This is a genomic window from Gluconobacter morbifer G707 (assembly GCF_000234355.1).
GTDB lineage: Bacteria > Pseudomonadota > Alphaproteobacteria > Acetobacterales > Acetobacteraceae > Gluconobacter > Gluconobacter morbifer.
The window spans coordinates 1-55016 of the sequence record NZ_AGQV01000013.1; the positions used below are offsets into that span (position 1 = coordinate 1).

Sequence of the window (55016 nt, forward strand, 5' to 3'; positions counted from 1 at the left end):
CCTTTCTTAAAAAACCCCGCCATCTCATTGAGAAGGCGGGGTTTTTTGTTGTTGAAGACTTTATGCATTTGTCTGGAATCTTGTTCGGTGTGAAGAACAGATAACCCTGCAATGTTTGTTTATGACGGCGATTTCAGTGTAAGCAGGATCGTGTCAGAGATCTTCATGCTTTCTAAGCAGATCTTGGAGTTCGCCAGCTCATCCATCTTTTTGCGGTAAGTGGTGTCCGTAATCTGCTTGTACAGTTCTGACTTCACGGCTTCCGATTGGATGTAGGTGACGTAGATATTGTGCTTTGGTCCGACTTTTGTCCTGAGTCCATCGGAGCAAGCTGCGATTATAGCCTTTGGCGCAATAAATGACGATTAGCGGGGAATGGTTGGCGTTGCATTAAGGGCAGGGTTGTTGACATGCGGCGTCCACTTACCATCGGATATTTTGAGTAGGGTTGATGTTCTTCCGATATGACTGTCGCCAGATTTTTCAGGCGATGTGGATGCTGCAAGGCTCATTGAAAATCCGCCGTGTTTTTAGCGACGATATCTTATCACATTGCTGCCGTGTCGAGCGTCATTATGGCTTGTGCTGTTTGTATGGTCGGTGGTTCTTGTTGTGATGCTGGTGTACCTGCAGCCTTGCTTTTCTGACGGGCAGGCGATCTTGCCGATAATTGGGAGCATTGCTGTCTGACGTGTCAGAAGAATAGGTCTTCGTCGGCCTTGTGCCGTTCATACTTCCTTTATTTGTCTCTACTCAAAAGGGGGGTATATTGGTTCGCTTAATCTCGTGAGTGCAGGAGTATAATAATGGCCATCAGAGATCCGAAGGTTATCGAACACCTGAATACGCAGCTTACGAATGAGCTGACGGCTATCAACCAGTATTTCCTGCATGCCCGTACGTTACGTCACTGGGGTGTGACGCTGCTGGGAAAGAAAGAGTATGACGAATCCATTGAAGAGATGCGTCATGCGGACTGGCTGATCGAACGTATTCTTTTTCTGGATGGTCTGCCTAATGTGCAGCGTCTCAATCAGATTCTGATTGGGCAGAGTGTTGAAGAAATTCTCGAATGTGATCTCAAGCTGGAAAAGAAGGCGATTGACGATCTTCGGGAAGGTATTGCCTATTGCGAAAGTGTCCGGGACTATGTTTCCCGTGATCTTCTTCTGAAAATTCTTGTCAACGAAGAAGAGCACGAAGACTTTCTGGATCGTCAGTTCGATCTTATTCGACAGGTTGGAATTGAGCGGTATATCCAGAAAAATTCCGCGCCTGCGCCCGACCAGGACTGAAGATTGCAAATGCCCGGCTTGTCCGGGCATTTTTTTGTCTGGTTCGTTAGTGGACTTCGAGACTTTTCGAAGGGCAGGCCGCCTTTTCCTGCAAGGCTTTTCGCAGAAGGCATACGAGGCCTGAAACGCAGTTGCCGCACTGGGCGCGGCATTGACGGGCGGTGTAGATTTCGGCGGGACGAGAGGCGCCGTTCTGAATTGCTGCTTCTACATCAAGGTGAGAAAGTGCGTTACACGAACAGACGATCATGAGGTGTGTCCAGCTTTCACTCTGAAGGACGATGAAGTCTGGAAATCTTATTAAGATGCATTCTCAATTGCTGCAAGTTTTTTCTTTGCCTGTTTCCTATTCAGGGGGCTGTGACGGCAGAGGAGAGCTCCAGCGCTGGACAACCGGACGAATGGCAAAATTGCTCTGAATGCGGGCGACGCCGGGAAGTCGTGAGAGTTCTTCTTTAAGAATACGTTCGTAATCGGCCAGATCTCGTGCGGCGACATGAAGAAGGTAATCGGCTTCTCCCGTCATAAGGTAGCATTCCTGGATATCCACGCATTCCCGGATACGGGACTCGAACCGTCGGAGAGCGTCATCCGTCAGTTTTTCAAGCGTGATCTGGACAATGACGGTTGTCAGGTTGTGGGCTGAGCGCTCATCGATGATGGCGCGATAGCCCCGGATAATTCCTTTTTCTTCAAGGGTTCTGACTCTGCGCAGGCAGGCGGACGGAGAGAGGCCGACGCGTGCGGCCAGCTCATTGTTGCTCATGCGTCCGTCATGCTGAAGGAAACGCAGGATCGATTCTGTGGTCCGATCGAAGATCATGGTGCAATTTTCTGTTTTATATCGAATAATTTTGCATATCTCTGGTGATTTAAGTCAGAAAATTCCATTCTTTGGCAAGAAATTTCTTCGGCATGAGGTGTAGGATTCTCTCATGTTGATCTCTTCTGCTTCCCGCCTCTGGCCTTCCTATCGTGCAGGTGCGTGCCTGACAGTCGATCTGTCAGCGATTGTGGCCAATTACCGGACTTTGAAAGAGAGGGTTGCGGACAGCATCTGCAGTGCGGTGGTCAAGGCGGACGCTTACGGTCTGGGTGCGGCCTATGTTGCGCCTGAGCTGGAAAAGGCGGGAGCAAAAGAGTTTTTCGTGGCGCATGTGGATGAGGGCATCATTCTTCGGGAGCATGTTTCTCCTGATGCGCGCATCACGGTGTTGCATGGACCGCGTCCCCAGGCTGCGGCGGATTTCGTGCGGTATGATCTGCGGCCAGTCCTGAACAGTCTCGAGCAGATTGAGACATGGCGAAACGAGGCTAGGAAAATGGATCGGTCTCTGGAAGCTGCCTTACAGGTGGATAGTGGGATGTCCCGTTTTGGTTTGTCGGACAGGGATGTTGAACGGCTTTCCGAAGAAGCGGCCCTTCTTGATGGCATTCATTCCACGCTCATCATGAGTCATCTGGCCTGTGCAGATGAACCTGAAAATCGGGCGAATTCGGAACAGCGGCAGAACATGCTTCGTCTGGCGTCCCGTTTACCGGCAGCGCCTTTGAGCCTGTCTGCGTCATCCGGGATTTTTCTGGGACCTGACTATCATCTGGATCTGGTTCGTCCGGGTGCCGCACTTTATGGGCTGAGACCCTGTGCAACACAGCCAAACCCGTTGCAGTCGGTTGTCCGGTTGCAGGCGCATGTTCTTCAGATCCGCGATCTCGCGCCGGGTGAAGGGGTGGGTTACGGGCTGACTTATCGTCCTTTGGAACCACGGCGGATTGCGACGGTGGGTGCGGGATATGCGGATGGTTTTTCCCGCCATGGAGCGAAAGACGGGTGCGTCTGGTTCGGGGATTATCGTCTGCCGGTTATTGGTCGGATCTCCATGGATTCCATGTCGGTGGATATGACGGATGTACCGGAAGGACTGCTTTCCCAGGACATGACGGTGGATCTGATCGGACCGCGGCGCAGCGTGGATGATGTGGCGCAGGCGGCCGGGACGATTGGCTATGAAGTACTGACGTCTCTCGGGCATCGGTATCATCGGACTTATGTGAAGCGGTGAAAGATATGGCTCGGCTATCTGGATACTGTTTTCTGCGATGCGTTCATTGTCTGTTGGTTGACAGGCAGTCGGGGAAAACACAGATGTACGAAGTTATATCGGAATATGGCTTCTGCCTTTCCTCAAAATGATAATGAAACGGATTGCCACCATGTATCTCCGCCATGATCGTGCATTGACCGCAGTTTCCATCATGCTGGATGTCGCTTTTCATGCAGGCAGATCCGGGGTGGTCAGCGGGGCTGATATTGCCAAGCGTGGGAACATGTTGCGCCGGGGCATTGAACCGGTGCTTCAGGCTCTGTCACGGGCCGCTCTTCTAGACAGCGTGCGTGGTCCCAAAGGGGGCTACAGGCTGGGCCGTCCGCCGCGGACGATCACACTGCACGATATCGTTCGGACGGTGACGGAAAAGCGGGATGCGGATGAGGAAAGCCCTAACGAACTGAGCGGAAAGGTGCTGGACCCTTTCTGGCAGACAATCGACGATGAAGTCGCAGCGAAAATGACACAGGTGACGCTGGAAAACCTGCTGCGGCTGGCGGAGGATGCCGGCATGACGCGGCCTAACCGGGCGCCTATTTCATTCTCTATATAACTTTCATGGAAAGTTATTAATTTAATTAACGAAATTTCTCCAAGGCATCTTGGATGATTCATCATAATGGACCAATATTGGTGCCATTATGAAAATCTTTTCCCTTCTGATTTCTGTTCCGGGCGGACAGTGTCTCAAGCTTTCATCCAGAGGTGAGGCGGGAGACAGGCATCTTTCCATGCTGGTGGCCGTTCTGCAGACTGGCAGCCTTCAGGGAGGAAAAGCATGAAGCGTCCGGTGCGTCTTTCTTCCGGGGAAAAGCTGGTTCTGACCGCGAACCGCCTTCTGGATGGCCGGATCGTATGGTGGGGAACGGGCGGATCCTGGGAGCCACGACTTGCCAAAGCGTTGCTGCTGGATCCCGATGGCGCCGAGCAGGTTCTTGAAGAGGCGCAGAAAACGTCCCAGCGGGATGGGGTGGTTGGGATCTATGAAGTGGCCGTGCGTGACACGACGCCTGCTGAGCCCGTGACAGTGCGGGAGAAAATCCGCGCGCACGGACCAACCGTTCATCCCCAGTTTGCAGTGGAGACCGAACAGTGACGACGCCTGTCGGCCATTATCAGTACGATCAGATTGATCGGGATTTCCTTCAGGCGCGGATCAGCGAGTTTGAAGGGCAGGTCCAGCGCCGTCTGGATGGGACGCTCAGCGAGGATGAGTTCAAACCCCTGCGGCTGATGAACGGACTTTATCTTCAGCTTCACGCTTACATGCTGCGTATTGCCATTCCGTATGGGATTCTGGACAGCCGCCAGTTGCGGAAGCTTGGGGAAATCGGGCGGACGTATGACCGTGACTATGGTCATTTCACGACGCGCCAGAACATCCAGTTCAACTGGGTGCGGCTGGAAGACACGCCGGATATCCTGCGTGCTCTTGCGGATGTGGACATGCATGCCATCCAGACGAGCGGGAACTGTATCCGGAACGTGACGGCGGACGAGTTTGCCGGTGCGGCGGCGGATGAGCTGGTGGATCCGCGGATTCATGCGGAAATCCTGCGACAGTGGTCCACGCTGCACCCGGAGTTCACGTTCCTTCCGCGCAAATTCAAGATCGCGATTTCCGGGAGCCCGAATGACCGGGTGGCGGCGCGTTTTCATGACATCGGTATTCTGGCGCGGCTGGACGCTGAAGGGCGGACGGTGTTCCGGATCTTCGTCGGAGGTGGTCTGGGGCGGACGCCGGTTGTCGGGAAAGAAATTTTTGATTCGGTGCCCGAAGATCATCTGCTGGCGACGCTGGAGGCCATTCTGCGCGTGTATAATGCGCATGGCCGACGGGACAATATCTACAAGGCCCGCATCAAGATCCTGGTCGAGGCGATAGGCATCGAGGCGTATCGGGAGGCTGTGGAAAAAGAGCTTTCGCAGATGGACATGGTGCGGTACCGGCTGACGCCGGAGGCTGTCGCGGCCATCCGGAGCCGTTTTGCTTCGCCTGAACTGGTGGCGCCTGTCGATGCGGAAGACATTCTGGCGCAGCAGCGGGCGGAAGATCCACGGTTTGACCAATGGGTGCGCAGCAACACGCATCCGCATCGTGCACCGGGGCATATCATTGCCGTTGTGTCGCTCAAGCCGACCGGGGGCATTCCGGGAGATGTCACGTCGGCGCAGATGGGGCGTCTGGCGGATCTGGCGGATGCACATTCCTTCGGAGAGATCCGTATCACGCATCTTCAGAATCTTGTGCTGGGGCATGTGAGGCAGGATCAGCTTTATGATCTGTGGTGCAGCCTGCGGGAGATCGGGCTGGGGGATGCGAATAACGGGCTGGTTGGAGACATCGTGGCGTGCCCGGGGCTGGACTATTGCGCGCTCGCGAATGCGCGGTCCATTCCGATTGCGCAGAAACTGAGCGCGCGTTTTGGCGATGCGACGTTGCAGGCGGAAATCGGGGCTCTGCGGATCAACATTTCCGGGTGCATCAATGCGTGTGGCCATCACCATGCGGGGCATATCGGCCTGCTGGGCGTGGACAAGCGCGGCGAGGAGTTTTTCCAGATCACGCTCGGGGGGCGCGCCGGGAACGAGGCTGCGATCGGGTCCATTCTCGGAGCGGCTCTGCCCGAAGATGACACGGTTGATGCTATTGCGCGGATCGTGGAGCGGTATCTCGGAATCCGGCAGCCGGGCGAGACTTTCCTTCAGACGCTGGACCGGCTGGGGGATGTACCCTTCAGGGAGGCGGCTTATGAAACTGTTTGAACTCGGGGCGCGGACGGCGCGGGTGCATGAGGCCCTGGTGTCACTGGCGGAGCTTGCGGAGCATGGCGAGGCCAGAGCCGTTCTGCTGGACAATGCGGATGAGGTTGAGGAGCTGAAGCCCTATCTGAACCGGCTGGAGCTTGTGGTGGTGCAGTTTCCGATTTTCCGGGACGGGCGCGCTTTCACGCAGGCGCGGGAACTGCGGGAATATCTGCGGTATGGTGGAGAAATCCGGGCGGAAGGGCATATTCTTCCGGATCAGGCCAATTTCCTGAAGCGCTGCGGGGTGGATAGCGTCGTATTGCCCAAGGACGGGAATGGAAATCCCGTGCTTTGGGAAAAGCAGTTGCGGCAGTTTCCTGTCGCCTATCAGCGTTCCGTTCTGCCGGAGGTGCCTGTGGGAGAAGGGCTGCGGGTTCGGGAAGACGTCTAGCGGGCGCCGAACCAGCCTCTGCGCCAGAACCAGAACAGGGGCAGGATGACGGACAGGGCCATGAGACACAGGCCGTAGGGATAGCCGTATTTCCATCCCAGTTCCGGCATGAACTTGAAGTTCATGCCGTAGATGCCGGCGATGAGGGTCGGGGTAATGCCAATGGAACTGACGACGGTGAGGACTTTCATTCCGTCGTTCTGTTCGATGCTGATGAAGCCAAGTGTGGCATCCAGCAGGAACTGGACCTTGTTGACGGTCTGGGCCACGAAGTCGTTCAGGGATGAGATGTCGCGTGAGGCGACCTTGACGCGATTGCTCAGGTCGGCGCTCGTCTTGTCCGCGCGGTCCCCGACATAGATCAGCATGCGATCCAGCCCCAGGAGGCTGTCCCGGATCATGGAGGCGAGGTCTCCCGCGTGGCCGAGGCGACGCAGGGTGATGCGGAGCATTTCACCGGTCTGGGCGGGATTTCGCGGCTGATCGGCATTGAAGACGCGGCGGGAGACGGTGTCCAGCGCGCGAGCCAGCCCTTCGAGAACATCGGCCAGCCGGTTGATGATGTCTTCAATGACTTCGACAAGAAGTTCGATGGCTGTGGGTTCGGGCGTGCCGGGAGGGCGCTCTGCCTGACGGCGGCCAAGTGTATCGAAGGCGAAGTAGTCTGCGTAACGGACCGTGATCAGATGACCGTTCCCGGTCAGGACAAGACCGATGGGCAGGGAGAAGGCGCTGTCATCCGTGCGTTTTACAAGTGGCGTGGAGAGGTAGAGGTTGCCGTCCTGTTCGCGGTGGCGGGAGGAGCTTTCGATTTCTTCCAGTTCGGAGCGGCGGGGTATGTGGACCTGAAGGTCTTTTTCCGCATCCGCGATCTCCACGGGGGTGGGATTGATCAGGTCGATCCATATGGTTTTTCTGATGTCAGTGTCCGGGCCGGCTTCACGGGCCGGAGTGCCGGCGGGGCGGACCAGAAACATCGGGAAGACATCCTCTGCGAAAAAACCGAGGGCTTTTCATGTCGTGACTGGAGCATGACCGCAAGATGCCGCTCTGATTCTGGACCGCTAAATCTCAATAATCCCTGAAAAGAAGTGCATGGATGGACGTTGGGGGCTGCCCTTGGTATCGCTGGAAAGCCTTCAAGCGGAACAGAGTGCGGTATGACGACCACATCATCTTCTTTGCCCAATTCCCTGCGCTCCGGTCCGGACGACCGGGGGCGGTTTGGTATTTTTGGCGGTCGCTTCGTGGCGGAGACGCTGATGCCGCTGGTGCTGGATCTGGAGAAAGCCTATCGCGCGGCGCAGGCTGATCCGGCGTTCCGCGAAGAGCTGGATTATTATTACCGGGATTATGTGGGGCGTCCGAGCCCGCTGTGGTTTGCCCGGCGTATGACGGAGGAGCTTGGGGGAGCCAAAATCTACCTTAAGCGTGAAGAACTGAATCATACGGGGTCCCACAAGCTCAACAATGTCATGGGCCAGATCCTGGTTGCGCGCCGGATGGGCAAGACGCGGATCGTGGCGGAGACGGGTGCCGGGCAGCATGGCGTGGCGACGGCGACGGTCTGTGCGCTGTTCGGCATGAAATGCGTCATCTACATGGGGGCGACGGATGTCGAGCGTCAGAAGCCCAATGTGTTCCGGATGCATCTGCTTGGGGCGGAGGTGAAGCCGGTGACGGCTGGGGCCGGGACGCTCAAGGACGCCATGAACGAGGCCATGCGGGACTGGGTGGCCAATGTGGCGGACACCTATTTCCTTGTGGGGACGGTTGCCGGGCCGCATCCGTATCCGGAGATGGTCCGGGATTTCCAGTCGGTGATCGGTAATGAGGTCAAGGAGCAGATGGCCCGGGCCGAGGGGCGTCTGCCGGATGTGATCGTGGCGGCCATCGGTGGCGGCTCGAATGCGATGGGGATTTTCCATCCGTTCCTTGATGATGAGTCTGTCAGGCTGATTGGCGTTGAAGCTGCAGGACATGGGCTGGACACCGGCAAGACGGCTGCATCCATTTCACGGGGGCGGCCGGGTGTGCTGCATGGCAACCGGACTTATCTGCTTCAGGACAAACACGGGCAGATTGATGAAGCCCATTCCATCAGCGCGGGACTGGATTATCCGGGGATCGGGCCCGAGCATTCCTGGCTGAGTGATATCGGGCGGGCGGAATATGTCGGCGTGACGGATGACGAGGCGCTGGAGGCGTTCCAGTTCTGCACGCGGACGGAAGGCATTATTCCGGCGCTCGAATGTGCGCATGGGCTGGCGCATGTCATGAAGATCGCGCCGACGATGGCGAAGGATCAGATTATCGTCCTCAATGTTTCGGGACGGGGAGACAAGGATATCTTCACCGTCGCCCATCATCTGGGAGTACAGCTGTGAGCCGCATCCAGGCCCGTTTTGCGGCCCTCAAGGAACAGGGACGTGGCGCCCTGATTCCTTATCTCGAGGCCTATGATCCGGATTATGAGACGTCCCTGTCCCTATTGCAGGCCATGCCGGCGGCGGGAGCGGACCTGATCGAGATCGGCGTGCCGTTTTCCGATCCGTCTGCGGATGGACCGACGATCCAGGCTGCGGCGCGTCGTGGGCTGAAAGCCGGGGCGACGCTGGGCGGGGCACTTGAGATGGTGCGGGCGTTCCGGGAGACGGACAATGAGACGCCGGTCATCCTGATGGGATATCTGAACCCGATTGACAGCTATGGACCGGCGGAATTCTGCTTCGATGCGGTCCAGGCCGGAGTGGATGGCATTATCGTCGTGGACGTGCCGTGCGAAGAGGCGGATCTGCTGGATGCCCATGCAAGGGAAGCGGGGCTGGACATCATCAGTCTCGTGGCGCCGACGACGTCGGACACGCGGCTTTTCCATGTGCTGCGGAATGCGTCAGGATTTGTCTATTATGTGAGTATTACGGGGATCACAGGGACGAACAGTGCGAGCGCGACGGAGCTGGAGAAGGCCCTGCCGCGTATCCGGGCGGCGACCGAACTGCCGGTGGCGATCGGGTTCGGGATTTCCACGCCGGAGCAGGCGCGGACGGCGTCCCGTATCGGGGATGCGGCGGTTGTGGCGTCTGCGCTGATCAAGACGATGGCGGGGACGCTGAAGGACGGACAGGCCGTGCCGGAGACGGTGCCTGCGGTGTTGAAGCAGCTGGAAGGGCTTGCGGCGGCTGTGCGGGCCTGATCTGTCGTTGTTGATGTGGCGGGATGCAAAAAGCGCCCCGGACCGGTGTGGTCCGGGGCGCTTTTCGTTCCGGCGGTTTTCTGGTGGTGCGGGTCAGGCTGTGCCGTCGCGCAGGGAAATGCCGAAGAGCAGGGTGGCGACGCCGACCATCAGCAGTTCGAAGGCGATCAGCATGCCGATCAGCCAGAGGGCGGACCAGGGGAGCGTCATGTAGAGGCCGATGCCGACGATCAGGGTAAAGATGCCGCTGATGGTCAGGAGGCCCCAGCCGCTGACGGTGCGGTGATCGGCGGCCCAGAAGGTGCGGGCGAGGCCGGCGAAGATCAGGCAGCCGGCGAGGATGGCTGTCACGAAAACGGAGCCGGTGGCGGGTTCTTCGATCATCAGCAGGCCGCCGACGATGTAGAGGGCGCCGATCAGGGCGGAGAGCCACTGGTTGCGCACCGGGACCAGGCCGTTATGGGCGAAGCTCTGGATGACCTGCGCGATGCCGCCGATGATCATGAGGGTTCCGAGGATCACCATGCTGGCGAGAGTCGTGCTGACGGTGTCGAGGGCGGCAAGGATGCCCAGGACGATGAAGAAGGCGCCGATTCCGATAAACCATCCGGGCTTGAGATTCGGAGCGCGCTGGAACGAGAGTTCTGTAAAGCTGTCTGACATGTGTTCCTCCATGCAGGGCGACCGTTTCGGGGTCGCTGGTGCCGATCGTGTTCGGATCAGGTATCCATAACAGCGCCGGAGTTGCGGATCGGCCGCGCAGGGGACCGGCATGGCTGCTGGGAGAAGCATGGCACATTTTTGTCGAATTGTGGGGGAGCGTTTTGGACAAGGCTGGCGCAAATGCTTCGCGGGGGTTAAAACGCCGCAGAGAACGCGGGCCTGAGAAGAGAGGTCCTGACCTGTAATTCTGGCCTTCGTCCTGAAGGCGGGCAGAGAGTAACGAGACGACATGAGCTGGCTGACCGACTACGTCCGACCCAAGCTGCGTGGCCTGCTTCAGCGGGACGTGCCTGACAATCTCTGGACGAACTGCGAATCCTGCGGGCAGATGATGCTCGTCAAGGAACTGGAGAAATCCGAGAAGGTCTGTCCGCATTGTGGTCATCACATGCGGGCATCCGCGCGTGAGCGGCTGGAATGGACGTTCGATGACGGGGAATACACCACCATCGAGCTTCCGAAGATGCCGGTCGATCCGCTCGGGTTCAAGGATTCCAAGCGCTATACGGACCGTCTGAAGGATGCGCGCGCCAAGTCCCATCTTGAGGAAGCGCTGGTGGTGGCGCATGGGCGGATCAAGGGTCAGAAGGCTGTCGTGGTCGTGATGGCGCCCGAGTTCCTGCTTGGCACCATGGGGGCGGCTCTGGGCGAGGCTTTCGTGGCGGCGTGCCGTCTGGCGGTGCTGCAGAAGGCTCCGCTGGTGATCTATACCGCGTCGGGTGGCGCGCGGATGCAGGAAGGCATGGTCAGCCTGATGCAGATGCCGCGGACGACGATCGGTGTGCAGCTGCTGCACGAGGCGGGACTGCCTTACATCGTGGTCTTTACCAATCCGACGACGGGAGGAGTCTCGGCCTCCTTCGCGATGCTGGGGGATGTGCATGTGGCCGAGCCGAATGCACTGATTGCGTTCGCCGGGCCGCGTGTCATCCAGGATACCGTGCGTGAGAAGCTGCCGGAAGGGTTCCAGCGTTCCGAGTATCTGAAGGAACACGGGATGGTGGACATTGTGGCCAAGCGTTCCGAACTGCCGGAATTGCTGGGACGGCTGCTCGGGCTGCTGACGCGGCAGAAAAAATCGGAATCAGGCGAAGCGGCTGCCTGAATGAGCAGGGAGATGGGTGCGCCGGTGAAGCTGTCGAGTGAGTACCGGGGGCGTCCGGGGGCTGTGCTGGCCCGGTTGCAGGATCTTTATCCGAAGCTGATCGATCTTTCGCTGGGGCGGCTTGAAACATTGCTGGCCCGGCTCGGCCATCCGGAGCGGCATCTGCCGCCGGTGGTTCATGTGGCGGGGACGAATGGCAAGGGCAGTACCTGTGCGAATCTGAGGGCCATCGGGGAAGCCGCAGGATGGCGCGTCCATGTCATGACCAGTCCGCATCTGGTGGATGTGACGGAGCGGTTCCGGGTTGCGGGAAAGCTGGTGGACGAAGACACGCTGGTTAGGGTGTTGGAGGAGATCGAGCGCGTCAATGACGGGGCGCCGATCACGGTTTTCGAAGTTCTGACGGCGGCGGGGTTCCTGCTGTTCTCGCGTGTGCCGGCGGATCTGGTGATTCTGGAAGTCGGACTGGGAGGGCGGCTGGATGCGACGAATGTCGTGCCGAAGCCTGCCGTCTGTGTGATTACGCCGGTCAGCATTGATCATCAGGCGTTTCTCGGGGAGACGCTGGATGTGATTGCGGGTGAGAAGGCCGGGATCATCAAGCCGGGCGTGCCTGTGGTTTCCGCTGTTCAGGATGATGTGGCGCTGGAGGTCATCCAGGCGCGCGCGGCGGAGAAGGATGCGCCGCTCCGGGTGCTGGGGCGGGATGTGACCTTTGCGGAGACAGCGCATGGTCTTTCCTACCGGGATGCGGCGGGAGACCTGTCTCTACCGGCTCCGGGGCTGAAGGGGCCGCATCAGGCGGGGAATGCGGCTCTGGCTGTGGCGGCGCTGCGCATGTCCGGCCTGCCGGTTCCGGAAGAGGCTTATGCAGGGATCGCAGCAACGCGCTGGCCAGCGCGGTTGCAGCGGCTTGAAGGACATCTGGCGCAGCTTCTGCCGGAGGGGTGGGAGCTTTATCTGGATGGTGGTCATAATCCCGGGGCGGGGGAAATCATCGGGGCGGTCATGGATGGCTGGTCCGACCGGCCGGTGCATGTGATTGCAGGCGTAAAGCAGAGCAAGGATGCCAGTGGCTTCCTGAGTCCCATCGTGCGGCGCGCGGCGAGTGTGCAGGCTGTGTCTGAAGAGGGACAGCACATGGCCATGACGGTGGACGAGATCGTGGCTGCCTCCGGGGGCGTGGCGCTGGCGGGGCCGACCATTCGGGAGGCGCTGGCGCGTCTGGCGCGGGAAGGGGGCGATCCGGCCCGGGTCCTGATCTGTGGGAGCCTGTATCTGGCAGGTGTTGCGCTGGCTCAGGATGGGTGGGTTGCGGAGTAATCCCCGGTAAAGAGGGTCAGCCGATCATATCCTGCACGAGGACCTGCCATTCTTCCTGAAGGGTGAGGTCGGGCATGGATGTGTGGGCGCGGCGATACCAGTAACGGGCGTTTGCAAGGTCACCTTCCTGACGGTGCAGGAAAGCGTGGATCCGGTCACATTCCGGGTTGCCTTCGGCCTCCTGGACCAAGTCATGGGCTTTCTGCCAGTTCTGTTTTCCGGCCCACCAGAGCGCTTTCTGGGGGCGTGTCAGAGTCTCCGGGGGACTGGGGCGGGAGAGATCTGCGCGGAAGGCGGAGGGAACTGTCATGAGGACTGTCCTTCTCTGGAGACTGGCGGAAAACTGGGGTTTCGCGGGATGAAACGCTTTTCCTGCCAGGCGGATGCATATTCTGTCGCTGATTTGGCAGGCGTGCGATGGTAGAAGGGCGCCGTGAATACGATCGAATCCTACCCCACCTCCACTGTCTCTGACGCCCCCTCTGACGATGGGGGGCTGAGCGCATTGCTGCGTCGGTCTCCGCCGTCCAATATTCCGGCGGAGCAGGCTCTGCTCGGGGCCATCCTGACGAACAACAAGGCTTATGAGCGTGTCTCCGATTTTCTGGAGCCGGCTCATTTTGCCGATCCGGTCAATGGACGCATTTATGAGGCTGTTGCCCGGCGGATCGAGCGGGGGCAGCTGGCTGATCCGGTGACGATGCGGGCCGAGTTCGAGCATACGGGTATTCTGGATGCTGCGGGTGGCCCGTCCTATCTGGCCAGGCTGCTGACGGCGATGGTGGGGATTGTGAATGCGGGCGATTACGGCCGGGCCATTCATGACTGCTGGGTCCGGCGGCAACTGATCGATATTGGCGAGACGGTCGTCAACAATGCGTTTGGGGGACGGCCTGACCTCGATGGTACGGACCAGATCGCGGCGTCCGAAGAGGCGTTGTTCAAGCTGGCGACCGAGCGTGGTCAGGAAGGCGGGTTCATGTCTTTCGGCAAGGCGCTGACGGGGGCCATTGATGTTGCTGAAAAGGCATTTCTGCGGACGGGAGATGTTGTCGGGCTGACCTCCGGGCTTCGGGACTTCGACAAGCGGACGGGTGGGCTTCATCCTTCGGATCTGCTGATTCTCGCCGGGCGTCCTGCGATGGGCAAGACGGCGCTGGCGACCAAGATTGCGTTCTCGGCGGCGAAGGCCATCATGCGCGAGGCTGAGGATAGCGGGGAAAAGCCGAAAGGGTCCGTGGCGATCTTCTCGCTGGAAATGTCTTCCGAGCAGCTGGCGACCCGTATCCTTTCGGGTGAGGCGGAGGTGTCGGGTGAGAAGATCCGGCGTGGCGATATCGGGCAGAAGGAATTCGACCGGTTTGTCCGTGTGTCACGCGAGTTGCAGAGGCTGCCGCTGTATATTGATGATACGCCGGCCATTTCGCTTTCCGCTATGCGGACCCGGTGCCGGCGCCTCGCCCGGACGCAGGGACTGAGTCTGGTTGTGGTGGATTATCTTCAGCTGATGCGGCCGGCGATCGGGACGAAGCCGGATAGCCGTGTTCTGGAAATCTCGATGATTACGCAGGGGCTGAAGGCGATTGCAAAGGAGCTTTCCGTACCGGTGATTGCGCTGTCGCAGCTGTCGCGACAGGTGGAATCGCGGGAGGACAAGCGGCCGATGCTGTCGGATCTGCGCGAATCCGGTTCGATCGAGCAGGATGCGGATGCGGTCATGTTTGTGTATCGCGATGAATACTATCTTCAGCAGCGCCAGCCCAAGGACAGTGCTTATGACAGCAATGAGAAGTTCCAGGTGGCGACGGAAGAATGGCAGCGCAAGATGGCGCTTGTGCACAACAAGGCAGAACTGATTCTTGAAAAGCAGCGTCATGGTCCGACGGGGACCATTCAGCTGTACTTCGAGGGTGAATATACTCGCTTCGGGGATCTGGATACGATTCACGAGTGAGGACGCGACTTGCGAGTGCGGAAGAGGTCTGTCTCTTCTGCGTCCCAGGGCGATGGCTGTCTGGTTGGTGACGGCTTTTTTCACGAAAACTGAATGGGTTGGAGGAGTAGGACTTCTCCGCGATGAACGACTTGAGCGGGTTGGGCTCTGTCGGGAGAAGTGCGCCCTGTTTGGGGAACGTGATTCGGTTTTGTGGCTGACAGGAAATTTTTGACGAAAAAGCAGAATTTTCGAAAAAGAGCGGCCTGTTCTGTTTGTATAATTTGATCAGTCACTGTGAATGACTGCGCGTTCTTCTTTCGGATATTTCTGAAAATCGCCGTAAAGTTCAGGTCTTTTTGAAAAGCGGCCTGTTTATGGGGGCTGCTCGGAATTGGTTTATGGCAGGAATGAGGAAAATTGTGGCAGCACATTAATGGCTCAGCGCCACATTTGTTCCTTGACCCCTTGGCATATTGCCATTAATTTATCGTTAATCGGTGGCTGCCATGGGGGGAGCCGGGAGGAAAGGGAAGGTTTCCGGGCGATGCAGGATGCTTCGTACAGAACTGGAAATGTTCCTGATTTGTTCATTCCATCAGCAAAGTGGTCATGTTGCTTTTGGCTGACTGGGGGAGCGCACGAATGCGTATGGAATCCAGCGGAACCACATCTAGTGGATCTCCTCGTCTGGTCTCTTGGGCGGAGCAGGTGTGTCAGAAGACGTGTTTTTGTCCGTGTGCTGAGCCATGTCTTGCCGCTGGAGCACCAGTTCTGGGTGCAGGGCAGCCAGCCGCAGGGCCAGTTCTTCGTCGGTACGACCGTTCAGGACGCCTTTCAGAAGAAAGTCTGTCGAGACGCGGAGCCGGTTCGAGAGGGCGGCGATGAGGAAGACGCTGGGTGCGCGATCGCCACGCTCGATCTTGTTGAGGGTGGAGGCATCGACCCCCAGAAGCCGGGCACATTCGCTCTGGTTGGGAATGACGAGTTCCCGGGCCCAGGAGATGCGTGTGCCGATGGCTTGCTGGAGAGTGGTGAGGGTGTCCGAGCGCTTGTGTTTGGCCATGTGTCCTTTCTAGCAATGGCTTTATGCCAAATCCAGAAGAAGTTTTTTTTGCCACCATTTGTGGCATTTTGCCATTAATTGTAATAAACTACTGAAAATCAGAAGGATATTGAAAATGAGTCAGATGAAATCGGGTCCTGTGCTGCGGCGGGTTTCGGCGAGTGCTGTGGCGGCCATGCTGGCTTCTGATGGCTGGAGGCCGAAGCAGGGCGGGCGACGCCGTGGACGTAAGCCGGGGCGGAAGAAGGCTGTTACGTCCGTTGCGGGGCGGCCGGGGCTGGAGCGCGATACTGTGGAGGCGTTGCCGGCGGGCCATCCCGTTACATGGAAGGCGCTTTGGGGAACGGATCTTGCGCCTGCGTTTCCGGGGCTGCGTCCGATGGGAAGCCATGAGACGATCCAGGAGATTCACTGATGCAGGGTGTGGTGAGGGAAGATCTTTCCGGAAAGGCGGGAATGATGAGGAAAGGGATTGGACCGACGCCGGAACGGATGCGTCATTCCGATATGGTTTCTGTGGGGCAGGCGGTCCGTGTCGTGAATGCCGTGCAGGCCATGTATGACGCTGGTGACATCGGGGATGACGAAGTGGCGGCTGCGGACCGGTGGTACCGGGAATATGTTTTTGCGGCGATCGGGGTGGTGGAAGAGGGGCCGTCCGATGGGCGGGTTCGTGAACGGGGGGATGTTCACACCTGGATGCTGGGGCGGGGGAAATGCTCTGCGCGGATCACGGCGATTCGTGAACGGCTTGGGTTATGCGCGCATATCCGGCTGGAGATGATGCTGGCGCGTGAGATGTCTTTTTCCAACATGGCGCGCCATCTGTATCCGGCTCTTTCGGAAGGACGTGCGCGCATGAAGGTCTCGGCGCAGTGTGCGTTGATTCTGGAACAGTTGGTGCATTGTTATGTGGTGATGTCAAAGAAATAATAAATATAAATAGGTATGTTAAAATTTTTTGTTGCATTATGAACGCGGTTTTTGTATAAGAAATATACATTGATAAACTTTATATTTTATTCATAAGGTCGCCTTACGAAATGTGAGGCGGCCTTTATTTTTGGAAGTTTGGTCAATGCTTCGGAAAAATGAAATTTCACCCGGGGATATTGTCCGTGTGGGGGCTCAGGTAATGGTTGTTCTTCAGATTGAAGACGCCCTGACGGCCTGTCCGCTGGTATCAGTCAGCGAGCCGCATCACCGGGCGGATGTGGAGCTGGAATGGCACGAACTGGCTGAAGCCGGGCTGGCGCGGCTGGATGTGCGGTGTCGGGCCATTCCCTGTGAGCGTCGGGGGCACGGGCTGGAACGGCTCGGACGGATGTGCGGTGTGGCGTTCCGGCGCATTGAAGGAAAGGCCCTGCGCGAGGCGCGGCAGCGGCGCCTGGAGACGGATGCGAGAAGGTCGGGAAAGAGAGTGCGGCAGTCTTCTGCACCTGTCCGGGCGGTGTGGATGGAGGGGCAGGCCCTGATGAGTCGACGGGAAAGCAGACTGGCCGGCGGTTGAAGCCCGGGGCAGAGGGAAGAGGTTTGGGACAGATGGGTGATGAGAAGCCTGAAAAGATCAGCGCGTCGGAGCTTGCCCGGTGCCGGCAGGAGAAGTTTCTTCAGCATCTGGCGATAAGCGGAAATGTTTCGGAATCAGCACGTGTTGCGGAGGTTCAGCGCAGTACGCTTTATCACTGGAAGGAGACGGATTCCGAATTTGAGGCGCTGTGGGACGATGCGCTGGAAGAGGCGGTCGATGCCATGGAGGCGGAAGCCCGCCGTCGCGCTGTTGATGGGTACGATGAGCCTCTGACCTATGCGGGGAAGGTGGTCTGTGATCCTGAGACCGGTAATCCCCTTGTGCGCAAGCGTTACAGCGACGGATTGATGGCGTTTCTGCTGCGGGCGCATCGCCCTTCCCGTTTCAGGATGTTGAAACAGGAGGAACCTGGAGGGCCGATTTCCATCAATATTACCAGTGATGACAGCGCCCTTTAGACTGAATGACGGGCAGTGTGAGGCGGTCAGGCTGCTGGGTGGCCCGGCACGACATATCCTGTTGCGGGGTGGATCACGGTCTGGGAAAACGTTTGTTCTGATCCGCGCCATTGTCATCCGTACGCTGAAGGAACCGGGAAGCCGGCATGGAATATTCCGGCATCGCCTGACGGCGCTGAAGGCTTCCGTGTTGCGGGATACGTTTCCGAAGGTCATGCGGCTCTGTTTTCCGGACGTTGGCTGGAAACTGGAGCGTCAGGATTGTGTCGTGACGTTTTCAAATGGCTCCACGATCCTGTTTGGGGGGCTGGATGACGAGCAGCGGACGGAGAAGATACTCGGTCTGGAATTTGCGACGGTTTATCTGAACGAAGCGAGCCAGATCAGTTGCGGGGCGCGCAACATGCTTCTGATGCGGCTGGCGCAGAAATGCGGGCTGGTGGCGCGGGAGTATATTGATGCCAATCCGCCTTCGATGGGGCATTGGCTGTATGCGCTTTTTGAAGCCGGGATCGAGCCGAAATCCGGAGAACCTGTTCCGGACCGTTCTCTTTACACGACGATGGTCCTGAATCCTGCGGTCAACAGGCAGAATCTGAGCCCGGAATATCTGGCGGGGCTTGAGGCGCTGCCAGAGCGGGAAAGGCGGCGGTTTCTGCATGGCGAGTATCAGGCTGCTGTTGAGGGTGCGCTGTGGCGGATCGAGACGTTCCGTCGGGAGGCGGCCGTAACGGCGGTCAGTCGGGCGGAAGTGGCGGCGCGGATGCGGCGGATCATCGTGTCGGTTGATCCGTCTGGTGCGGCGGGGCCTGAGGATTTCCGGTCTGACGAAATTGGCATTGTCGTGTGTGGTGTCGATGCTGACGGGATCGGGCATGTGCTTAAGGATCTGTCTGCGCGGGACAGTCCTGCGGGCTGGGCCGGACGGGCCTTGCGGGCCTTCGATGACTGGAGGGCCGAGCGGATCGTGGCGGAGCGCAATTTCGGTGGGGCGCTGGTGGAAGGCACGATCCGCAGTGTGCGGGCGCATGCGCCTGTGCGGCTTGTAACGGCGGCGCGGGGCAAGGCAGCCCGGGCGGAGCCTGTCGCGGCACTCTATGAGGTTGGCCGGGTGATTCATCATGGCCGTTTTGCGGTTCTGGAGGATCAGCTCTGTCATTTTTCGGTCAGCGGGTATCGCGGGCCACGGTCTCCGGACCGGGCGGGTGCGTCGGCGCGGACGGCGCGTCTGCTGGCGCTGAAACGTGTGCTGGATGGTACGCAGTATGATGTGCTGCCGCACCCGTTCTCGATGGAGCGGTCTGGCGGGGGGAATATATTCCCTTGTCCAGCAGGCGTCCGGCGGCGCGGACCAATCTGTGCCGGACGGTGGTCGATGAGTCGGTTTCCCTGCTGTTCGGAGACATGCACTGGCCGCATCTGGTGGCGGATGACCCGAGGGTCGGGGACGCCATGGGGGTTTTTACGTCCCAGACCCGGCTGGCTTCCCTGATGATGGAGGCGGCGCGGCTGGGCTCCGTGGGGTCCGTGGCGATCCTGTTCGAGGTTTCGGGTGGTGTGCCGCGGCTGTCGCTTCTGGAGACGGCCTATCTGACGCCGTTCTGGGATGAGGCAAGCGGGGAACTGCTGCGGGTTGAGGAGCGCTTTCTTGTCCGAGGGCGGGAACTGGCGGCGCAGGGATATCCGATCAGCGAGGATCTGCTGGGGGCGCAGTTCTGGTGGCAGCGTGTCTGGACGGCGATGGACTGTGCGGTGTCGGTGCCGTGTCCTGTTGGGACATCGGGGGGAAGCCGGGACGAGAGCCGGTCTGTACGGCATGGGCTGGGGTTTGTTCCGATTGTCTGGATCCGGAATCTTGCGGGGCCTTCAGGACGTGATCCGGAGGGGGAATGCACGTTCGAGCGGGCGATCGATACGGTGATCGAGGCAGATTACCTGCTGTCCTAGGCGGGGCGGGGTCTGAAATACGGGTCCGATCCGACGCTGGTGCTCAAGACGGGAGGGTATTCTGATGGAATGGCGCATCAGGGGGGCGCTGCGTCCGCCCTGACGCTGCCACCGGAAGGGGATGCCAAGCTGCTGGAAATCAACGGCAATGCGGCTGGGGCGGTGCTCGATCATTACCGTGAGCTGCGACAGGTTGTCCTGGAGCAGTTGCACGGCAACCGGGCGCATGGCGAGCGCATTTCGGCCGCGCAGTCCGGCAAGGCCATGGAGATGATGTGCCAGCCGCTGATCTGGCTGACGGACAGGCTGCGTCATTCCTACGGAGAGGGCGGGCTTCTGGCTGTTTACCGGATGGCGTGCCGGTTTTCCTGTGTGCTGGAGAACGGGCTGCGGCTTGGCGGGCGGCTGGTGAAAGATCTGCCGTACTGCCGGATGGGGCTGCGCTGGCCGGGCTGGTTCCCGGCGACGGATGCGGAACTCCTGTCGTTGGCGCAGGGGCTGATGACAGCGGTGGCCCACGGAATTCTGAGCCGCGAAACGGCGGTTCGGATGTTTGCGACGTCTTCTGGCAGTTCCGACCCTGAAGGGGAATGGCGACGGCTGGAAACGTGGAATGCTTCACGGGAAGCGTAATGTGTGACGGAGGTAAGATGTCCGGAGCGGATGAAGACGTGGATGATGTCGTGGCCCTGCGGCAAGCACTGAAGCAGGCGCAGGAAGAAATGGCGACAATGCGCCAGGAAATGGCGGAGGCCAGTGCAAGACAGGAGGCTTTGCAGCGCAGTCACGAGGAGGCGGTGAACCGTATCAGGCAGGACAGTGATCATGAGGTCATTGTTGCTGCGCTGAAGGCTGAGGCGGTCCGTTTCGGGGCGCATAACCCGGATGATGTGGTGCGGCTCATTGATCTTGGAGGGCTGGGCCGGGACGATACGGGCGTAGTGACGGGACTGGAGGAAGCGCTGGAGCAGGCGCGTCGTGAGCGGGCCTATCTTTTCGGAAACATGGTGAAGCCCGGCTCTTTCAGTGGAAACACGATGGGTGTGTCGGCGCCACGGCCGGGAGAGATCGAACCCTTTGATGCGCGCAGTGCCAGCGAGACGGATTACGAAACGCGCAAGTGGCAGTTTCTGGCTCAGGGCTGAGACGCCGGAGCGGATTTGACGGGGTCTGTAATGGGCCGGTTTCATAAATGCATTTTCGGAATGAAATGAATGAGCATCGATAATTTTCCTGTTCAGTTGCAGGCGGCCATCCAGCAGGGTTTTCTGGCGCGCGAATTTGAAAACGGGCTGAAATCCCGTCTGGGCTTCCGTCAGGTGGCGGATCGGGAGATTTTTCCCAATGCGATCGGTGAAACCCTGACCAAGACGCGCAAGAGCCTGAAGGCACCGGTGACGACGCCGATGAACCCGAGCAGCAATACGAATTTTGACAATGGTCTCAGCCCGTCGGGCTGGGCGATCGAGCAGTATACGCTGTCTATCAACCAGTATGGCGATACGATCGACCTGAACATGGTGACGAGTGGCGTGGGGATTGCGTCACAGTTTCTGGCCAATGCCAATACCAATGGCATTCAGGCGATGCAGTCCCTGGATCGGCTGGCGCGCAATACGCTGTTTGGTGGGGCGCAGAATGGTGTGGGTGGATATCTGGGCGGCAATACGCGGGTACGTGTGGCGCTGGGTGCGGATGGAGATACCATTCAGGTGGATGATATTCGCGGTTTTGAACGCGTCATTGTCAATGGCCAGGTGACGTCTGTCGGGACCAGCAATGGCATGACGGTCACGGTCGGATCGGATGTCTATACGCTTGTCAGCGTGACGGCGGATGCGACGAATGTTTCGACGGCGCCGGGCGGTGTTTCCGGGCAGATGACATTCTCGTCCGCTGTGACCGTGGCAGACGGGGCGGAAGGGCAGGCCGTTGTGGCGGCGACGGCGCCGCTGGTGATCCGTCCGCATGGTCGTCTGACGACGGCGGCCCTTCAGACCGCAAGTGCGAACGGACTGGCGGATACGCTGGGTATCCAGCAGGTTCTGGCGGGTGTTGCGACGCTGCGCCGGAATAACGTGCCGATGATCAACGGGGCGTATCACTGCTACGTGGATGACATCCAGCTTCTGTCCCTGTTCCGCGATGATGATTTCAAGCATCTGTATCGCGGGGCCTATGGGTCCGAGGAGTATCGGTCCGGGCAGATTATCGAACTTCTGGGTGTCCGGTTCATTCCGACGACAGAGGCGCCGCAGCAGGCTTCCCTGGGGGCCGGGACGATCCATCGTGCGCTGCTTGTGGGGCAGGGCGCGCTGATCGAGTGTGACTGCTCGCTGACCGGGCATTCGGATATTCCCGATGCTGAGCGTGCGCTGATCGAGCTGGTGGATGGTGTGGCTATGGTGACGCGTGAGCCGCTGGACCGTTTGCGACAGATCATTGCGCAGTCCTGGTACTGGATTGGCGGTTTTGCGCTGCCAACGGATGTGACGGCGGATACGACGGTCATTCCCACCGCGACGAACAGTTATCTCAAACGTGGTGTGGTGATTGAAAGTCTCGGGACGGATGCTCTCGGGCTGACGTTCTGAAGGTCATTCTGCCGAAGGTTATTCCGGGCCCCTGCCAGTTGGCGGGGGCTTTTCTTTCAGGGAGATGGACATGTCTGGGACGGTAGGATTATCGACGGTTCCCCTGACGGATGGGGAAAAGATGGATGTCCGTCGGTTCTGTGGGTATCCGGCGATCGGAACCCGCGAGACGGGGCAGGAATCCTGGCGTTTCTTTCAGGTGGAGGGCGCGCTGGAATGGCGGATGAATGGCCTGTCGGGCGCGGAGCTTCAGCAGGTGAGGCTTTATCTGACGCAGCTTTATCCTCTGGAAACGGCCATTCCGGGAGTGTCGGACAATCTGGATACGGCGCAGGCGGCGAGCTGGTATCATAACGGCCGGGAAGTTCAGGACCGCGTGATGCTGTTCACGCTCTGGCGGCGGCGGTTATGTGCGTTTCTGGGCGTGGCCGGAGGGCTGGAGCTTCAGGGCGGCCGGGAAATCGTCATCTAGGGAGACTGGCATGAGGCAGGGCCTGATTGCGTCCCGTATTGCCCGTGGATATGCAAAAGCGGCTTCCGTTCTGGGATGTGTGGGCGCGCAGTATCGGCCGGCCAGCGGGATCGATCCCATGAAGACGGTTTACGCGCAGCCGACGCTGGCTTTCGATTCGGATCCGGAATTTTCACTGTCACGGCAGCGCAACTGGGGCGTTGTGGCGGATTATGTGCTGACGGACCGGCGGGACGATACGCTGGTCGGTGATATTCTGGTCTGTGACGGGAAGACGTATTTCGTGACGGCCGTGGATGTTCTGCGGCCACCGCTCTGTGTGGCGTGCAGTCGGGTCGTGACGGTCAGTGGTGTGACCGGAACGCAGGAAACGGTCGTCAGCGGGGCACCGGCGGCCATTGTGCTGAAGGCGCGGGGGGAAGCATCCGGAAGTGGTGTGCCGGGTGCGGCCCGTCCGGGACAGTTCCTGCTGTATCTGCCGCTTCTGCCGGGGGTTGTTCTTCAACCGTACATGACGGTGACGACGGATCTGGGAACGACCTACACGGTCAATGCGGTGGAGATGTCCGATTATGGCATCCGCTATACGATGTCGATGCAGCAGGTCTGAGGAGGAAAGCGATGGCGGATGCCTCGGGGATCGGGCTGGCGCTGGCCTATTGCTGTGCGACGGTTCTTTATCCGGATGGTCTTTCAGGCGTGTCGGTTACGGGGCGTCAGACGGTTGTGCGTCGCGGGTGGCTGTTGCCGAGTGATCTTTTTACGGCTGAATCTGTTCGGAACGAAATTAATTTCGTTACTGCAACTATTGCGTCGTCCCGGAATGAGGCATCCGGCTGGGCGGAGCCTCTGGGACAGCCCTGGGAGGTTCTGGAGCGGATTTCTCCGACTGTCAGTGTCTCCAGGGAAGATGGGGAGACGGTGCGGATCATTTTTCCGCCGGATGGGACGGAGGCCTGTGGAGTTGTGGGGCTCTGGTTGGATGATGGTTCGGCTGGTGCGCTCGCGTCCTGTGCGGTTGCGGTGAAGGCGGATGACACGGTGGCTGGTGTGGCGTCCGTTCTGGCGGGAATGCTGGAGGGAGCGGTTGCGCAGGGCGATACGGTATGGGTGCCGGGGCATATGCTGCAGGGCCGTATGGCGGGATATGGGCAGTCCGTCCAAGTCAGCCGGCGTCAGGCGCAACGGTATCGGGTTTCTGTCTGGACGGCGGATGCGATGGTTCGGGAAGGTCTGTCTTCCACGCTCGATACGGCGCTGGCGGGTCTGAACTGGATCACGACGCTGGACGGACGTTCGGCGCAGTTGCGTTTTTTGGACGTGCAGGATGTGGACACCATGCAGAACCAGGCGATTTACCGGCGGGATTTTCTGTATGAGATCGTGTTCGACACGCTTCAGGTCTGCTGGGCGGCGGATATGCTGTTCGGGGTGGGGACAGGGCTGTGGCGTGGGTCTGCTGCATGGTGTGACGGATAGTGCGTCTTACACTGCGCAGGCGGCGTTCGGGCTTGGAGAAGGCGTGTACATGATTGCCGCCGGGCCGGCTTATGACACGATTACCAATGCGGTTTCCGTCAAGGTGTCGAGCGGGCTGGATTCATCGGCGGTCAAGCTGATGTTCGGGGACTGGCTGTGGTGGAATGACGATACGAACGGCATGATGCTTGTCAGGCCGCAGGCTTTTGCGGGGGGTATTTCACTGTTCCATATTGCGGCGCGGGAACTCGGGGATGCCTGTCAGTGGTGGCGTGTTGCTGAGGTAAACGGTCTTCCTGATGGGGTTACGGAGACCTGAAGTTCGGGTGTTGATGGATGGGGGTGAGGACAGTGATCTTTTTCCGGAACGGTTTGAAATCGATTCAAACCGTTATCAGGCCTGTGATGCTGCGTTTGTGCGGTTTGCGGTCAGGCCCGTTGCGGATGTGACGGAGCGGCGCTGGTTTGAGGAGAGTTGTCCGACACGGAAATGGCTTGTTGTGCAGATGCGGGACCGTGAGGCGGAAGAAACGGACTGGCAGATCCTGTTTGAAGGGTTTGTGGACCATCTCCAGTATTCTCCCGAGCAGGGCTTCCTTGACGTGGAATGTCGGGATGCGCTGGCGGCGCTCATGGATCTTCGGGTGCGGGACGGGTGGCTGAACCATACCGTGTCTGATCTTCTTTTGGTTATGGCGGGCGCGGCCGGGTTGTCGGCGGATATCAGCCTGCCGGACGATCAGGCGTCATGGATGAGCGGGCAATTCTGGCAGGTGGAATACAGGCGCAGTGCCCTGCTGTCGCAGCATCGTTTCCAGACGGCGGCGGATCTTGCCTTCACTCTGGCGTCGTGGGATTCCCGTCAGCGGAGCGGGACGCATGCCTATTACGACGGGGTGCATTTTTCGCAGGATGCGCCAGCGGAGGGGGGGTGTTCATTCCTTTCGTGTTCCGGGGCGGCGGCAGGACGATCTCAGGCGGTTGGCCAAGGGAAAATATGACCGGATTGCAGCGCATGGTCTGTCAGTCCGGTTGTCTTTGCCCGGTGTGCCGGGGCTGGAGCCACGTCAGTTCCTGAGAGTGGCGGCCGGGCGTGAGGAGCGGGTTCTGGGTGTGGATCAGGTGATATCCCGTTTTTCGCTGGAAAAGGGGTTCGTACAGGAAGTTGTCCTGAGAGATCGTGGAGGGAGCGTAACGTGAGTGATGCACGGTTTGATGCGGTGTCGCTTCTGAACAGGACGGCTCACACGGTTTTTGGAATCGTTTCGGCGGTCGATCCCGTGAATCATGCGGTCAGGGTCAGGCTTCAGCCGGATGACGTGGAGACGGGCTGGCTTCCCGATATGGGGGGTGTGCAGGCCGGGGATCTGCGTCTGTCCTGTCCTTCGGCGCCTGGCACGCATGTCGTGCTGCAGCCTCTGGAAGGTGATGGAGAGCATCTGGTGGTGACGGGGGCTGTTTACGACACGGTTGTCACGGCACCGGTTTCGCCCTGGACAGGTCGTGTTGCGCAGCCGGGAGAAATGCTTGTCCGGGCTGGATGTGGTGCGCCGCCTGTCACGCCGGGACAGCTGCCGGGCGGGCCATCTGGCAATGGGGACTGGTGGCATGTCGGGCCGGATGATGTGGCGGTCGGGGCGGGAAATGCCCGAATGGTCATACAGAATGATGAAATCCGGTTGTCAGTCGGGGGGGGGGCGCTGGTTCTGGGACCGTCAGGTCTGACGGTAACGGGCGGCGATGTCAGGACGGATCAGCATTCCCTGAACGATCATGTTCCTGTTCTTGGGACTGAAAAGACGGAAGGACCGACCGGATGAGTGCGATCGGGCATTTTTTCGGGGCCGATCTCACGCTGGATCATGGGAGGCTGGAGCTTGTTTCGGATGTGGAGCAGGTCCGGCAGGGTCTTTTGCGCAGGCTTCTGACCATACCCGGACAATATATCTGGCAGCCGGATTATGGAGCCGGGCTGGCTGCAATGGTCGGGCAGGTTGTTGATACGCGGACTATGGAAGCGGTCATTCAGGCGCAGGTTATGGTGGATGCCGGCGTGGATGCCTCTCAGGGCGTGACGGTGACCGTGACGGCTCAGGACGGGGGAGGCTGTGTGTGCCGGGTCTCTTATGTGGATGCCGCAAGCGGGCAGCAGCAGGATTTCGGTTTTTCTTCCTGAAAAAGGTACGGGCCATGGGCCGGTGTGCCAGGGTGATGTAATGTCTCTTTCTCTTCGTTCGTTTGCGACGACGGTCTCCACGGCAGTGGCGACGGCGCAGGCGTCCTGTACTCAGCTGATCGATGTTTCGGTCGGTTCTCCGGCCCGTGCGCTTGTGGAGAGTGTCAGCGGAATTGGTCTGTGGCTTCAGTATCTGCTGCTGCAACTGATGATGCGGACGCGGCTGTCCACGTCCTCGGGGGCAGATTGTGACAGCTTCATCAATGATTTCGGGATGACACGCCTTCCGGGGACAGCCGCTACGGGCATGGTTGTCATGACGTCCTTTTCACCGGGGAGCCAGTCGGCGGTCGTTGTGCCGGGCGTGAAGGTACGTACGGTCTCCGGTCTGTCCTTTTCGGTGGTGAAGGATAGCACGCTTGCAGGCTGGTCTCCGGATGCCGGAGGGTATGTCCGGCCGGCCGGGGTGGGCGCGGTATCCGTGCCGGTGCAGTGTGATGTTGCGGGATGTTCCGGGAATGTGTCGGCGGGTGCACTCTGTCTGATGGGAACAGCCGTTTCCGGGATTGATACGGTCACCAATGAATCCGCGCTCCTGAATAGTTCCGATCAGGAAACGGATGCACAGGTTCGGGCGCGTTTTCCGCTGTGGCTTGCGGCAAAGGCGACTGCCAGCCGGATGGCGGTCGGGAATGCGGTGGAAGGTGTCCAGACCAATCTGCGCTATGCCCTTCGGGACGGCGTTGCTGCGGATGGAACATCCCGTTGCGGGTATTTCACGGCGGTCATCAATGATGGAAGTGGCGCGCCATCCGATCAGCTGCTGGCGAACGCCTATGCGGCGATTGATGCCGTACGGGCGCTGGGCGTCGGGTTCTGTGTGCAGCCTCCCGCCGTGATGACCATGGATGTTTCCATGACGGTCACCGTTCCGGCTTCGGTCCCGGTGACGCAGGCCCGGAGCGCCATTCAAACGGCCATAATGCAGGATATTGCTGCTACGGACGTGGGGGACGGGTATGCGTATAGCCGTCTGTCCTATCTGGCCTATGTGGGGGCCGGTGTGTCGGTGACATCGGTTCTGAATGTTCTCCTGAATGGTGAACAGGCCGATATTCCCGCGAATGGTCAACAGGCATTTGTTGCCGGAAATATCCAGATCACCGTTATCCAGAACTGAACGGACTGGCTTTCGTCCCTGACGGGATGAAGCCGTGAGGAAGGCCATGCCAGTATTCAATACGTATTCGAAACTTGATACCCTGACCGGCGATGAGGTTCTGGTTCTGGCGGATGCCACGGGCAAACGGACTGTCAATGCGACGGCTTCCCAGATTGCCGGGGCGCCAGCCGTTTCGCAGGCGACAGGGGAATTCTACGCGGATCGTGGCGCACATGTCAGTCGCCTTGCGGACCGGCTCCTGGTTGGTGTGGTGGCGGAAAATCCTGCCCTGAGCGACCGGGAGGCGTCATCCGCCAGTGACTGGCTGTCCGAGACCATGGCGAAGACGTCCATTGGTCCGTGGGCCTTGCAGGACGCACAGTGCGCGTCTGTCGCCCGGTATGGGAACAGTGCTTTCGTTGCGGCTTCCCGAACGTCGGATGCAAAGGAAGGAGAAGCGACGCTGGGGTTTCAGCCCAGCTCCATCGGGGTTGCGTCCTGGGGCGTCGCCGATGATACGACCGTGCCCACGACGACGACGGCCTATGCCTATTACGGGGAAGCGTGGCGTCTGCCGAATGTCAATTATCAGCCGACTTTCTGTATGGAGCTTGAGGCCGTCAATCTGGGTGGGCTGGCGATCGGGCAGTCCACGCCGTACTCACCGAATGTTGGCGGGGGAGTCTATGCGCTTCAGCTTGGTGCAGGGGGCGGACAGACATCCGGAACATCGGACGCGGCGGCGGGGATCGTGTTCGTTTCCAAATCCGAATGCGTGGCAGACGGGGATTGTCTTCGGGGCGACGGCCCTGAGCGGGACGGACGGGAAAGACACCGGATATGGCTCGGCTGTTTCGCTGGCGCGGAACCATGCGCTGGAATGGCATACGCCTGAAACCGTGTCGGGCCAGACGGGTGGAAATGTTGGAGCGTTCATCCGCTCGACCGTGACTGAGCATGCCAGTGGTGTGCGGCAGGAATTCGTGGATGATGGAATCCTGTTCAGCAATATCGAGGGGGCCACGCTTTTTTCCGTCGCGAGTTCGGAAAATCCGACGAATATGCTTCAGGTTCAGGCCGGAACCGGGACACAGGCGGCAGGGCTCTATGTTCAGGCGGGTCAGGATGGCTCGACCAATCTGGGGCTTTTCCCGGGGGCGGGTGGAGAGCTGCAGATCACGTCTCCTGTTTCCAACGCGGGCGGGGCTTTGCCCGCGACGGCTGATGGCGGATTTCTGCACATCAACATCAACGGAGCGGATTACCGGATTCCATTGGTGAGCGATGGCTGTAGTTTACGACCGTCAGGGCGAACCTTTGCAGGCCACGGATGGCAAGGCGCTGCTGGATACGGGTGTTATCCCCGGATCGATTGATGATTTTGCGAACCGTCTGAGAAGTCTGCTGCCGATCGGATGGTTTCCTGCGCCTCCGCAGGGGCTGGAAGAGGAACAGGCGCCTGTTCTGGTGGCGATGCTGCGTGGTTTTGCGTCGGTGCTGGCGGGTATCTGGACGCTGGCTCAGGATTGCGAAAGCCAGATGCGGCTTTCAGACATGAGCGGTGGTTTTCTGGACATGGCCGCCGAGGATTATTTTGGCAGCGGGGAACTGCCGCGCCAGACGCAGGAAAGCGATTCCGCATATCATGCACGCATCGTCTCGTCCCTGATTGCGACGAAAAATACGCGGCGAGCGGTTCGGGATGCGCTGTTGGGGGTGACCGGTGTGGAGCCAGTTCTCATTGAGCCGCAGAACGCCAGTGACTGTCATGCCTTCGGGACGGGAAATGCCCCTGCCCTGGGGGGCGGGTATGGCTATGGCTGCGCGGGGCTGCGTTACGGCAGCCTGCAGGGTGGGCAGTTCTTTGTGGAAACGGGGATGGGATCGGCTTCCGGCAGGGAGGCTGTTCTGCGGGTTATTGAACAGACGAAGGCCATAGGCGTGACGGGCTGGGTCAGGATGGAGACGTAATGGATCGGGCAATAGTTTATGCGGGTTCGGTTCCGCTCGATACGGATCTTCTTCGGGTCGGTCGGCACGGGAAAAGCAGCATCGGGCAGATGGCCGACATGGTTTACGGTTCGGGTGTTACGGCAGCGACCGGTCTGACCTGCGCCCTGTCTTCGGACAGTCTGGCGGTGACCGTCGGGGCGGGCTCCATCACGGCGCCGGGCGTCATGGATGTGCAGACGCTGGGAGGGAATGGCGGCGGCCTGGAAGCGGATGGCGCCACGGTGACGTGCCAGTATATCAATCCGGCCGCCCAGACGGTCATGCTGGTGGGAAGCGGCGCGACCTATACGGTTTTTGCCGTCTGTTCCGAGCAGGACGTTGACCAGACCCTTCTGCCATTTTTCAATGTTTCCAATCCTGCGCAGACACAGGCCGGGATTGGTAATGACGGGACTGCGCTACCGACGCGGCGGCAGGCCGGCATGACGTTCGTGGTGTCTACCGTGGCCCCGCAGGCGCCGGCTGGCGGATGTGTCGTGGCGCTTTACACCCTGACGGTGGCGCAGGGGGTGACGACACTGGCGGGTATTACGCCCCAGCCGGAGCGTGTTTCTGGCCGACGCTTCCCGAACTGGCGACGCAGACTCTGCTGAAGGCGGTGGCTGAACCCATGGCCATCATCATGGCAGACACATCCATGACCGTTCCAGCATGGGCAACGCGGGTTGAACTCCGGGCCATTGGCGGCGGTGGGGGTGGATCGTCCTCTCTTGCGACGGATACGACAGGATCATTCTGCGGTGCCGGTGGTGGGGCGGGAGGCGATGCCTGGGGTGTTTATGCCGTCAGTCCCACAGGCGGGGGGCTATCCGTGACAGTCGGACGGGGCGGCCCTTCGGAGCAGACCGGCGGGCCGACGCTTGTGAGTTATGAGGGGCAGACCCTTCTTCAGGCTGAAGGAGGGCAGGGCGGACTGTTTTACAGTACGGATGGCTCTGCGGGCGGGACGGGAGGTCTTGCCTCCGGTGGGACGCTCTGGGATCAGACCGGGACATCCGGTGGGGATGGCCAGAGCGGGGCTTATACGTTTTCAGGCTATGGGGGGCGGCCCCTGGGGTGGTGGTGGACGGTGCGGCAATCAGGCTGGCAAAGACGCTACCCGCTTTGGTGCAGGCGGCGGCGGTGCATATTCTGCGTCCGCAACAAATGTGCGCTCTATTGGCGGTAGCGGTTATCAGGGATGTGTTCTGTATCGTTTTCTGCCGTGACGTTACAGGAACAGCCCGTGGGACTGATCCCGCGGGCTGTTTGTTTCAGTTCAGGGAAAGATTGCCGTCTGCCATGTTGGGGGGTGGCATGCTTGCTTTCAGTTTGCGAACATCATCCGCACTGACGGCAGGCGCTTTGTTGCCCCATGCCTGACGGATGAATGTCACGACATCCGCGATGTCCTCGTCGCTCAGCTTTTTCCCGAAGCTCGGCATCGTGAAGCCGGAGGGCGCTGCCTCCATGCCTGGTAATGCTGCGCCGCGCTGGACGATATGAACGAGGGACGCCGGGTCTTCTCCCATCACGACAGGATTACCGGCCAGGGGCGGAAAGACAGAAGGATAGCCTTTGCCATCCGTGCGATGGCAGGCCGCACAGCGATCCACGTAAACCTTGGCGCCCCTCTGTGAGAGATCGGCCCTGTGCAGGGCATTGGCCGTGGCAGGGTCATTCTGCCATTTGTCTTCGCCCTGCCGGGTGGGCGGGAGGCTCAGCAGATATTTGGCGATCGCTGTCAGGTCGGCATCCGTCAGATGTTGCGTGCCATGCATGACGGCTTCGGTCATGGAGCCGAAACTGGCGCTTCTGGCATTTCTGCCCGTCTTCAGAAAAGCAACGATATCTTCTTCCGACCACCGGCCAAGACCTGTCCGGTCTTCCTGCCGCAGCGAAGGCGGCATCCAACCATCCACTTCTGCTCCGCCCGCGAGATATTGCGGACTCTCGGATGATGTCAGGGCTTTTTCCTGCATCGTGATGGCTCGCGGGGAATGACAGGCACCGCAATGTGCCGGGCCTTCCACAAGATATGCACCCCGGGCCAGCTGGGGATCGGTATATTCCTTCAGCGTTGTGGTCTGGGCCTTGGCGGGGGCAGGAGCGAACATCCAGCGCCAGAAAGTCAGTGGCCAGCGCATTGAGAGCGGCCAGGTGATTTCGTTGGATGGTGGTGAAACCGCTGCGGCCTTTACGCCATCGTGGAAATAGGCATAGAGGGCTTGGATATCCTCATCCGTCAGGCGCGCATAGGACGGGTAGGGCATGGCGGGGTAAAGTGTGGCGCCGTCCCGCCGGATACCCTGACGGAGGGCGCGAGCGAATTCGGCTTCCGAATAACGGCCAATGCCGTGATCCGGGTCTGGGGTAATGTTCGTGGAATAGATTTTCCCGATCGGCAGCGAAAAGGACGTCCCCCCGGAATAAGCTGGGCGGCCCTTGGTGGAGTGGCAGGCTGCGCAGTCGGAAGCTGCTGCCAGATAATGTCCTTTTTCGATCAGGGACTGATCGGGAGCTGCGGCTTCCGCGACGGAAAGCCCGAGAACGAGCGATGTGCCGGCGGCCGTCAGCGACAGGATACGCTTCATGCGTCCACCAGCGGGCCCGGGGATTTCAGATAGGTCGTGCGGATATGGTAAGCGGCCCAGTAGGCCAGCGCCGCCACCATGCCAGTGGGGTTATATCCCATTCCCTGCGGGAAGGCGTTTGATCCGATAACGAAAAGGTTCGAAACGTCCCAGCTCTGGAGGTAGCGGTTCAGGGCGCTGGTTTTCGGGTCCGTTCCCATGATGGCGCCTCCGCCCAGATGGGTTGTCTGGTAACGGCGGGTATCGAACGGCTCTCCCTGATTCAGATGAACCAGATTCATTTTTGTCGCCCCCATGGCGCGGGCAATCGGTTCGATTTTGCTGACGACATACTGGTTCATGCGGATGTCATTGTCCTTCCAGGTGAAGGTCATGCGCAGTAACGGCTGCCCGTAAGCGTCCTTCCAGGTCGGGTCCAGGTCCAAATAGACATCCCGGTACGCCATGTTGCTGCCATGGGCATCGATCCCGATGGAATGACGGTAACTGTCAATCAGTGCGCCTTTGTAGGCTGATCCCCAGCGCGGTGTGCCGCCACCGCCGGTGGAAACGGCGGCGGCGATGGGCTTGAGGCCTGCCTGATTCACCCAGACCGGCGATCCCCCGACAAAACCGAGCGGTCCGTGATCGAAGTTCATGCTGTTGAAATCGTCAATGGCCACACCGGCCCCACCGGCACCGACGAACTGGTTCGTATAGCGGGAGGGTGGAAGCCAGACGCGCGACGAGGTGATCGTCTGGTAAACGAAATTGCGTCCTATCGTGCCGGTATTGCTGACGGGATCGTACGGCTTTCCGATCCCGGACAGCAGCATGAGATGAACGTTGTGAAACTGGAACGCACTCAGAATGACCAGATCGGCCGAGAGTGAGATTTCCTTGCGGGTTTTCGTGTCCAGATAGGTCACCCCCGTTGCTTTCGTGCGGGTGCTGTCCAGTGTGATGCGCGTGACATGCGCGTTGGAAATCAGACTGAATCGTGGGTCCTGCCGCAGGGCGGGCAGGATGTTCACATTCGGTGACGCCTTGGAATAGAGGTAACAGTCATATCCGCTGCAATATCCGCAGAAATTGCAGGGCCCCATCTGGCAGCCATAGGTGTTGGTATAGGGGCGGGACGCATTGGCCGCGGGCAGGGCGTAGGGGTGGTATCCCGCCTGTGCGGCGGCGGTCCGGAAGGTGGCGGCGGAGAACGTGTCTTTCATGGGGGGAAGTGGGAAGTCCTCATCCCGGTCCGGAGCAAAAACGTTCCCGTCCCCGACTTTCTTCCCCTTTACGGTGTAGGCAACGCCGGACGTGCCGAAAACTTTTTCCGCTTTGTAGAAAAACGGCTCCAGCTCTTCATAGGTGACACCATAATCCTGAAGGTTCATGCCTTCGGGAATGAACTTTTCTCCGTACCGCTCTATGGTGGCGCTGCGCAGGCGCAGGTCATCCGGTGCGACACGGAAATGTACGCCCGACCAGTGAAGTCCCGCGCCGCCCACGCCTTCACCTGGCAGGAATGCCGCAAGCTGACGATAGGGCAGGGCAGTCTGGTCGATGGTATTGCGGATGGTGACGGTGGACTGTGACAGGTCCTGAAACAGCCGCTTGCGGATGGCGCCGCGGAGTTCATCAATGGATGAGGGATAGGCCCCTTCCACCGCTGTAACCCGTTCTCCGCCACGTTCCAGCATGATGACGGACAGACCGGCTTCGGTCAGTTCCTTGGCCAGGATGGAACCGGCCCATCCCGCCCCGATGACGATGGCATCTGCATGTTTGGTGCTCATGGGAAACCTTCAGGCCTGTTCGCCATTGATGGAGACAGGACCAAGCGGGTAGGGCGCCCCGTCCTGATTGACCCAGTCCATGAAGTCCGCCCTTGCGCCGGGGAAGCCCAGCATCGTCCAGCCGCCCATCCGGCGGTTTCCACCATAGAGGGGGTCCGCGAAGGCGCCTTCGAGCGTGTTGGTCCGGAGCTGCTCGAAAAAGACCCGCCCGGGAACATCCCCCAGAACCAGCGACCCACCTTCCAGCGCCGTCAGGACTTCATCCTGTTCGAGCGGGGATAGATCCGCAAAGACCTTTCCGTGTTGCTGTCTGGTATAGGCGTCGGCCTGCGCGATGCCGTGGCGGTACAGGTCCTGCGGAGTGAAGGGAAGCTGATACCCCAGATTGGCCGGACCCTGCTGGAATGGACCGGACATGTACCAAGTGCTGCCCTTTCCGTAAGGCGTATCCATCTGCCGGTCGATGAACTCCGCCACGCCGAGCATGTGCGCTCCGGGGCCGTACTGGTCCTGCGGGAAGAGACGTTCACTCGCGGCATCCACGAAACGATATTCCGCAGGCGTGAAGAATGCGGGCTGATAGGGTTTTTCAGCATCCCGTGCGAGTGCTTCCGCCCAGTGCAGATTTTCCGGCAGGAACCAGAAAGACGTGGTTCCCAGAAGGCCTTTTACAAAACTGCGACGTAACGGACGAGGAAGGATCGATTCCTTTGGCGGCACACGGTACTCCAGAAAAACAGGGGGAATGTTCTGAAAATGGATATTCCACGAATTACGGGTGGCTTTCCAATAAACAATGCCTTGAGCGAACGTCTTTCCGCAGCCTGAAAAGACGTTCCGCGCGGGGGTGTCCCTTACTGGCCGGACGTGCTGCCCTGCGTTGCGGAAGGAAGCTGCAATGTTCCGGGTGCGGGAGAATGCTGCCGTGCGCCTGATGATGTGGTTGTCGTGCCGCCCTCTTCGCTGCCTTCGCCACCTGTCGGGAAAATGGCATCCGGCTCCGTCGGGGCTGTGGCGGATGGCGCCGCCGTATTTGTGGTCGCAGAGGGTTGATCGAGATCCGGTGTGGACACTTTGACGTCCGGCGTTGTGACAACCGGCATTGTGATGGAAGGCGTGGTGGCCGTCGTGCTGCCGGCAGCAGGGGAAGCGGCAGGAACGGCTGCTGCAGGTTCTGTTCCCGGTGCGCCCAGTGTCTGCTGCTGGACGCCCCCGCCTACAAGCGGATTCCCTGTCGCGTCCGTCATCCAGTTCAGCAGTTTTTTGCGGATCTGGAATTCCAGTTCCACATTCATGTCCTGCATCATGCGGTTGGTCAGGTCATACAGTTCTGCCCGGGAAGTCGGATCCCTGTCTCCGGCATCAAGCTTGCGGGTGATGCGGGCGTGAATATAGCCTGTGTGCTGGTTATTGGCGTCAGCGACATTCAGCTGCACATCCAGCGCACCGGAAATGGCATTGCCACCAGCTGGTTCGATATAGGCCTGCCGGATGATGAAATCAGCCTTGCCGGAAGCCCCGCTGGCCATCAGCCTCTGGGTCGCCATCGTTTTCAAGGCCTGGTCAGGTGGCGTCGGAGCCTTGGATGACAGGGAACCGGGGGCGGGGACAGCCTCGTCCTGTATATTGATGTTTGCTACGTTCAGATGCAGCGTGGACAGATAGCTGTAATCCGCTGGCGGAAATGTCTGTGTGCCGCTGTCGCCGCTGCACCCGGCCAGTCCGAGAGAAAACGCCAGAACTGCTGCTCCGGCCCAGTAGCGCAAACCCATAGCCCTGACTTCCTCTATTCTGCTTCAGGTGCGTCTGAACAATGATTTGAGGCGTCCTGTCCAGCCTTTATTCGTCGCAGACGGTGGAGTGGAGGGTTGTGCGGGTGCCGGCTGAGGGGGAAGGAAAGACTTTTCTGACGCTTCGTGGGGTGAATCCGCGTTTTTCGTCCCGGAAGTGTCGCTCATCTGAGGTGGTGGCTCATTCGGACGGGGGGCCTCGTTATCGGGCTTCTGGTCCGATGGTGGCGGGGCCGTATTGTCCGGCTTTGCGAAACTTCGCTTCGAGGCTTGTCCTACGCCGAAATCCTCCGGACGGAACGGCCGGGCAGCCCGAATGGCCTCTGCATGATCCGGATGCGTGGCATACCAGCCCAGAATGAAGCTTGGCAGGAAGGCTCCCAGCGGATCTTCACTGATGAGAAGCGGTCCCTGCGGGTAATAGAAGGAAGGTCGACGATCAGGCTGTCCATCGTTCCAGATCAGGTAGAATACGATCTGTTCGGCTTCGTCATGGAAGCGATAGGCCGTGTATCCGGCCACAGGCATGGACAGCTGCGCTCGTAAGGGCAGGTCAGAGAAGGGAGACGCGACGACCAGCGCCTCACTGCCCCGACGGGATGACAGCAGGATCTTTAGCCGGTTTTCCTTGATGACACGCCCGTCCGGACAGGTCAGGGCGTCTCCATTGTCAGGGGCGGGAGGCGGCATAAGGATCGTATGGGGGGCATGGCGATTGAGCCACGCGCCTGTCAGTTCATTCAGGGCCGGCTGCGCCAGGTCCGTCACGAACCGGCTGGCGTCTTCGCGGCTGTTTCCTGCCAGAACGCCTTCAGCCAGTGGCCAGAACACTGGGTCCATCCCTGTCAGGAGGCGGTTCTGGACATCCGCTTCCAGAACCATGACGTGGCTTCCGACATAACTGTCGTTTTCCAGCCACCAGCAGGCCTGCCGGCCGCTCTGCTCATCCTGCAGGACAACCGCCTCGAAACTCTCAGCCGCGGGCTGGCGACTCAGTGCCACCCAGCCGGGATACAGCCGCTCGACCGGAGCATCATCGAGCCGGACTCCCTCAAGCAGCGGGACAGTCATTCAGGCTGCTTCCCCAGTTCATCGCGCGCGAAACGGAAATCCGTGTTGCAGAACTCGCATTTCATCGTAATGGTCCCGTCTTCCGCCATATGGTCCAGATCGTCCGTTCCGAACCGTTCCAGAACGGAGGCCAGCCGCGCGCGGCTGCACCGGCAGCCATAAGCCAGGGCCCGCGGCGGCGCGACCTGGACACCCAACGTCCCGAACAGCCGAAAGATCAACGTATCGCTTCCCAGCGTTTCGTCGAACAGTTCGGTGTCCTGAAGGGTTTCCCCGAATGTGCAGGCTGTCTCCCAGGCGTCATCGTCGCGGGTTTCGGGATGCGCGTTTTCTATGCCGCCCTCTTCCGCGATCCGCTCCAGAACAAGTGCGCCCGCCTGCCATCCGTCCACCGTTTTCCGGCAGAACAGTTTGATCCAGCAGTCATGCTGCTCGCTGGTCTGGAAGTAATGCATGGCCATGTCGGCCAGCGTGCCCCCCGTGAGTTCCACGATGCCCTGGTGGCGTTCCATCTCCGCCCCCTGATCGACCGTGAACGCCAGATAGCCATTTCCGAGCAGACCACGATCCGTTTCGGGAAGCGCTTCACGATCGGCGTTTTCCTCCAGCCGGGCAAAGCTCCGGACATCCCCCGTATCGGTGGCGTCGGCCGCAAGAAGGGAGACCGGACCGTCTCCCTTGACCTGAAGGGAGAAGGAGCCCTTGAACTTCAGGGCGGAAGCCATGGCGGCCACCAGGGCTACGGCCTTGCCCATGAGTGTCAGAACCGCGTCGGGATTTTCGGCGTGGCGGGACAGAAGGGCATCGGCCAGTGGTCCAAGACGGACAAGCCGCCCCCGAACGGGCGAGTGCTCCAGATGGAATGGGACGATACCGCCCGCCACCACTAGATTGGGAACAGCCGGGCGGTTTGTGTCAAGGAATGCTGGCGTATCCATCAGATGCTGTCTCTCCCAAGGGCCCAGAGCAGCAGACCCTTCTGCGTATGCAGGCGGTTTTCCGCCTCCTCGAAAACGACGGACGCCGGGCTTTCGAAAACCTTCGACGTCACTTCTTCTCCGATATGGGCAGGCAGGCAGTGCAGGAACAGGGCATCGGGCGCAGCTTTCGCCATCAGGGCCGTATCCACCTGATACGGGCGGAAGGATTTCAGCCGTGTTTCACGGTCCTTGTCCCCCATGCTGACCCATGTATCCGTCAGGACGGCGTCTGCGCCCGCAACGGCTTCAGACGGGTCCGTGAAGACGTCGATCTTCGCTCCGTGTGCCCGCGCCCAGGCGACCGCGCTTTCACTCGGAGCGAAGGCCTCGGGCGTGGCTAGACGGACATTGAACCCCAGCAGGGCCGCGCCTTCCATCAGGGACGTCGCGACATTGTTGCCATCCCCGACCCAGGCGAGGGTCCTGTCCTTGATCGGGCCGCGATGTTCCTCGAAGGTCAGGACATCCGCGAGGATCTGGATCGGATGGGACACGGGTGTCAGGCCGTTGATGACCGGGACCGTGCTCCATTTCGCCAGTTCGCGCAGGTTTGCGTCCTTGCCTGTCCGCAGGACGATCACGTCCAGAAACCGCGACAGGACGCGTGCCGTATCGGCAATGCTTTCGCCCCGGCCAAGCTGCATGTCACCGGGAGACAGGACCGAAACCGATCCTCCAAGCTGGCCCATGCCGACCTCGAAGGAAACCCGGGTCCGGGTGGAGGGCTGGGCGAGCATGAGACCCAGCGTGCGCCCTTCCAGAGGACGGTCCGGATGCATGGGGTTGCGGCGACCGTTCTGCAGTGCCTTTACATGAGCGGAAAGATCCAGGATGTGCCGGATGACTGACGGTTCAAAATCCTTCAGGTCAAGGAAATGGCGGGGCGCCTGCTGTTCGTTGCTGGTCATCCGGGGTGCATCTGCCGAACTCACGAAACCTTCTCCTGCTTGTCTGCTGTTTCTGCGGCGAGAATCTGCGCGGCTTTCACCAGCCGTTCACAGGCCTCGCGGCAGTCGTCTTCCGTCACGATCAGGGGGGGCACCAGACGCAGGACATTGTCTCCCGCCGTGACCGTCAGAAGCTGCTGGTCCAGAACCGCCGCCACGACTTCTCCGACGGGCGGAACACAGTGCAGTCCCCGCATCAGGCCGATCCCGCGGACCCCGTCAAAAATCCCGCCTGACCGCCTGACCACATCTTCGAGCATGACGCCGAAAGCGTCTCCGACCCTGCGGACCTGCTCCAGGAAACCGGGCGACAGGATTTCCCCCAGAACCGTCAGCCCGGCCGAACAGGCCAGCGGATTGCCTCCGAAGGTGGTGCCGTGCGTTCCCGGCGTCAGGTGCTTCGCCAGCGCCTCCGTGGCCAGAACGGCTCCGATCGGGAAACCCCCGCCCAGCCCCTTGGCGACGGAAATCACATCCGGCTTCACGCCATACCACTCATGCGCGAACAGTTTGCCCGTCCGGCCCACGCCGGTCTGGACCTCATCGAAGCCGAGATAGAGCCCGTATTCGTCACAGACGGCGCGCAGGGCTGCCATGAATTCCTTCGTGGCGGGCTTGATGCCGCTTTCGCCCTGAACGGGTTCGACGATGATGCCTGCCGTTTCCGGCGTGATCGCGGCGCGCAGGGTGTTGGAGTTGCTGAACGGGGCGTGATCGAAACCTTCCACAACCGGCCCGAAGCCTTTCTGGTAGGCCGGATTGCCGGTGGCGGAGATCATGGCCAGTGTCCGGCCATGGAATGCCCCGTTGAAGCACAGGATGCGGGTGCGCTCCGGATGGCCGTTCTCGAACTGTGCGCGGCGCATGAGCTTCGCCATGCCCTCATTCGCCTCGGCGCCGGAGTTGCAGAACAGGACCGAGTCCGCGAACGTATTTTCGACCAGCGTCTCTGCCAGGCGTTCCCCCTCCGGAATCCGGTACAGGTTCGAGACGTGCATGACCTTGGCAGCCTGATCCGCAATGGCTTTCACCAGTTTCGGGTGGGCATGCCCCAGGGAGGACACCGCGATGCCGGCCCCGAAATCGAGATATCGTCGTCCGTTCGTCGCCGTCAGCCAGACGCCTTCGCCCTGCTCGAAAGCAAGGTCGGCACGTTTGTAATTGGGCATGAGAGCGGGGATCATGATGGATCTCGATTTTGGGTTGGAACAGGTTGCAAAAAAACAGGAAGGCGGAACTGAAAAACCCTGCACCGGTATGCCCGGGGCAGGGCCTGAAAACTCCGCTGAACTATTGTGGGGCAGAAAATCGATCCGTCAAACCCCCACTTTACGATTCAGACACGTTGATAAAGCAGATCACGCGCCAGCCAGCATCCGACGCGCACGGCGTTGACGCCCGTGGAGTCCCGCTCGAAGGCCAGTGTCCAGTCTCCCGGTGCGGTGTGGTCCAGTGCGCGCGGGCAGGGCAGAACCCAGACATCCCGTGCGAGCCGCTGGAGCGGTTCCATCCGTCCGTCTCCCAGAATGCCCGAGAAGCCGCCATAGAGTACGCCTCCCGCAAGGGTGACCGTGACGGCGGCCTCGTCCAGTTCCTCGCAGCGATAGACGCCGTCCAGATCCTCGATGCTTTCGCCGGGTGTGGTGTCGCAGCGCGTCAGGATTCCGGTACGGTTTTCTCCCGGCCGCTCCATCCGCACCTCGTCGCCCTGCGCGGTGACGGTCACGCCCGTACCCTGCGCCCGGTCCGGTGAAAGGCCGTCGAGCATTTCCGGAATCATCATGTAGCGCAGACGCGCACCGTCCGGTGCCGGTTCGATCCGTGCCGAAAGTCCGGTCTCCCGTTCCAGATAGGTGCCATAGAGTGCATCGGGCTGCTGTGTAGTGCGGTCCGCTTCATACGGGACACCCAGAACCGCGGCCAGAACCTGCGCGGAGGCTACCTGAGTGGCGGACATGTGATTGAACATGACCACGACCGAGATCCGTTCGGACGCGACATGCAGCCTGTGAGACCGCCAGCCCCTCAGCGCGCCGCCATGCATCGTCACGTCACGACCGAACATGGTCGTGCGTTGCAGGCCGAACCCGTAAGGCGCGTTCACTCCGTCCCGGAATGTCACGGGCGCGCTCAGCCGGTTGTAGAGCCCGTCCGGAGCGTCACGCGTGGCATCAATGAACTTTTCCCATGCGATCATGTCATCCAGCGATGCCCCCAGACCGGCATCCCCGGTCCAGTAGATATTGTTGACCGCAGGGCAGAATCCGCTCTCCACGGACCCTTCATATCCTACCGTGCCATCCGGCATGGCCCGCGTCTCGGCCGCCAGAAAGGCCCGTTCCATTCCGACCGGATTGAAGATCGAGGTCTGGAGCAGCTCGGCGAATCCGCGATCCGTCCGGTCCTGAAGGATGTCGGAGATCAGCCGGAAATTCTGGTTCACATAGGAATAGGACGTGCCGGGCTGGAACTGGAGCGTCCGCGTTCCGTTGATGACGCGCTCTGCTTCCCGGTCCCCGAAATACCCCTCGACCGGTGCACCATGCAGCATCGCCACCGCCCAGTAATCCCTCAGCCCGGACTGGTTGTGCGCCAGGTGCAGTAGTCCGGGGGCGGGTTCGTCCAGTTGTGGCAGGCGGTCATCCACATCGCCGTCCAGTTCGGACGGGTTGCCGAACAGGTCCAGCAGGACGCCGCAGGTGAACTGCTTGGTGATCGAGCACATCCGGAACAGCGAGGATGGCGTAAAGGGGATGTGCCGTTCCGCATTGGCATATCCCCATCCATGTCGCACCAGAACCTCTCCGTCCTTCAGGACGGCCACAGCGCCGCCGGGGCCGGGGAAGCGGACGGGAAGGGCGGAGACGGCCGCGTCAAGACGGGCGGAAAGAGAGTCGCTCATGGCGGGAATGATGGCGTCATACAGCCTTGCCGTAAATGCCCTCCGCGTCCCATAATCCATTCCCTATGGACGAGATCCCACCCGCTCCGGATGCCAGGACCCTGCGCGAGACCGCGCTGGCCCACGTCGCCCGTTTCGCCACGACCGAGCAGGGGCTGAGACAGGTGCTCGACCGTCGCCTGCGGCGCTGGGGCGTACGGGCAGAGCGGGGCGGCATGATGGCGGAAGATATCGAAGCCATGATCGCGGCTCTGAGGCCCGCCATCGAGGACGTTTTGGGCAGCATGGCGCAGCTTGGCGCCATCGACGATGCCGGTTTTGCCCGCTCTCGGGCCCTGAGCCTGACCCGGACGGGGCGTTCCCGCCGTGCCGTTGCCGCCCATCTCGTTACGAAAGGCGTGGATCAGAACACCACGCAGAATGCTTTGGACGAGTCGCTCGGTGCCCGGGCCGATGAAAGTGCCCGCGAGGCCGAACTGGCAGCGGCCCTTGTGCTCGCGCGCAAGCGGTGTCTTGGTCCCTTCCGCCGTCCCGATCGACCGGAGGAAGAGCCGATGAAGGCACTGGGCATCTTCGCCCGGAACGGCTTTTCGCGCGATGTGGCGCAGGCTGCCCTCGACATGGACCCCGATGAGGCGGAAGACCGGATCATCGCTTTCAGGAGCCGACCGTGAAGAAACTTTCCGTCCTTCTCCTCCTCAGCCTCGCAGCCTGTGGGGGAGGACGGGAATACAGCCGCGCCAGTTTTAACGGGCCGCTCCAGTGCGCGCCCTACGCCCGTGCCCGGACCGGTCTGAAACTGAGCGGAACCGCTGCATCGTGGTGGCGTCAGTCCGCCGGGCGCTATGCCCATACCCATGTGCCCCGGCCGGGTGAGGTACTGGTCTTCCGCGCAACCTCCCGCGTTCCGAGCGGGCATGTTTCCATTGTCCGGCGACAGGTTTCCGACCGGACGATTCTGGTCGATCATGCCAACTGGGAGCCGGGCCGGATCGACCGCAACGTCCCGATCACCGACATTTCCCCCTCCCATGACTGGACGCTGGTGCGTGTCTGGTGGGCGCCTGTCCATGCCGTCGGACGACGGGCCTATCCGACCTATGGCTTCATTTCCCCCCGCATCTCTCTCGCGGACATGAACGATGCGTCCTGAACCAGTGCTTGCACAATCGCTCCAGCCTTGCCACATGAGGAGAGCCTTGGCTTTTCGGAGTATGACACTATGGGCAGTATGAGCCCCGTTCACTGGCTGATTCTGGCGGTCGTTCTGCTTGTCGTGTTTGGCGGCGGTGGCAAGATCAGCGGTCTGATGGGAGACTTCGCGAAGGGTATCAAATCCTTCAAGAAGAATATGGCGGATGATGAATCCATGAATGCGCCGGAGGCGAACCCGCAGCCTCCCGGACATATTCCGCCTCCCGGTCAGCAGCCGTCCGGCTACAGCCAGACGACCAGCAGCGACACGCACCGCACACAGGTCTGATGCGGCAGTCCATGACGGACGGAACATGGGTTTCCGCCGCGCGTGACATCGTGCGCGCAGGCCAGCGTATGGACCAGAGCGGCTGGGTTCCGGCCACGGCGGGAAACCTGTCGCGCAGGCTGGAGGATGGCCGTATCGCCATCACCCGCTCTGGCTGTCACAAGGGCTTCCTGACGGAAGACGACGTGATCGGAGTCCATCCCGACGGTACGCCTGTCCGTGACGGTGACCGCTCGAGCGCCGAGACCCTGCTTCATACGCAGCTCTACGCCCATGATCCGTCCATCGGCGCCGTCTTGCATGGTCATTCCGTTGCGGCCACCATCCTTTCGATGGATGAACCCACGCGCGCCCTGACATTCTCGGATTACGAGATCCTCAAGGTTTTCGAGGGACAGACCATGCACGCGGCGACTCTTACTCTGCCGCTGTTCGACAACGATCAGGACATCGCGCGTCTTGCTGATGTCGTGGCGCCGGAACTGCCGAAGATGCGGATGGGCTACCTGATCCGCGGTCATGGCGTCTATGTCTGGGGCAAGGACATGTTCACGGCGCTGGCCCGGCTCGAAGGGCTGGAGTTCCTGCTGGCGTGCAAACTGGCCCGTCTTCAGAAAAAAGGCTGATCCCATGAGCCGTCTGACTGTTTACCGGGACGACAGGCCCGACGCGATTTTGCTGGATGTCACGGCACCCAGTGAGATGGCCGAGACACTGCGCCCGCATCACATCCGCTTCGAGCGCTGGACCCCGCCCATGACCCCTCCGGCGGATGCGCCGGCCGGAGAAATCCTGGACGCTTACCGTCCCTATCTCGATACGCTGATGGGTGAGACCGGCGCGGGCAGTGCGGATGTCGTGCGGATCAATAGCCAGACTCCGAACATTGCAGAGCTCCGGAAGAAATTCCTGTCCGAGCATACCCATAGTGAAGACGAGGTCCGGTTCTTTGTGCATGGGAAAGGGGCGTTTATCCTTCATATCGGCAGCAGGATCTATTCGGTTCTGTGCGAACAGGGTGACCTGATCTCCGTTCCCGCTGGCATTCCTCACTGGTTCGATGCCGGTCCCAGTCCTGATGTTGTAGCGCTGCGCGTCTTTACGGATACAACCGGCTGGATCGCGCAATATACCGGTGACGACATTGCCGAACGTTTCCCGGCGGAAATTCCTGCTGGCGTCTGATAAAAATCACCCGAAAGTCCGACATGATCCGTCTCGTCCTGCTTGATATCGAAGGCACTACCCTGCCGATCTCTTTCGTGCGGGACGTCATGTTTCCCTATGCCGCCAGAGCGCTTCCGACCCTGCTGGAAGACCATACCGATTCGCAGGTGGTGGCCGCGCGTGCGGATATTGCCGTGGAATATCCCGGTGTCGATCCGCTGAAGGTCTGTCAGGACTGGATGGCGAAGGACATAAAGGCCGCTCCGCTCAAGACCCTCCAGGGCATGACATGGCGTGAGGGCTTTGAAGACGGCACGCTCCGGGCCGCGCTTTACCCCGATGTCGCGCCGACCCTGCAGGACTGGGCCAGGGGGGGCTGAAACTGGCGGTCTATTCATCCGGCTCCATTCCATCGCAGAAACTGCTCTACGGCCACACGGAACAGGGCGATCTGACGCCACTTTTCGCGGATTTCTTCGACCTTTCCACGGGAAGCAAGAAGGAAGCCTCATCCTATGCGAAAATCGCAGAAGCCGTGCGGCTTGCGCCGGCGGATATCCTGTTCCTCTCCGATATCGGGGGCGAACTGGACGCCGCGCAGGATGCGGGCCTGACCGTCTGCCAGATCGTGCGGCCACAGGACGGAACGGTTCCGCATCCTGGTGTCCCGCAGGCCCCTGATCTCGATGCCGTCACCACAGCCTTTCACCTGCCGTCATGATCCTGCATACCGACTGGCGGAATATTCCTGACACGGCGCGCGGGACTGTCGCGGCGCTGGGCAATTTCGACGGCGTTCATCGCGGTCATGTCCATCTGCTGCACGCTCTGCATACCGCGCGGCCGGATCATCCCCTGTCCGTCGTGACGTTCGAGCCTCATCCGCGGGAACTGTTCCGTCCGCAGGACCCGTCCTTCCGCCTGATGCTTGCGTCTACCCGGGCCGAAACGCTGGGCGAGCATGGCGTACAGCATGTGTTCCAGATCCCTTTTGACACGCAACTCTCCCATCTGAGTGCAGGGCAGTTCGTTCAGGATATCCTTCTTGAGGGGCTTGGCGTGTCCCATGTGGCCTGTGGCGGCGATTTCGCCTTCGGTCACCGCCGGACAGGCAATGTCGAGACGCTGGAAAACATGCTCGCCCCGCATGGCATTGGCCTGACCGTCGTTCCGCAGCTTACAGATGAAGGCGGCCCGATTTCGTCCAGCCGCATCCGACGCCTTCTGCAGGAAGGGTATCCCGAGCGTGCTGCCGAGGAACTGGGCCGTCCGTGGTCCGTTGTCGGCCCGGTCATGCATGGTGACCAGCGTGGCCGCCTGCTGGGTTTCCCGACAGCCAATGTTCCGCTGGGCCGTCTGCTTGAGCCGGCCCGCGGTGTCTATGCCGTACTGGTCACGTTACCGGACGGCCGCGTACTGCCTGGCGTGGCCAATATCGGCCGCCGCCCGACCATCAATGACGGACAGGAAAGTCGGCTCGAAGCGCATCTCTTCGATTTTGACGAGGACCTGTATGGTCAGACGCTGAGTGTGGCCCTGCTGGCTCTCCTCCGTGAAGAAAAGCGTTTTTCCGGTCTTGATGAACTCAAGGCGCAGATCGCCCGCGATGCCAGGAAGGCCCGCGACATTTTCGGCTGCTGAACGGCCTGTCATTCCGGTAAATCATTCTGTTTCCTGCTGAAAACAGGCGCTGAACCCGTGCGTGCGCCGGGGGTATCCAGACGTTCTGTGTCATTCATGTCACAGAACGTCTTTTATCTGTCTATCAGATGCAAATTCTTCGCATTTGCTTTTGTGGGGTTATTGAGAATCAGTCGCACTTGTTTTTTAAGAATTCCAACAGTTTGTTGGGAAACGTTGTCATGCCATCCAGAATATCCGGTTGCTCTCTTGGTCGTCTCTCGCTTGCGGCTGCTACCAGCCTGACGCTGGCCTGGACGACAGTCTCTTATGCGCAGGACGTCACGCATGATCCGAAAGCGCCACGGCACAAGAACAACAGGGGCGCATCCCGTTCGGGGCAGAAAAAGGATACCCCGCGGCCGGCCGCTGCCCATGATGCGCAGAAGAAAAAGGATGACAGGCCCGGAGCGACAGAAGCAGGTTCCGTCGAGCATCTGCGTGTCGTCGGTTCTCCGATGAATACCCTTCAGGAGCCGATCGGTCTCGGCCGGATGCCGCAGGATGTCCTGCATACGCCCCAGACCATCAATGTGGTTCCGAAAATCCTGATGGAGCAGCAGAACGTCAAATCCCTCGACGAGGCTTTGCGTAACGTTCCCGGCGTGACGTCCTCGGTGGGAGAAGGGGAAGGTGGCATGAGCGGGGACCAGTTCCTGATCCGCGGCTTCCAGGCCCAGAATGACATCTATGAAAACGGCCTGCGGGATTTTGGCGTCTATACCCGCGACAGCTTCGATTACGACCATATCTCCGTCATCAAGGGGCCATCTTCGGAAGTCTTCGGAAACGGGACAACGGGGGGCGCCATCAACATCACCACGAAGGTTGCCCATCTCGGTGACAGTTACAGCGGCGGTTTCTCGGGCGGTTCGGGCCAGTATTATCGCGGTACCCTCGATTTCAACAAGCAGATCGGCGAGTCCACGGCCATCCGCATCACGGGCATGGGGAACGAGAACAATACTGTCGGCCGTGACCATCTTTATTCCCACCGCTGGGGCATTGCGCCGTCCATCGCCTTCGGTCTTGGCAAGCCGCTGACCTATACGATCGAATATTTCCACCAGACCGATAACCGCATTCCCGATTACGGTGTTCCGGTCGTCACGAAGCCCGGCACGTCCATCGGCCTGCCTGTGACGGAATACGGCATCAAACGCACCAACTGGTACGGCACGACCTATGATCAGGATGCCTCCAACGTGGACATGCTGACCGGTCGCATGAAATACGACATCAACAGCCATATCACGCTGTACAATGATACGCGCGGCGGCATGTACGAGCGGTATTTTTCGTCTTCCCAGGCGTCCTGTGACGCTACCTGTACCGCGGCGTATTTTGGCAGCGACCCTTCTTCCGCTATGATCAGCCGTCGTGGCGGCGTTGGCGGGCCGGAGCCCTATCAGCAGAATGACTGGTCCGTGCAGAATGTCTTTTCGGGTGTGGCGCGTTTCTCGACCGGGAGCATCAGGCATCAGATGATTGCGGGATGGGATGTCTCCCATGTTTACGACCGCCGCACGAACTATGCCTATAATTTCAACGGACAGAACGGCACGCAGAAAGACACCACAAGCCTCGTCAGTCCCTCGGCCTATCAGCCTGGTCTGCTGCTTGGCACGGTCGGACAGTATGCAGGCAATCTCGTCAATATTTCCGGGGTCGGGCATGCCTTGTACAAGACGGGTGACGCTACGGATGTTGGAGCGTTCTTCTCCGAACAGATGTGGCTTCTGCCCGTCTTTTCCATCAAGGGCGGTTTTCGCTGGGATCACTGGAACAGCCATTATTCCGCCAATGGCGGTACGGCTGGGAACGGGGAATCCTTCGGGCAGGATCAGGATACTTTCAATCCGACCGTCAGTCTGATGTACACGCCCAATGACAATACGATGGTCTATTTCAACTGGGCACAGTCCACGACCCCGCTGGGCCTGTATGTCACCAACAGTTCCGAACCCCTGAAATCCTCTACCGAAGGCTTCAAGCCTGAACGCAGCAGCCTGTATGAGCTCGGCGCGAAATATAACGCATTCCACGGTCGTATGGGCTTCGCGGCGTCCGTCTTCCGTCTAGAAAAAGGCAACTCCCTTCAGACGGATGCTGCGACCGGTGACGTCACGTCTTCCAGTGACCGGCAGCGCAACCAGGGTGTCGAACTCAGCATCTCGGGCGAGATCATGAAGAACTGGACCATGATCGGCACCTATGCCTTCTATGATGCCAAGACGCTCGCCGGGACGGCGGCGGATGTGGGCAAGCGGATCCAGTATGCGCCCAAGAACTCCGCCACCATCTGGTCCACCTACACGTTCGCTCCGGGCAAACCCTATAATCTGATGTTCGGTGGCGGACTGACATGGCGCGAAGGTGTCTGGCTGGACGCGGCCAACACGGCGCGTGTTCCCGCCACAGTGGAATGGGATGCCGTCATTTCCCATAACATCACCAAGCGCTGGCGCGTCGCGATGAACGGCTACAATCTCGACAACCGCCTGAACTATGGCAGCCTGTTCAGCAACCGCGCCACGCCCTCTATCGGGCGTTCCTTCCTCTTCAACATTTCCGCCAATTACTGAGATTTTCCGGGACCGGAGAGGCGCCGGTCCCGTTCTATTTCGCCTGGGACGGGATGTCTTATTCCGGCGTTGTCCTGTCCGACGGGTGTGCGGGGATTGCAATACCCATCTCCGCAAGCCGTGCATGGACTGTTTCCAGAAGGGCGGCATCCCCGCGTGGCCCCAGTGCGGTCAGGGTCCGGTCCATGGCGAGAAGAATGTCGGACGTCGCATCCACGACGGCCCTGCGCCACCATTCCAGTGCCTCCCTGACATGTCCGGCGTCCAGAAGGGCGGTCGCATGATTGTGCTGGCCACGGTAATCGCCTCCTTCCGCTGAACGCCTGTACCAGTCCAGCGCTGCCGTGCGGTTCTGCCGCACCTCCCATCCTTCCTCCAGAAACCGTGCATACAGGTTCATGGATTTCGGATGTCCGTTTTCCGCCGCCGTGCGGAACAGGGTGAGCGCGCGTCTGAGGTCCTGATCCATCCCGATCCCGCGCATGGTCAGAATGCCCAGATTGTACCGTCCCCATTCATCTCCCGCCTGCGCCGCGGCGTCATAGCAGCGCGCGGCCTCCTGGAGATTCTTTTCGCATCCCCAGCCAAACTGGAAGCACCGGCCCCGCATGTTGTGGCCGGAGCCGTATCCGGCATTGGCCGCGATCGTGAACCATTCCAGCGCGGCAACCGGGTCCTTGGGAACGTGCACGCTGTCCAGCAGCACCTTCCCCCACAGGACGATCTCCAGATGGTGCCCTTTCAGCGCCTTTTCCCGGATTTCCTCGATCTGCGGCGGGAGCACGGACGGGGCAGTTTGCGGGGAAGGGGAAGAACTGCGCAGAAACCGCCGGACGATACGTTTCATTGTTCAGAGGCGCCTGTCATGGGTCGGAAGAAATTCCCGCCGATGATACTGCGTCCTGTCGCCCGTTCCCAAGAGCCAATCTGCCGTAGCAGGCTGGTCCGGCGCCGATCCTGCTTCACGCGGGTTTTGGCAGAACCTGTTCCACGGCGAAGCCCTGCTGGCGCAGCAGGGCGGGCAGTCCTTTTTCACCGATCATGTGCAGTGATCCCACCCCGACGAACAGGGTATGACCGCTCTCATGCAGGCTGGCGATTTTCTGCGCCATGGGGCCGTTGCGCCCATCCAGCATTGCGGTCATCTGGCGGCGTTCGGCGGGCGTGTTCAGGCAGTCGCACCATTGCCGGTAATGGTCCAGCTTTTCCAGATTACTGCTGTCCCAGAGGCCAGCGATGACCAGAAGGTCTTTCCGTATTCTGCCGGTCTCCAGTCCGTGAAGGGTGTCGTCAATATCGGCGTCCTCATCCGCCTGACTGTCCCCCACGAGCAGCGCCCACTGGCTGCTGGCATTTTCCAGCGCGACAAGTGGTTTTTTCATGCCCCTGGCCATGCCGGTCAGGATGGCATCAACTGCATAGTCGGGATAATAGCCGTCAGACCGCGCCGACACGGCCGTCAGCCCCGCTGCTTCCAGACCGACAGCCATATGTGCAAACCGTTCCGCCGGGATGCAGTCCAGCGCGGCGAACCGGTCCAGCTTCGCCTTGCGGCCTGTTTCGATCAGATGACGCATACGAGCCGGATCTTCCTGCCGCTGCAGTGTCCTGACCGTCTCCGGATCGTTCATGTTCAGTTCGAGAGCGACGGTATCGCTTTGCAGAAGGGTGGTCCGGACGGTTGGTCCCGGGAGCAGCCAGTCCCGCCGACCGACATGAAGTGTCCCGTAAAGCCATGAGGAATGACCATTCTTCGTGATCTTCCACAGGAAACCCCTGTCTTTCGAGATGGCCAGCATATGGGGCAGTTCCGTCGGGGACGGAACGGTCACGGGTGCCGGACAATGCGCATCGGTCTCGGGAGATGGGGCGCTCCATCCCGCAACGGGAACGGCGCACAGCGCGAAAACGGCCACCACAAAGGCTTTTTTCATGAAAGGTCATCCCGGTTGCGAACACGCCGCCCGCAGGCGGGAGGCCATGATTTTGCAGGATGTGGGCAGAAAGGGAAACCGCTCCGTCAATATTCAGGACCGTTCCTGACGCTCTTGCCGGTTGTCAGACAGGAAAATGCGGGACCGTCTTTAATACTGACTGTCAGGCTCGCCCAGTCCCGGCCTGCAATGTATTCTGCGGGTAATGACGATCGTGCACGACAGAGTCCATCCGGATGATCTGTTGGTCGATGCGGAAAAGGACGGTAGTCTTTCCAGAGCCGTTCGGAACACGAACACTTGCAGACCATTCGATGCGCTGTTCCGGTATTATGAAAACGGGCGTTCAGGTTGAGGAGAGAAGAAAATGCTGATGATTTCGTTGCTGTGCTTCACCCTGACCGTCATTGCGGGTGTCTGGCTCGGCATCAAGGCCATGGAAGCCAGGCGCCCTCCCAGGGCCCTGACACCGGTTCACGTCCTGTCCGCCTCGGCCGGAGCGGTCTTCCTGCTCGTCGCTCTGAATCAGGGGGACAGCAGGCTCCTGCTGAACGTTGCCCTGGCGGTCGCCATCGCGGGGTTCGGTGTGCTCATGAGCTGGGCGCGGCGGCGGGGATATGTGATCGTTCCGCTCTACATGTGTCATGTCCTTCTGGCGGTCATGTTCTATCTGTCACTGGCCTGCTTCGCGCTCTTTCCGAAGTTCTGAAAACCGTTTCGTGGCTTCGCGCTGATCCTGGAAGGCGACCGCCTTTTCCGGGCGGCCGACAGAGAGGACAGGATTTCCGGAGCCGCCGGCTGTTCGCGCAGAGCCTTCCGGATGCGGAAATCTCCGCGACATGCCAGCTTCCCCCTTCCGAGACTTGACCATTCTGCGTCCCGCTCTCCATATGGGTTCCCTTTTTGTGAATGATTGAAGTTGGCCCGTCCCCATGTCCGACAACAGTACCAACAAGACCGATAACGCCTTCAGGGAACAGCAGGACCGCTACCGCGACACCGTCTTTCTGCCTCGCACCGGTTTCCCCATGCGGGGTGGCCTGCCGAAGCGCGAACCGGAGACGCTCGCCCGCTGGGACGCGACGGACCTAGACGGAAAGATCCGTGACGCCGGGAAGGGACGCCCGGTCTTCACGCTGCATGACGGCCCTCCTTACGCCAACGGGCACATTCACATCGGTCATGCGCTGAACAAGATCATGAAGGACGTCATCAACCGGGCGCATCGCATGTCCGGTTTCGAGGTCCGTTATCTCCCGGGCTGGGACTGTCACGGTCTGCCGATCGAATGGCGCATCGAGGAGCAGTACCGCAAGGCTGGCAAGGACAAGGATCAGGTTCCGCTGCTCCAGTTCCGTGCCGAATGCCGCCAGTATGCGGCGGAATGGGTGCAGAAGCAGGCCGAGGATTTCAAGCGCATCGGCGTGCAGGCGGAATGGACGAACCGTTATGTCACGATGGATTTTGGCTCCGAAGCCAAGATCGTGGACGAAATCGGCAAGTTTCTCCTGAACGGAAGCCTCTATCGCGGCCTGCGTCCCGTCATGTGGAGCCCGGTCGAAAAGACGGCGCTGGCCGAAGCCGAAATCGAATATCACGACATCGATTCCACGACGATTTTCGTGGCATTTCCCATCATCAAGGACCCGACGCCGGCGCATGCGCTGACCGGTGTCTCCGCCGTCATCTGGACCACGACGCCCTGGACCATTCCGGCCAACCGTGCGCTCGCCTACGGGCCGGACATCACCTACGTCGTCCTGCGTGTGGACGAGACGAACGAGAACAGTCTCGTCCCGCAGGGCGCGAAGCTCCTCATTGCGGAAGAACGGGTTGAGGCCTTCTGCGCGGAAACGGGCATCGTTGCGCACAACATCCTCTACACCCTGCCGGGAAGCGCGCTGAAAGGCGCGGTCTGCGCCCATCCGCTGCGCGGGCGGGGGTACGAATATGACGTCCCCATGCTGCCGGGGGATTTCGTTACGACCGACGCCGGTACGGGCCTTGTCCACATGGCTCCGTCCCACGGTCAGGATGACTTCCTGCTCTGCCGGGAATACGGCATCGAAGTCCCGGAACTGGTTCAGGATGACGGCCGCTACGCCCCGTGGGTGCCGCATCTGGAAGGGATCCATGTCTTCAAGGCGGCCGATCCGGTCTGCGACCTGCTGACGGAAGCGCGCCAGACCGCCGAACATGACGGCGCTCCTCCGACCGGCCTGATGGGACGCAGTACGGTCCGCCATTCCTATCCGCATTCCTGGCGGTCCAAGGCGCCGATCATCTTCCGTGCCACGCCGCAATGGTTCATCGCGATGGACGGACAGACGCATCTGCGGGAAAAAGCCCTGAGCGCGCTGGACAATGTGACGTTCGTGCCGGAAGCCGCGCGCCGCCGTCTGACCTCCATGATCGAACAGCGGCCCGACTGGTGCATTTCCCGCCAGCGCGCCTGGGGCGTGCCGATTGCCGTCTTCGTCGAGAAGCGGACGGGTGAGGTCCTGCGTGATGCCGCAGTCATGCAGCGCATCGTGGACGCTTTCCGCACGCATGGAGCTGACATCTGGTATTCCGCCGACCCGGCCACCTTTCTTGGCCCGGATCGCAATGCCGAGGATTACGAGCAGGTCTTTGACATCGTGGATGTCTGGTTCGAGAGCGGTTCCTCCCATCGCTTCGATCTGGGGCAGGAGGGACTGAACTTCCCGGCGGATGTCTATCTGGAAGGTTCGGACCAGCATCGCGGCTGGTTCCAGTCCTCCCTGCTGGAAAGCGTCGGTACGCTCGGTGTCGCGCCTTACAGGGCGCTGGTGACGAACGGGTTCGTGCTGGACGAGCAGGGCCGCAAGATGTCCAAATCCCTGGGCAATGTGGTCGCACCGAAGGATGTGACGGAAAAGCTCGGTGCGGACATCCTGCGCCTGTGGGTCCTGAATTCCGATACGAACGAAGACCTGCGCATTGGCAACGAGATCCTCAAGCAGCAGGGCGAACTATACCGTCGCCTGCGCAACACCCTGCGCTGGCTGCTGGGCGCTCTGGACGGATTCACGGAAGAAGAAGCCGTGCCTTATGCCGAGCTGCCTCCGCTGGAGCAGTACATCCTGCACCGCCTGTCCGAACTGCGGGGCCTGATCTCGCGTGCGGTTGAGACGCATCAGTGGGTTGGTGTCTATCCGGCGCTCCATGGATTCTGCACCACGGATCTGTCGGCGTTCTATTTCGACATCCGCAAGGATGCGATCTATTGCGATGCATTGTCCGATCCGACGCGCTGCGCTGCGCGGACGGTGCTGGATATCCTGCATCGCGCGCTCTGCACCTGGCTGGCGCCTGTGCTGGTCTTTACGGCGGAAGAAGCCTGGGGCGCGCGGTTTGGCGATGACGAGAGCGTTCATCTGGCCCAGTTCTTCGAGCCGCAAGCCGAATGGCTCAACCCGGAACTTGGCAACCACTGGGATGATATCCGGGCCTACCGCCGTCTGGTGACGACGGAATTGGAAACGGCCCGACGCAACGGGGTGATCGGATCGTCGCTGGAAGCCAGCGTCACGCTGCCCATGTCGCAGGAGGAAGCCGAGAAATTCGGTGTGGTGGACTGGGCGGAACTGCTCATCACCTCCCATGCCGAAATCGAGCTGCTGCCCGGTGAAACGGTGCATGGCGGTCCGCAGGTCGAACGCGCGCCGGGCCATAAATGTGCCCGGTGCTGGAAAGTCCTGCCGGATGTCGGCACGAACCCCGCGCATCCGGCGCTGTGCTGCCGCTGTGCGGACGTGGTGGACGGCTGATGGCGCCTGTCCGTTCCGACAGGGCCCGTCTGCGCCGTTCTGCGCTGGGGCTGCTTCTGCTGGTTCTGGTCCTTGGGTTGGATCAGGCCAGCAAGGACTGGATCCTGTATGTCTATCATCTGCCGGATCGCGGATCTGTTCCGATTCTGCCATTCCTGAACTTCACCATGGTCTGGAACCATGCCGTGACCTTCGGCATGTTCGGTGGGCTCGGTGCGCGGGGGCCGTGGGTGTTCTGCACGGTTTCACTGATTGCCGTCGTGCTCCTGCTCTGGACCATGACCCGGACGAAGCGTGTGCTGGTGGCCGGGGCCTGTGGCGCAATCGCGGGCGGGGCCATTGGCAACGTCATTGACCGCCTCCGTTACGGTGCCGTTGTGGACTTTCTGCATGCCCATGCCTTTGGCTGGTCCTGGTACGTTTTTAACGTTGCGGATTCGGGGATTGTCTGCGGCGTGGTGGTCTGGCTGATCGACTCTCTTCTGGCGGAGCGGCAGGCTGCGACGGGGCAGGGGCATTGAGGAACTTGCCCCCGCGCGATGCGGACTGTAGGAGTGT

At 60.3% G+C, this 55016-nt stretch carries 60 protein-coding genes and 2 pseudogenes; 45 read left to right on the forward strand and 17 right to left on the reverse strand.

Features of this window, described 5'->3' with window-relative positions; translation table 11 throughout:
* Positions 1-806: 806 nt before the first annotated feature.
* A complete protein-coding gene (gene bfr / locus GMO_RS12255; protein WP_008852744.1) occupies positions 807-1295 on the forward strand; it encodes a bacterioferritin in 489 nt (162 codons plus the stop codon).
* Between the two features lie 46 nt (positions 1296-1341).
* Here bfr and GMO_RS14040 read toward each other — a convergent pair whose 3' ends face one another.
* Positions 1342-1545 carry a (2Fe-2S)-binding protein gene (locus GMO_RS14040; RefSeq protein ID WP_083813683.1) on the reverse strand — a complete coding sequence of 68 codons (204 nt, stop codon included), beginning with the start codon at positions 1543-1545 and terminating at the stop codon, positions 1342-1344.
* A 96-nt stretch (positions 1546-1641) separates the two neighbouring features.
* Positions 1642-2118: an Lrp/AsnC family transcriptional regulator gene (locus GMO_RS12260; protein WP_008852745.1), complete on the reverse strand. Its 477-nt coding sequence runs from the start codon at positions 2116-2118 to the stop codon at positions 1642-1644.
* 112 nt (positions 2119-2230) lie between these two features.
* On the opposite strand from GMO_RS12260, the gene alr reads away from it, so the two are divergent.
* The 5 genes from alr (at position 2231) to GMO_RS12285 (ending at position 6602) form a co-directional block, all read left to right on the forward strand.
* A complete protein-coding gene (alr, locus tag GMO_RS12265) occupies positions 2231-3358 on the forward strand; it encodes an alanine racemase (RefSeq protein WP_008852746.1) in 1128 nt (375 codons plus the stop codon).
* A 151-nt stretch (positions 3359-3509) separates the two neighbouring features.
* The gene (locus tag GMO_RS12270; RefSeq protein WP_040509704.1) at positions 3510-3956 is read left to right on the forward strand and encodes an RrF2 family transcriptional regulator; all 447 of its coding nucleotides are present in this window, start codon (positions 3510-3512) and stop codon (positions 3954-3956) included.
* A 225-nt stretch (positions 3957-4181) separates the two neighbouring features.
* Positions 4182-4499, forward strand: coding sequence for a DUF2849 domain-containing protein (locus tag GMO_RS12275; protein WP_008852749.1), 318 nt, complete (start codon positions 4182-4184; stop codon positions 4497-4499).
* Positions 4496-6169 (forward strand): nitrite/sulfite reductase, encoded by a 1674-nt coding sequence (locus GMO_RS12280; RefSeq protein ID WP_008852750.1) that lies wholly within the window; start codon positions 4496-4498, stop codon positions 6167-6169. Before GMO_RS12275 ends, GMO_RS12280 begins: the two co-directional genes overlap by 4 nt.
* The gene (locus GMO_RS12285) at positions 6156-6602 is read left to right on the forward strand and encodes a DUF934 domain-containing protein (RefSeq protein WP_008852751.1); all 447 of its coding nucleotides are present in this window, start codon (positions 6156-6158) and stop codon (positions 6600-6602) included. Before GMO_RS12280 ends, GMO_RS12285 begins: the two co-directional genes overlap by 14 nt.
* On the opposite strand, the gene GMO_RS12290 is transcribed toward GMO_RS12285, so the two are convergent.
* On the reverse strand, positions 6599-7579 hold the full coding sequence (locus GMO_RS12290) for a magnesium transporter CorA family protein (protein ID WP_008852752.1): 981 nt from the start codon (positions 7577-7579) through the stop codon (positions 6599-6601). The genes GMO_RS12285 and GMO_RS12290 overlap by 4 nt on opposite strands.
* Before the next feature lie 183 nt (positions 7580-7762).
* Here GMO_RS12290 and trpB point away from each other — a divergent pair, with 183 nt between their 5' ends.
* Both trpB and trpA read left to right on the forward strand, forming a co-directional pair.
* Positions 7763-8989, forward strand: coding sequence for a tryptophan synthase subunit beta (gene trpB / locus GMO_RS12295; protein WP_008852753.1), 1227 nt, complete (start codon positions 7763-7765; stop codon positions 8987-8989).
* A complete protein-coding gene (gene trpA, locus GMO_RS12300) occupies positions 8986-9798 on the forward strand; it encodes a tryptophan synthase subunit alpha (protein ID WP_008852754.1) in 813 nt (270 codons plus the stop codon). Before trpB ends, trpA begins: the two co-directional genes overlap by 4 nt.
* 93 nt (positions 9799-9891) lie before the next feature.
* On the opposite strand, the gene GMO_RS12305 is transcribed toward trpA, so the two are convergent.
* Complete coding sequence (locus GMO_RS12305) at positions 9892-10461, reverse strand: HdeD family acid-resistance protein (RefSeq protein WP_040509706.1); 570 nt, start codon at positions 10459-10461, stop codon at positions 9892-9894.
* A 289-nt stretch (positions 10462-10750) separates the two neighbouring features.
* Between GMO_RS12305 and accD the strand changes: the two genes are divergently transcribed.
* Both accD and GMO_RS12315 read left to right on the forward strand, forming a co-directional pair.
* Complete coding sequence (gene accD, locus GMO_RS12310) at positions 10751-11626, forward strand: acetyl-CoA carboxylase, carboxyltransferase subunit beta (protein ID WP_008852756.1); 876 nt, start codon at positions 10751-10753, stop codon at positions 11624-11626.
* A 12-nt stretch (positions 11627-11638) separates the two neighbouring features.
* Positions 11639-12949 (forward strand): bifunctional folylpolyglutamate synthase/dihydrofolate synthase, encoded by a 1311-nt coding sequence (locus GMO_RS12315; protein ID WP_040509709.1) that lies wholly within the window; start codon positions 11639-11641, stop codon positions 12947-12949.
* 16 nt (positions 12950-12965) lie between these two features.
* On the opposite strand, the gene GMO_RS12320 is transcribed toward GMO_RS12315, so the two are convergent.
* The gene (locus GMO_RS12320; RefSeq protein WP_008852758.1) at positions 12966-13259 is read right to left on the reverse strand and encodes a hypothetical protein; all 294 of its coding nucleotides are present in this window, start codon (positions 13257-13259) and stop codon (positions 12966-12968) included.
* A 132-nt stretch (positions 13260-13391) separates the two neighbouring features.
* On the opposite strand from GMO_RS12320, the gene GMO_RS12325 reads away from it, so the two are divergent.
* Entirely contained in the window at positions 13392-14903 is a 1512-nt protein-coding gene (locus GMO_RS12325; RefSeq protein ID WP_139064477.1) for a replicative DNA helicase, read from the forward strand.
* Between the two features lie 652 nt (positions 14904-15555).
* On the opposite strand, the gene GMO_RS12330 is transcribed toward GMO_RS12325, so the two are convergent.
* Complete coding sequence (locus tag GMO_RS12330) at positions 15556-15948, reverse strand: helix-turn-helix domain-containing protein (RefSeq protein ID WP_008852761.1); 393 nt, start codon at positions 15946-15948, stop codon at positions 15556-15558.
* A gap of 115 nt (positions 15949-16063) precedes the next feature.
* On the opposite strand from GMO_RS12330, the gene GMO_RS12335 reads away from it, so the two are divergent.
* The 23 genes and pseudogenes from GMO_RS12335 to GMO_RS14810 all read left to right on the forward strand — a co-directional run bounded on the left by GMO_RS12335 (position 16064) and on the right by GMO_RS14810 (position 30948).
* On the forward strand, positions 16064-16363 hold the full coding sequence (locus GMO_RS12335; protein ID WP_008852762.1) for a hypothetical protein: 300 nt from the start codon (positions 16064-16066) through the stop codon (positions 16361-16363).
* Positions 16363-16881: a hypothetical protein gene (locus tag GMO_RS12340; protein ID WP_008852763.1), complete on the forward strand. Its 519-nt coding sequence runs from the start codon at positions 16363-16365 to the stop codon at positions 16879-16881. The genes GMO_RS12335 and GMO_RS12340 overlap by 1 nt, the downstream gene beginning before the upstream one ends.
* Positions 16882-17026: 145 nt before the next feature.
* Positions 17027-17458 carry a hypothetical protein gene (locus tag GMO_RS12345; RefSeq protein ID WP_008852764.1) on the forward strand — a complete coding sequence of 144 codons (432 nt, stop codon included), beginning with the start codon at positions 17027-17029 and terminating at the stop codon, positions 17456-17458.
* 32 nt (positions 17459-17490) lie between these two features.
* Positions 17491-17937 carry a hypothetical protein gene (locus GMO_RS12350; RefSeq protein ID WP_008852765.1) on the forward strand — a complete coding sequence of 149 codons (447 nt, stop codon included), beginning with the start codon at positions 17491-17493 and terminating at the stop codon, positions 17935-17937.
* Entirely contained in the window at positions 17921-19429 is a 1509-nt protein-coding gene (locus GMO_RS14460; protein ID WP_245528499.1) for a phage terminase large subunit, read from the forward strand. Before GMO_RS12350 ends, GMO_RS14460 begins: the two co-directional genes overlap by 17 nt.
* Positions 19390-19884, forward strand: coding sequence for a hypothetical protein (locus GMO_RS14785; RefSeq protein ID WP_008852767.1), 495 nt, complete (start codon positions 19390-19392; stop codon positions 19882-19884). Before GMO_RS14460 ends, GMO_RS14785 begins: the two co-directional genes overlap by 40 nt.
* 69 nt (positions 19885-19953) lie before the next feature.
* Positions 19954-20517 (forward strand): hypothetical protein, encoded by a 564-nt coding sequence (locus GMO_RS14790; protein WP_175282626.1) that lies wholly within the window; start codon positions 19954-19956, stop codon positions 20515-20517.
* A 17-nt stretch (positions 20518-20534) separates the two neighbouring features.
* Positions 20535-21029 (forward strand): phage scaffolding protein, encoded by a 495-nt coding sequence (locus tag GMO_RS12365; RefSeq protein ID WP_008852769.1) that lies wholly within the window; start codon positions 20535-20537, stop codon positions 21027-21029.
* A gap of 69 nt (positions 21030-21098) precedes the next feature.
* Complete coding sequence (locus GMO_RS12370) at positions 21099-22478, forward strand: hypothetical protein (protein WP_008852770.1); 1380 nt, start codon at positions 21099-21101, stop codon at positions 22476-22478.
* Positions 22479-22548: 70 nt separating this feature from the next.
* Positions 22549-22950 carry a hypothetical protein gene (locus tag GMO_RS12375; RefSeq protein WP_040509713.1) on the forward strand — a complete coding sequence of 134 codons (402 nt, stop codon included), beginning with the start codon at positions 22549-22551 and terminating at the stop codon, positions 22948-22950.
* Positions 22951-22960: 10 nt separating this feature from the next.
* Positions 22961-23560, forward strand: a complete 600-nt coding sequence (locus GMO_RS12380) for a hypothetical protein (RefSeq protein ID WP_008852772.1) — start codon at positions 22961-22963, stop codon at positions 23558-23560.
* An 11-nt stretch (positions 23561-23571) separates the two neighbouring features.
* A complete protein-coding gene (locus GMO_RS12385) occupies positions 23572-24429 on the forward strand; it encodes a hypothetical protein (RefSeq protein WP_008852773.1) in 858 nt (285 codons plus the stop codon).
* Positions 24386-24649 (forward strand): annotated as a pseudogene (locus GMO_RS12390) (phage tail protein); the annotation flags it as partial. The gene GMO_RS12385 and the pseudogene GMO_RS12390, both read left to right, overlap by 44 nt.
* A 106-nt stretch (positions 24650-24755) precedes the next feature.
* Entirely contained in the window at positions 24756-25430 is a 675-nt protein-coding gene (locus tag GMO_RS12395) for a hypothetical protein (RefSeq protein WP_245528500.1), read from the forward strand.
* The gene (locus GMO_RS14795; RefSeq protein WP_008852776.1) at positions 25411-25629 is read left to right on the forward strand and encodes a hypothetical protein; all 219 of its coding nucleotides are present in this window, start codon (positions 25411-25413) and stop codon (positions 25627-25629) included. Before GMO_RS12395 ends, GMO_RS14795 begins: the two co-directional genes overlap by 20 nt.
* Positions 25626-26249, forward strand: a complete 624-nt coding sequence (locus GMO_RS12400) for a baseplate assembly protein (protein ID WP_008852777.1) — start codon at positions 25626-25628, stop codon at positions 26247-26249. The genes GMO_RS14795 and GMO_RS12400 overlap by 4 nt, the downstream gene beginning before the upstream one ends.
* Positions 26246-26605: a tail protein gene (locus GMO_RS12405; protein WP_008852778.1), complete on the forward strand. Its 360-nt coding sequence runs from the start codon at positions 26246-26248 to the stop codon at positions 26603-26605. The genes GMO_RS12400 and GMO_RS12405 overlap by 4 nt, the downstream gene beginning before the upstream one ends.
* Positions 26606-26645: 40 nt before the next feature.
* Positions 26646-27785, forward strand: coding sequence for a baseplate J/gp47 family protein (locus tag GMO_RS12410; RefSeq protein WP_008852779.1), 1140 nt, complete (start codon positions 26646-26648; stop codon positions 27783-27785).
* A gap of 46 nt (positions 27786-27831) precedes the next feature.
* A complete protein-coding gene (locus GMO_RS12415; protein WP_245528501.1) occupies positions 27832-28662 on the forward strand; it encodes a hypothetical protein in 831 nt (276 codons plus the stop codon).
* 4 nt (positions 28663-28666) lie between these two features.
* Positions 28667-29143 carry a hypothetical protein gene (locus tag GMO_RS14800; protein ID WP_008852781.1) on the forward strand — a complete coding sequence of 159 codons (477 nt, stop codon included), beginning with the start codon at positions 28667-28669 and terminating at the stop codon, positions 29141-29143.
* Positions 29052-29738 (forward strand): hypothetical protein, encoded by a 687-nt coding sequence (locus tag GMO_RS12420; protein WP_040509653.1) that lies wholly within the window; start codon positions 29052-29054, stop codon positions 29736-29738. The genes GMO_RS14800 and GMO_RS12420 overlap by 92 nt, the downstream gene beginning before the upstream one ends.
* Positions 29738-30373, forward strand: coding sequence for a hypothetical protein (locus tag GMO_RS14805; RefSeq protein ID WP_008852783.1), 636 nt, complete (start codon positions 29738-29740; stop codon positions 30371-30373). Before GMO_RS12420 ends, GMO_RS14805 begins: the two co-directional genes overlap by 1 nt.
* A 5-nt stretch (positions 30374-30378) precedes the next feature.
* Positions 30379-30948 carry a glycine-rich domain-containing protein gene (locus GMO_RS14810; RefSeq protein WP_245528502.1) on the forward strand — a complete coding sequence of 190 codons (570 nt, stop codon included), beginning with the start codon at positions 30379-30381 and terminating at the stop codon, positions 30946-30948.
* Positions 30949-31033: 85 nt separating this feature from the next.
* Here the strand turns inward: GMO_RS14810 and GMO_RS12430 are convergent, their stop codons facing one another.
* The 9 genes from GMO_RS12430 to GMO_RS12470 all read right to left on the reverse strand — a co-directional run bounded on the left by GMO_RS12430 (position 31034) and on the right by GMO_RS12470 (position 41818).
* Entirely contained in the window at positions 31034-32353 is a 1320-nt protein-coding gene (locus GMO_RS12430; protein ID WP_008852785.1) for a cytochrome c, read from the reverse strand.
* Positions 32350-34128, reverse strand: a complete 1779-nt coding sequence (locus GMO_RS12435) for a GMC family oxidoreductase (RefSeq protein ID WP_008852786.1) — start codon at positions 34126-34128, stop codon at positions 32350-32352. The genes GMO_RS12430 and GMO_RS12435 overlap by 4 nt, the downstream gene beginning before the upstream one ends.
* A gap of 9 nt (positions 34129-34137) precedes the next feature.
* Positions 34138-34848, reverse strand: coding sequence for a gluconate 2-dehydrogenase subunit 3 family protein (locus tag GMO_RS12440; protein ID WP_008852787.1), 711 nt, complete (start codon positions 34846-34848; stop codon positions 34138-34140).
* A 134-nt stretch (positions 34849-34982) separates the two neighbouring features.
* Entirely contained in the window at positions 34983-35900 is a 918-nt protein-coding gene (locus GMO_RS12445) for a hypothetical protein (RefSeq protein WP_008852788.1), read from the reverse strand.
* 24 nt (positions 35901-35924) lie between these two features.
* Positions 35925-36989 carry a hypothetical protein gene (locus tag GMO_RS12450; protein ID WP_008852789.1) on the reverse strand — a complete coding sequence of 355 codons (1065 nt, stop codon included), beginning with the start codon at positions 36987-36989 and terminating at the stop codon, positions 35925-35927.
* Entirely contained in the window at positions 36986-37927 is a 942-nt protein-coding gene (gene hslO, locus GMO_RS12455) for an Hsp33 family molecular chaperone HslO (protein ID WP_008852790.1), read from the reverse strand. The genes GMO_RS12450 and hslO overlap by 4 nt, the downstream gene beginning before the upstream one ends.
* Positions 37927-38877: an ornithine carbamoyltransferase gene (gene argF, locus GMO_RS12460; protein WP_008852791.1), complete on the reverse strand. Its 951-nt coding sequence runs from the start codon at positions 38875-38877 to the stop codon at positions 37927-37929. The genes hslO and argF overlap by 1 nt, the downstream gene beginning before the upstream one ends.
* Positions 38878-38897: 20 nt before the next feature.
* Positions 38898-40100: an aspartate aminotransferase family protein gene (locus tag GMO_RS12465; RefSeq protein WP_008852792.1), complete on the reverse strand. Its 1203-nt coding sequence runs from the start codon at positions 40098-40100 to the stop codon at positions 38898-38900.
* Between the two features lie 152 nt (positions 40101-40252).
* Entirely contained in the window at positions 40253-41818 is a 1566-nt protein-coding gene (locus GMO_RS12470; RefSeq protein WP_040509717.1) for a D-aminopeptidase, read from the reverse strand.
* A gap of 65 nt (positions 41819-41883) precedes the next feature.
* On the opposite strand from GMO_RS12470, the gene GMO_RS12475 reads away from it, so the two are divergent.
* From GMO_RS12475 to GMO_RS12510, 8 genes and pseudogenes are all read left to right on the forward strand, one after another.
* A complete protein-coding gene (locus GMO_RS12475; RefSeq protein ID WP_008852794.1) occupies positions 41884-42492 on the forward strand; it encodes a regulatory protein RecX in 609 nt (202 codons plus the stop codon).
* Positions 42489-42971, forward strand: a complete 483-nt coding sequence (locus GMO_RS12480; protein ID WP_008852795.1) for a CHAP domain-containing protein — start codon at positions 42489-42491, stop codon at positions 42969-42971. The genes GMO_RS12475 and GMO_RS12480 overlap by 4 nt, the downstream gene beginning before the upstream one ends.
* Before the next feature lie 69 nt (positions 42972-43040).
* Positions 43041-43301 (forward strand): twin-arginine translocase TatA/TatE family subunit, encoded by a 261-nt coding sequence (locus GMO_RS12485; RefSeq protein ID WP_040509658.1) that lies wholly within the window; start codon positions 43041-43043, stop codon positions 43299-43301.
* Entirely contained in the window at positions 43301-43927 is a 627-nt protein-coding gene (locus tag GMO_RS12490; RefSeq protein ID WP_008852797.1) for a methylthioribulose 1-phosphate dehydratase, read from the forward strand. The genes GMO_RS12485 and GMO_RS12490 overlap by 1 nt, the downstream gene beginning before the upstream one ends.
* 4 nt (positions 43928-43931) lie before the next feature.
* Complete coding sequence (locus GMO_RS12495) at positions 43932-44486, forward strand: 1,2-dihydroxy-3-keto-5-methylthiopentene dioxygenase (protein WP_008852798.1); 555 nt, start codon at positions 43932-43934, stop codon at positions 44484-44486.
* A gap of 23 nt (positions 44487-44509) precedes the next feature.
* Positions 44510-45189 (forward strand): annotated as a pseudogene (gene mtnC, locus GMO_RS12500) (acireductone synthase).
* On the forward strand, positions 45186-46109 hold the full coding sequence (locus tag GMO_RS12505; protein WP_008852801.1) for a bifunctional riboflavin kinase/FAD synthetase: 924 nt from the start codon (positions 45186-45188) through the stop codon (positions 46107-46109). The pseudogene mtnC and the gene GMO_RS12505 overlap by 4 nt, the downstream one beginning before the upstream one ends.
* Before the next feature lie 221 nt (positions 46110-46330).
* Positions 46331-48733 (forward strand): TonB-dependent receptor, encoded by a 2403-nt coding sequence (locus tag GMO_RS12510; RefSeq protein ID WP_040509661.1) that lies wholly within the window; start codon positions 46331-46333, stop codon positions 48731-48733.
* A gap of 58 nt (positions 48734-48791) precedes the next feature.
* Here the strand turns inward: GMO_RS12510 and GMO_RS12515 are convergent, their stop codons facing one another.
* Complete coding sequence (locus GMO_RS12515; RefSeq protein ID WP_008852803.1) at positions 48792-49580, reverse strand: tetratricopeptide repeat protein; 789 nt, start codon at positions 49578-49580, stop codon at positions 48792-48794.
* A gap of 115 nt (positions 49581-49695) precedes the next feature.
* Complete coding sequence (locus GMO_RS12520) at positions 49696-50667, reverse strand: TraB/GumN family protein (RefSeq protein WP_008852804.1); 972 nt, start codon at positions 50665-50667, stop codon at positions 49696-49698.
* Positions 50668-51034: 367 nt separating this feature from the next.
* Here GMO_RS12520 and GMO_RS12525 point away from each other — a divergent pair, with 367 nt between their 5' ends.
* The 3 genes from GMO_RS12525 (at position 51035) to lspA (ending at position 54979) form a co-directional block, all read left to right on the forward strand.
* On the forward strand, positions 51035-51376 hold the full coding sequence (locus GMO_RS12525) for a hypothetical protein (protein ID WP_008852806.1): 342 nt from the start codon (positions 51035-51037) through the stop codon (positions 51374-51376).
* Positions 51377-51599: 223 nt separating this feature from the next.
* Entirely contained in the window at positions 51600-54458 is a 2859-nt protein-coding gene (gene ileS, locus GMO_RS12535; RefSeq protein WP_008852807.1) for an isoleucine--tRNA ligase, read from the forward strand.
* Complete coding sequence (gene lspA / locus GMO_RS12540) at positions 54458-54979, forward strand: signal peptidase II (protein WP_050801485.1); 522 nt, start codon at positions 54458-54460, stop codon at positions 54977-54979. Before ileS ends, lspA begins: the two co-directional genes overlap by 1 nt.
* The last annotated feature ends 37 nt before the right edge of the window (positions 54980-55016 follow it).

What these genes read in the sequence shown, in the direction of transcription:
- bfr (WP_008852744.1), top strand. Translation starts at nt 807, where the DNA reads ATGGCCATCAGAGATCCGAAGGTTATCGAACACCTGAATACGCAGCTT.
- GMO_RS14040 (WP_083813683.1), bottom strand. Translation starts at nt 1,545, where the DNA reads ATGATCGTCTGTTCGTGTAACGCACTTTCTCACCTTGATGTAGAAGCA.
- GMO_RS12260 (WP_008852745.1), bottom strand. Translation starts at nt 2,118, where the DNA reads ATGATCTTCGATCGGACCACAGAATCGATCCTGCGTTTCCTTCAGCAT.
- alr (WP_008852746.1), top strand. Translation starts at nt 2,231, where the DNA reads ATGTTGATCTCTTCTGCTTCCCGCCTCTGGCCTTCCTATCGTGCAGGT.
- GMO_RS12270 (WP_040509704.1), top strand. Translation starts at nt 3,510, where the DNA reads ATGTATCTCCGCCATGATCGTGCATTGACCGCAGTTTCCATCATGCTG.
- GMO_RS12275 (WP_008852749.1), top strand. Translation starts at nt 4,182, where the DNA reads ATGAAGCGTCCGGTGCGTCTTTCTTCCGGGGAAAAGCTGGTTCTGACC.
- GMO_RS12285 (WP_008852751.1), top strand. Translation starts at nt 6,156, where the DNA reads ATGAAACTGTTTGAACTCGGGGCGCGGACGGCGCGGGTGCATGAGGCC.
- GMO_RS12290 (WP_008852752.1), bottom strand. Translation starts at nt 7,579, where the DNA reads ATGTTTCTGGTCCGCCCCGCCGGCACTCCGGCCCGTGAAGCCGGCCCG.
- trpB (WP_008852753.1), top strand. Translation starts at nt 7,763, where the DNA reads ATGACGACCACATCATCTTCTTTGCCCAATTCCCTGCGCTCCGGTCCG.
- GMO_RS12305 (WP_040509706.1), bottom strand. Translation starts at nt 10,461, where the DNA reads ATGTCAGACAGCTTTACAGAACTCTCGTTCCAGCGCGCTCCGAATCTC.
- accD (WP_008852756.1), top strand. Translation starts at nt 10,751, where the DNA reads ATGAGCTGGCTGACCGACTACGTCCGACCCAAGCTGCGTGGCCTGCTT.
- GMO_RS12315 (WP_040509709.1), top strand. Translation starts at nt 11,639, where the DNA reads ATGGGTGCGCCGGTGAAGCTGTCGAGTGAGTACCGGGGGCGTCCGGGG.
- GMO_RS12320 (WP_008852758.1), bottom strand. Translation starts at nt 13,259, where the DNA reads ATGACAGTTCCCTCCGCCTTCCGCGCAGATCTCTCCCGCCCCAGTCCC.
- GMO_RS12330 (WP_008852761.1), bottom strand. Translation starts at nt 15,948, where the DNA reads ATGGCCAAACACAAGCGCTCGGACACCCTCACCACTCTCCAGCAAGCC.
- GMO_RS12335 (WP_008852762.1), top strand. Translation starts at nt 16,064, where the DNA reads ATGAGTCAGATGAAATCGGGTCCTGTGCTGCGGCGGGTTTCGGCGAGT.
- GMO_RS12340 (WP_008852763.1), top strand. Translation starts at nt 16,363, where the DNA reads ATGCAGGGTGTGGTGAGGGAAGATCTTTCCGGAAAGGCGGGAATGATG.
- GMO_RS12345 (WP_008852764.1), top strand. Translation starts at nt 17,027, where the DNA reads ATGCTTCGGAAAAATGAAATTTCACCCGGGGATATTGTCCGTGTGGGG.
- GMO_RS12350 (WP_008852765.1), top strand. Translation starts at nt 17,491, where the DNA reads ATGGGTGATGAGAAGCCTGAAAAGATCAGCGCGTCGGAGCTTGCCCGG.
- GMO_RS14460 (WP_245528499.1), top strand. Translation starts at nt 17,921, where the DNA reads ATGACAGCGCCCTTTAGACTGAATGACGGGCAGTGTGAGGCGGTCAGG.
- GMO_RS14785 (WP_008852767.1), top strand. Translation starts at nt 19,390, where the DNA reads ATGGGGGTTTTTACGTCCCAGACCCGGCTGGCTTCCCTGATGATGGAG.
- GMO_RS14790 (WP_175282626.1), top strand. Translation starts at nt 19,954, where the DNA reads ATGGCGCATCAGGGGGGCGCTGCGTCCGCCCTGACGCTGCCACCGGAA.
- GMO_RS12365 (WP_008852769.1), top strand. Translation starts at nt 20,535, where the DNA reads ATGTCCGGAGCGGATGAAGACGTGGATGATGTCGTGGCCCTGCGGCAA.
- GMO_RS12370 (WP_008852770.1), top strand. Translation starts at nt 21,099, where the DNA reads ATGAGCATCGATAATTTTCCTGTTCAGTTGCAGGCGGCCATCCAGCAG.
- GMO_RS12375 (WP_040509713.1), top strand. Translation starts at nt 22,549, where the DNA reads ATGTCTGGGACGGTAGGATTATCGACGGTTCCCCTGACGGATGGGGAA.
- GMO_RS12380 (WP_008852772.1), top strand. Translation starts at nt 22,961, where the DNA reads ATGAGGCAGGGCCTGATTGCGTCCCGTATTGCCCGTGGATATGCAAAA.
- GMO_RS12385 (WP_008852773.1), top strand. Translation starts at nt 23,572, where the DNA reads ATGGCGGATGCCTCGGGGATCGGGCTGGCGCTGGCCTATTGCTGTGCG.
- GMO_RS12405 (WP_008852778.1), top strand. Translation starts at nt 26,246, where the DNA reads ATGAGTGCGATCGGGCATTTTTTCGGGGCCGATCTCACGCTGGATCAT.
- GMO_RS12410 (WP_008852779.1), top strand. Translation starts at nt 26,646, where the DNA reads ATGTCTCTTTCTCTTCGTTCGTTTGCGACGACGGTCTCCACGGCAGTG.
- GMO_RS12415 (WP_245528501.1), top strand. Translation starts at nt 27,832, where the DNA reads ATGCCAGTATTCAATACGTATTCGAAACTTGATACCCTGACCGGCGAT.
- GMO_RS12420 (WP_040509653.1), top strand. Translation starts at nt 29,052, where the DNA reads ATGGCTGTAGTTTACGACCGTCAGGGCGAACCTTTGCAGGCCACGGAT.
- GMO_RS14805 (WP_008852783.1), top strand. Translation starts at nt 29,738, where the DNA reads ATGGATCGGGCAATAGTTTATGCGGGTTCGGTTCCGCTCGATACGGAT.
- GMO_RS12430 (WP_008852785.1), bottom strand. Translation starts at nt 32,353, where the DNA reads ATGAAGCGTATCCTGTCGCTGACGGCCGCCGGCACATCGCTCGTTCTC.
- GMO_RS12435 (WP_008852786.1), bottom strand. Translation starts at nt 34,128, where the DNA reads ATGAGCACCAAACATGCAGATGCCATCGTCATCGGGGCGGGATGGGCC.
- GMO_RS12445 (WP_008852788.1), bottom strand. Translation starts at nt 35,900, where the DNA reads ATGGGTTTGCGCTACTGGGCCGGAGCAGCAGTTCTGGCGTTTTCTCTC.
- GMO_RS12450 (WP_008852789.1), bottom strand. Translation starts at nt 36,989, where the DNA reads ATGACTGTCCCGCTGCTTGAGGGAGTCCGGCTCGATGATGCTCCGGTC.
- hslO (WP_008852790.1), bottom strand. Translation starts at nt 37,927, where the DNA reads ATGGATACGCCAGCATTCCTTGACACAAACCGCCCGGCTGTTCCCAAT.
- argF (WP_008852791.1), bottom strand. Translation starts at nt 38,877, where the DNA reads ATGACCAGCAACGAACAGCAGGCGCCCCGCCATTTCCTTGACCTGAAG.
- GMO_RS12465 (WP_008852792.1), bottom strand. Translation starts at nt 40,100, where the DNA reads ATGATCCCCGCTCTCATGCCCAATTACAAACGTGCCGACCTTGCTTTC.
- GMO_RS12470 (WP_040509717.1), bottom strand. Translation starts at nt 41,818, where the DNA reads ATGAGCGACTCTCTTTCCGCCCGTCTTGACGCGGCCGTCTCCGCCCTT.
- GMO_RS12475 (WP_008852794.1), top strand. Translation starts at nt 41,884, where the DNA reads ATGGACGAGATCCCACCCGCTCCGGATGCCAGGACCCTGCGCGAGACC.
- GMO_RS12485 (WP_040509658.1), top strand. Translation starts at nt 43,041, where the DNA reads ATGGGCAGTATGAGCCCCGTTCACTGGCTGATTCTGGCGGTCGTTCTG.
- GMO_RS12490 (WP_008852797.1), top strand. Translation starts at nt 43,301, where the DNA reads ATGCGGCAGTCCATGACGGACGGAACATGGGTTTCCGCCGCGCGTGAC.
- GMO_RS12495 (WP_008852798.1), top strand. Translation starts at nt 43,932, where the DNA reads ATGAGCCGTCTGACTGTTTACCGGGACGACAGGCCCGACGCGATTTTG.
- GMO_RS12505 (WP_008852801.1), top strand. Translation starts at nt 45,186, where the DNA reads ATGATCCTGCATACCGACTGGCGGAATATTCCTGACACGGCGCGCGGG.
- GMO_RS12510 (WP_040509661.1), top strand. Translation starts at nt 46,331, where the DNA reads ATGCCATCCAGAATATCCGGTTGCTCTCTTGGTCGTCTCTCGCTTGCG.
- GMO_RS12515 (WP_008852803.1), bottom strand. Translation starts at nt 49,580, where the DNA reads ATGAAACGTATCGTCCGGCGGTTTCTGCGCAGTTCTTCCCCTTCCCCG.
- GMO_RS12520 (WP_008852804.1), bottom strand. Translation starts at nt 50,667, where the DNA reads ATGAAAAAAGCCTTTGTGGTGGCCGTTTTCGCGCTGTGCGCCGTTCCC.
- GMO_RS12525 (WP_008852806.1), top strand. Translation starts at nt 51,035, where the DNA reads ATGCTGATGATTTCGTTGCTGTGCTTCACCCTGACCGTCATTGCGGGT.
- ileS (WP_008852807.1), top strand. Translation starts at nt 51,600, where the DNA reads ATGTCCGACAACAGTACCAACAAGACCGATAACGCCTTCAGGGAACAG.
- lspA (WP_050801485.1), top strand. Translation starts at nt 54,458, where the DNA reads ATGGCGCCTGTCCGTTCCGACAGGGCCCGTCTGCGCCGTTCTGCGCTG.